53 protein-coding genes (1 of these 53 running past the window's edge) are annotated in these 56,318 nt (G+C 68.2%); 34 read left to right on the plus strand and 19 right to left on the minus strand.

Going from position 1 to position 56,318, the window contains the following annotated elements:
• Window positions 1-117, plus strand: a 117-nt coding sequence (locus AB4120_RS24265) for an IS3 family transposase (protein ID WP_441641843.1), incomplete at its 5' end; no start/stop codon positions are given.
• Between the two features lie 44 nt (window positions 118-161).
• Here AB4120_RS24265 and AB4120_RS24270 read toward each other — a convergent pair.
• Window positions 162-683: an RrF2 family transcriptional regulator gene (locus AB4120_RS24270; protein ID WP_149138000.1), complete on the minus strand. Its 522-nt coding sequence runs from the start codon at window positions 681-683 to the stop codon at window positions 162-164.
• Between the two features lie 234 nt (window positions 684-917).
• Here AB4120_RS24270 and AB4120_RS24275 point away from each other — a divergent pair, with 234 nt between their 5' ends.
• The 7 genes from AB4120_RS24275 to AB4120_RS24305 are packed head-to-tail and all read left to right on the plus strand — an operon-like array spanning window position 918 to window position 6,678.
• Window positions 918-1,280 (plus strand): Zn-ribbon domain-containing OB-fold protein, encoded by a 363-nt coding sequence (locus tag AB4120_RS24275; RefSeq protein WP_149137999.1) that lies wholly within the window; start codon window positions 918-920, stop codon window positions 1,278-1,280.
• A gap of 12 nt (window positions 1,281-1,292) precedes the next feature.
• Window positions 1,293-2,456 (plus strand): thiolase family protein, encoded by a 1,164-nt coding sequence (locus AB4120_RS24280; RefSeq protein WP_149137998.1) that lies wholly within the window; start codon window positions 1,293-1,295, stop codon window positions 2,454-2,456.
• A gap of 1 nt (window position 2,457) precedes the next feature.
• Window positions 2,458-3,222 carry an SDR family NAD(P)-dependent oxidoreductase gene (locus tag AB4120_RS24285; protein WP_149137997.1) on the plus strand — a complete coding sequence of 255 codons (765 nt, stop codon included), beginning with the start codon at window positions 2,458-2,460 and terminating at the stop codon, window positions 3,220-3,222.
• A gap of 11 nt (window positions 3,223-3,233) precedes the next feature.
• The gene (locus AB4120_RS24290; protein WP_149137996.1) at window positions 3,234-4,037 is read left to right on the plus strand and encodes an enoyl-CoA hydratase/isomerase family protein; all 804 of its coding nucleotides are present in this window, start codon (window positions 3,234-3,236) and stop codon (window positions 4,035-4,037) included.
• Between the two features lie 42 nt (window positions 4,038-4,079).
• Window positions 4,080-5,072, plus strand: coding sequence for a tripartite tricarboxylate transporter substrate binding protein (locus AB4120_RS24295; RefSeq protein ID WP_149137995.1), 993 nt, complete (start codon window positions 4,080-4,082; stop codon window positions 5,070-5,072).
• Complete coding sequence (locus tag AB4120_RS24300; protein WP_149137994.1) at window positions 5,069-5,479, plus strand: PaaI family thioesterase; 411 nt, start codon at window positions 5,069-5,071, stop codon at window positions 5,477-5,479. The genes AB4120_RS24295 and AB4120_RS24300 overlap by 4 nt, the downstream gene beginning before the upstream one ends.
• Window positions 5,480-5,481: 2 nt before the next feature.
• Window positions 5,482-6,678: a CaiB/BaiF CoA transferase family protein gene (locus AB4120_RS24305; protein ID WP_149137993.1), complete on the plus strand. Its 1,197-nt coding sequence runs from the start codon at window positions 5,482-5,484 to the stop codon at window positions 6,676-6,678.
• Here the strand turns inward: AB4120_RS24305 and gcvA are convergent.
• Complete coding sequence (gene gcvA, locus AB4120_RS24310) at window positions 6,675-7,568, minus strand: transcriptional regulator GcvA (RefSeq protein WP_149137992.1); 894 nt, start codon at window positions 7,566-7,568, stop codon at window positions 6,675-6,677. The genes AB4120_RS24305 and gcvA overlap by 4 nt on opposite strands.
• A gap of 257 nt (window positions 7,569-7,825) precedes the next feature.
• Between gcvA and AB4120_RS24315 the strand changes: the two genes are divergently transcribed.
• The 6 genes from AB4120_RS24315 (at window position 7,826) to AB4120_RS24340 (ending at window position 15,837) form a co-directional block, all read left to right on the plus strand.
• Window positions 7,826-8,497, plus strand: coding sequence for a (2Fe-2S)-binding protein (locus AB4120_RS24315; RefSeq protein WP_392388538.1), 672 nt, complete (start codon window positions 7,826-7,828; stop codon window positions 8,495-8,497).
• Between the two features lie 2 nt (window positions 8,498-8,499).
• Window positions 8,500-9,483 carry an FAD binding domain-containing protein gene (locus tag AB4120_RS24320; protein ID WP_149137991.1) on the plus strand — a complete coding sequence of 328 codons (984 nt, stop codon included), beginning with the start codon at window positions 8,500-8,502 and terminating at the stop codon, window positions 9,481-9,483.
• A 73-nt stretch (window positions 9,484-9,556) separates the two neighbouring features.
• On the plus strand, window positions 9,557-11,788 hold the full coding sequence (locus AB4120_RS24325; protein WP_441642956.1) for a xanthine dehydrogenase family protein molybdopterin-binding subunit: 2,232 nt from the start codon (window positions 9,557-9,559) through the stop codon (window positions 11,786-11,788).
• A 50-nt stretch (window positions 11,789-11,838) separates the two neighbouring features.
• A complete protein-coding gene (locus tag AB4120_RS24330; protein ID WP_441642957.1) occupies window positions 11,839-13,533 on the plus strand; it encodes an FAD-dependent oxidoreductase in 1,695 nt (564 codons plus the stop codon).
• 172 nt (window positions 13,534-13,705) lie between these two features.
• The gene (locus AB4120_RS24335) at window positions 13,706-14,440 is read left to right on the plus strand and encodes a BON domain-containing protein (protein WP_149137989.1); all 735 of its coding nucleotides are present in this window, start codon (window positions 13,706-13,708) and stop codon (window positions 14,438-14,440) included.
• A gap of 125 nt (window positions 14,441-14,565) precedes the next feature.
• The gene (locus tag AB4120_RS24340; RefSeq protein WP_149137988.1) at window positions 14,566-15,837 is read left to right on the plus strand and encodes a M20/M25/M40 family metallo-hydrolase; all 1,272 of its coding nucleotides are present in this window, start codon (window positions 14,566-14,568) and stop codon (window positions 15,835-15,837) included.
• On the opposite strand, the gene AB4120_RS24345 is transcribed toward AB4120_RS24340, so the two are convergent.
• The 4 genes from AB4120_RS24345 to AB4120_RS24360 form a co-directional block, all read right to left on the minus strand.
• On the minus strand, window positions 15,819-16,562 hold the full coding sequence (locus AB4120_RS24345) for a DUF4410 domain-containing protein (RefSeq protein WP_149137987.1): 744 nt from the start codon (window positions 16,560-16,562) through the stop codon (window positions 15,819-15,821). The genes AB4120_RS24340 and AB4120_RS24345 overlap by 19 nt on opposite strands.
• A gap of 105 nt (window positions 16,563-16,667) precedes the next feature.
• Entirely contained in the window at window positions 16,668-17,999 is a 1,332-nt protein-coding gene (locus AB4120_RS24350; protein ID WP_149137986.1) for an ATP-binding protein, read from the minus strand.
• Complete coding sequence (locus AB4120_RS24355) at window positions 17,999-18,712, minus strand: response regulator (protein WP_149137985.1); 714 nt, start codon at window positions 18,710-18,712, stop codon at window positions 17,999-18,001. The genes AB4120_RS24350 and AB4120_RS24355 overlap by 1 nt, the downstream gene beginning before the upstream one ends.
• A gap of 57 nt (window positions 18,713-18,769) precedes the next feature.
• A complete protein-coding gene (locus AB4120_RS24360; protein WP_262389842.1) occupies window positions 18,770-19,078 on the minus strand; it encodes a hypothetical protein in 309 nt (102 codons plus the stop codon).
• A 263-nt stretch (window positions 19,079-19,341) separates the two neighbouring features.
• On the opposite strand from AB4120_RS24360, the gene AB4120_RS24365 reads away from it, so the two are divergent.
• A complete protein-coding gene (locus AB4120_RS24365) occupies window positions 19,342-20,265 on the plus strand; it encodes a sterol desaturase family protein (RefSeq protein WP_441642958.1) in 924 nt (307 codons plus the stop codon).
• Here the strand turns inward: AB4120_RS24365 and AB4120_RS24370 are convergent.
• From AB4120_RS24370 to AB4120_RS24395, 6 genes are all read right to left on the minus strand, one after another.
• A complete protein-coding gene (locus tag AB4120_RS24370) occupies window positions 20,262-20,993 on the minus strand; it encodes an amino acid ABC transporter ATP-binding protein (protein ID WP_144196593.1) in 732 nt (243 codons plus the stop codon). The genes AB4120_RS24365 and AB4120_RS24370 overlap by 4 nt on opposite strands.
• Window positions 20,974-21,630: an amino acid ABC transporter permease gene (locus tag AB4120_RS24375; protein WP_149137984.1), complete on the minus strand. Its 657-nt coding sequence runs from the start codon at window positions 21,628-21,630 to the stop codon at window positions 20,974-20,976. The genes AB4120_RS24370 and AB4120_RS24375 overlap by 20 nt, the downstream gene beginning before the upstream one ends.
• The gene (locus AB4120_RS24380) at window positions 21,627-22,295 is read right to left on the minus strand and encodes an amino acid ABC transporter permease (RefSeq protein ID WP_149137983.1); all 669 of its coding nucleotides are present in this window, start codon (window positions 22,293-22,295) and stop codon (window positions 21,627-21,629) included. Before AB4120_RS24380 ends, AB4120_RS24375 begins: the two co-directional genes overlap by 4 nt.
• Before the next feature lie 79 nt (window positions 22,296-22,374).
• On the minus strand, window positions 22,375-23,199 hold the full coding sequence (locus tag AB4120_RS24385; RefSeq protein ID WP_149137982.1) for a transporter substrate-binding domain-containing protein: 825 nt from the start codon (window positions 23,197-23,199) through the stop codon (window positions 22,375-22,377).
• 3 nt (window positions 23,200-23,202) lie between these two features.
• On the minus strand, window positions 23,203-23,958 hold the full coding sequence (locus AB4120_RS24390; RefSeq protein ID WP_262389841.1) for a GntR family transcriptional regulator: 756 nt from the start codon (window positions 23,956-23,958) through the stop codon (window positions 23,203-23,205).
• Window positions 23,959-24,149: 191 nt separating this feature from the next.
• On the minus strand, window positions 24,150-25,187 hold the full coding sequence (locus AB4120_RS24395; protein ID WP_149137980.1) for an ABC transporter substrate-binding protein: 1,038 nt from the start codon (window positions 25,185-25,187) through the stop codon (window positions 24,150-24,152).
• Between the two features lie 276 nt (window positions 25,188-25,463).
• Between AB4120_RS24395 and AB4120_RS24400 the strand changes: the two genes are divergently transcribed.
• Together AB4120_RS24400 and AB4120_RS24405 are read left to right on the plus strand one after the other, a co-directional pair.
• Window positions 25,464-26,672: an NAD(P)/FAD-dependent oxidoreductase gene (locus AB4120_RS24400; protein ID WP_441642959.1), complete on the plus strand. Its 1,209-nt coding sequence runs from the start codon at window positions 25,464-25,466 to the stop codon at window positions 26,670-26,672.
• Window positions 26,673-26,749: 77 nt separating this feature from the next.
• The gene (locus AB4120_RS24405; RefSeq protein ID WP_149137978.1) at window positions 26,750-27,025 is read left to right on the plus strand and encodes a YcgL domain-containing protein; all 276 of its coding nucleotides are present in this window, start codon (window positions 26,750-26,752) and stop codon (window positions 27,023-27,025) included.
• Window positions 27,026-27,051: 26 nt separating this feature from the next.
• Here the strand turns inward: AB4120_RS24405 and paoC are convergent, their stop codons facing one another.
• The 4 genes from paoC to AB4120_RS24425 form a co-directional block, all read right to left on the minus strand.
• On the minus strand, window positions 27,052-29,277 hold the full coding sequence (gene paoC, locus AB4120_RS24410; RefSeq protein WP_149137977.1) for an aldehyde oxidoreductase molybdenum-binding subunit PaoC: 2,226 nt from the start codon (window positions 29,275-29,277) through the stop codon (window positions 27,052-27,054).
• Window positions 29,278-29,323: 46 nt separating this feature from the next.
• On the minus strand, window positions 29,324-30,274 hold the full coding sequence (locus AB4120_RS24415) for an FAD binding domain-containing protein (protein ID WP_149137976.1): 951 nt from the start codon (window positions 30,272-30,274) through the stop codon (window positions 29,324-29,326).
• Window positions 30,271-30,942, minus strand: coding sequence for an aldehyde dehydrogenase iron-sulfur subunit PaoA (gene paoA / locus AB4120_RS24420; protein WP_441642960.1), 672 nt, complete (start codon window positions 30,940-30,942; stop codon window positions 30,271-30,273). The genes AB4120_RS24415 and paoA overlap by 4 nt, the downstream gene beginning before the upstream one ends.
• A 133-nt stretch (window positions 30,943-31,075) precedes the next feature.
• Entirely contained in the window at window positions 31,076-31,987 is a 912-nt protein-coding gene (locus tag AB4120_RS24425; RefSeq protein WP_149137974.1) for a LysR family transcriptional regulator, read from the minus strand.
• A 111-nt stretch (window positions 31,988-32,098) separates the two neighbouring features.
• On the opposite strand from AB4120_RS24425, the gene AB4120_RS24430 reads away from it, so the two are divergent.
• Window positions 32,099-33,205, plus strand: a complete 1,107-nt coding sequence (locus tag AB4120_RS24430) for an NADH:flavin oxidoreductase/NADH oxidase (RefSeq protein ID WP_149137973.1) — start codon at window positions 32,099-32,101, stop codon at window positions 33,203-33,205.
• 81 nt (window positions 33,206-33,286) lie between these two features.
• Entirely contained in the window at window positions 33,287-33,697 is a 411-nt protein-coding gene (locus AB4120_RS24435; RefSeq protein WP_149137972.1) for a rubredoxin, read from the plus strand.
• Between the two features lie 94 nt (window positions 33,698-33,791).
• Here the strand turns inward: AB4120_RS24435 and AB4120_RS24440 are convergent, their stop codons facing one another.
• Together AB4120_RS24440 and AB4120_RS24445 are read right to left on the minus strand one after the other, a co-directional pair.
• Window positions 33,792-35,684 carry a lactonase family protein gene (locus AB4120_RS24440; protein WP_441642961.1) on the minus strand — a complete coding sequence of 631 codons (1,893 nt, stop codon included), beginning with the start codon at window positions 35,682-35,684 and terminating at the stop codon, window positions 33,792-33,794.
• A gap of 170 nt (window positions 35,685-35,854) precedes the next feature.
• A complete protein-coding gene (locus AB4120_RS24445; protein WP_149137969.1) occupies window positions 35,855-36,781 on the minus strand; it encodes a LysR family transcriptional regulator in 927 nt (308 codons plus the stop codon).
• Window positions 36,782-37,165: 384 nt separating this feature from the next.
• On the opposite strand from AB4120_RS24445, the gene AB4120_RS24450 reads away from it, so the two are divergent.
• From AB4120_RS24450 to AB4120_RS24490, 9 genes are all read left to right on the plus strand, one after another.
• Window positions 37,166-38,083 (plus strand): alpha/beta hydrolase, encoded by a 918-nt coding sequence (locus tag AB4120_RS24450; RefSeq protein ID WP_092295001.1) that lies wholly within the window; start codon window positions 37,166-37,168, stop codon window positions 38,081-38,083.
• A 181-nt stretch (window positions 38,084-38,264) separates the two neighbouring features.
• Entirely contained in the window at window positions 38,265-39,527 is a 1,263-nt protein-coding gene (locus AB4120_RS24455; protein ID WP_144196610.1) for an efflux RND transporter periplasmic adaptor subunit, read from the plus strand.
• Window positions 39,528-39,631: 104 nt separating this feature from the next.
• Window positions 39,632-42,820, plus strand: a complete 3,189-nt coding sequence (locus tag AB4120_RS24460) for an efflux RND transporter permease subunit (protein ID WP_149137968.1) — start codon at window positions 39,632-39,634, stop codon at window positions 42,818-42,820.
• A 37-nt stretch (window positions 42,821-42,857) separates the two neighbouring features.
• Entirely contained in the window at window positions 42,858-44,387 is a 1,530-nt protein-coding gene (locus tag AB4120_RS24465) for an efflux transporter outer membrane subunit (RefSeq protein WP_149137967.1), read from the plus strand.
• A gap of 132 nt (window positions 44,388-44,519) precedes the next feature.
• On the plus strand, window positions 44,520-44,927 hold the full coding sequence (locus tag AB4120_RS24470) for a hypothetical protein (protein ID WP_149137966.1): 408 nt from the start codon (window positions 44,520-44,522) through the stop codon (window positions 44,925-44,927).
• 69 nt (window positions 44,928-44,996) lie between these two features.
• Window positions 44,997-45,467, plus strand: coding sequence for a DUF2127 domain-containing protein (locus tag AB4120_RS24475; RefSeq protein WP_149137965.1), 471 nt, complete (start codon window positions 44,997-44,999; stop codon window positions 45,465-45,467).
• A 100-nt stretch (window positions 45,468-45,567) separates the two neighbouring features.
• Window positions 45,568-45,858 (plus strand): antibiotic biosynthesis monooxygenase family protein, encoded by a 291-nt coding sequence (locus AB4120_RS24480; RefSeq protein WP_149137964.1) that lies wholly within the window; start codon window positions 45,568-45,570, stop codon window positions 45,856-45,858.
• Window positions 45,859-45,872: 14 nt separating this feature from the next.
• A complete protein-coding gene (locus AB4120_RS24485) occupies window positions 45,873-46,505 on the plus strand; it encodes a CDP-alcohol phosphatidyltransferase family protein (RefSeq protein WP_144196615.1) in 633 nt (210 codons plus the stop codon).
• Window positions 46,506-46,653: 148 nt separating this feature from the next.
• Window positions 46,654-47,925 (plus strand): serine hydrolase domain-containing protein, encoded by a 1,272-nt coding sequence (locus tag AB4120_RS24490; protein WP_441642962.1) that lies wholly within the window; start codon window positions 46,654-46,656, stop codon window positions 47,923-47,925.
• A gap of 15 nt (window positions 47,926-47,940) precedes the next feature.
• On the opposite strand, the gene AB4120_RS24495 is transcribed toward AB4120_RS24490, so the two are convergent.
• Complete coding sequence (locus tag AB4120_RS24495) at window positions 47,941-48,963, minus strand: helix-turn-helix domain-containing protein (protein WP_441642963.1); 1,023 nt, start codon at window positions 48,961-48,963, stop codon at window positions 47,941-47,943.
• 133 nt (window positions 48,964-49,096) lie between these two features.
• Between AB4120_RS24495 and AB4120_RS24500 the strand changes: the two genes are divergently transcribed.
• The 6 genes from AB4120_RS24500 to AB4120_RS24525 form a co-directional block, all read left to right on the plus strand.
• On the plus strand, window positions 49,097-51,511 hold the full coding sequence (locus AB4120_RS24500) for an acylase (protein ID WP_149137962.1): 2,415 nt from the start codon (window positions 49,097-49,099) through the stop codon (window positions 51,509-51,511).
• A 149-nt stretch (window positions 51,512-51,660) separates the two neighbouring features.
• Window positions 51,661-52,269: a TetR/AcrR family transcriptional regulator gene (locus AB4120_RS24505; RefSeq protein ID WP_149137961.1), complete on the plus strand. Its 609-nt coding sequence runs from the start codon at window positions 51,661-51,663 to the stop codon at window positions 52,267-52,269.
• Between the two features lie 108 nt (window positions 52,270-52,377).
• A complete protein-coding gene (locus AB4120_RS24510) occupies window positions 52,378-53,640 on the plus strand; it encodes a YbfB/YjiJ family MFS transporter (RefSeq protein WP_149137960.1) in 1,263 nt (420 codons plus the stop codon).
• 120 nt (window positions 53,641-53,760) lie between these two features.
• A complete protein-coding gene (locus AB4120_RS24515) occupies window positions 53,761-54,876 on the plus strand; it encodes an NADH:flavin oxidoreductase/NADH oxidase (protein WP_149137959.1) in 1,116 nt (371 codons plus the stop codon).
• Between the two features lie 152 nt (window positions 54,877-55,028).
• Window positions 55,029-55,289, plus strand: coding sequence for a hypothetical protein (locus AB4120_RS24520; protein WP_187645265.1), 261 nt, complete (start codon window positions 55,029-55,031; stop codon window positions 55,287-55,289).
• Between the two features lie 138 nt (window positions 55,290-55,427).
• Window positions 55,428-56,318, plus strand: the beginning of a protein-coding gene (locus AB4120_RS24525; RefSeq protein ID WP_441642964.1) for a hypothetical protein. It continues 1,302 nt past the right edge of the window; the window shows 891 of its 2,193 coding nt (coding positions 1-891); its start codon is at window positions 55,428-55,430; the stop codon falls past the right edge of the window.

A 56,318-nucleotide genomic window follows, 5' to 3' on the forward strand; every position in this document is an offset into this window, starting at 1 on the left:
CAGTTGCGTCGTGGCATAGCCGAATACATCCGGTACTACAATCACGACCGCATCAAGCTCAAGCTAAAAGGGCTGAGTCCTGTGCAATACAGGACCCAGCCCTTGGCCGCGGCCTAACTTACCCGTCCAACTTTAGGGGGTCAGTTCAGGATCGCCCTTTTTTATTTGGCGCTGCGCCGGTTGGCCGCGCGGTCGGTCAGCCACTGCACCACCTGACCGCCGTAGGCGGCGGGCACTTTCTCCACGGTTCGCTCGGCAATGTCGGCCAGCGTGTGATTCTTCAGCTCGGCGCGCATCGCCTTCTCGGCGGACAGCATGACCGCGTGGATAGTGCACACGCCGCGCGTCGCCCAGGCCGGTGGGCAGCCCTCGAATACGGCACTGCGCTCGCGGATTTCCCGGCACTCGAACAGGGGCTTGTCGCCGTCGATGGCGACGATCACGTCATAGACCGAGATACGGGAAGGCGGACGAGCCAGCCGGAAGCCGCCCTTGATGCCTTCGGTGGCCACCACGAGTTCGGCCTTCGCGAGCTTGGTGAACAGCTTGGCCAGGAACTCGGTGGGAATGCCCTGCAACTCGGCCAGGTCGCGCACGCTGGCCTCTTCCACGGCCATGTTGGAGCGGGACAGATAGAGCAGGCAATGCAGCCCGTACTCGACACCCGTGCTGATATGGGACATTTATAACTAGGACTCAATAGATCGTAGTTGCAAGCCTACACCAGCGCCGGCACGACAGCAAGGCTACTCAGAGACCTTGAAAACCCGAAGTGCTTGTTCGAATACAGTACTAGCCGGGCGCTCCCCGGCCCCTTCGCTTGAGAAAAAGTCAATCGAGGCGTCCGGATTTCTCGTTTGTCGTGGCTTCACCGGCGTACCACTATCCAGCCAACGACCCACGACAAGGAGACCAGCATGACGACGCAATCCTTCCCCCTCTGGCGCCCCGGCGCCCCCCAGACACCGCCGACGCTGATGGCATCCCGCGACACGCGCACCGGCGAGTGGGTGTTCCCGGCCGTGGCCGACCATTCGCCGCTTGCGCCGCACCATGCGCCGGTGGCGGTGACCGGCCCCGGCACCGTCTACAGCTTCACCGTGATCCATCCCGCGCCGAAGACCGGCCAGCCGCCGTACGCGCTGGGCTATGTGGACTTCGCTGGCCCGGTGCGCATCTTCGGCCGCCTGCTCGGCAAGGACCGGCCCGCCATCGGCGACCGTTACCGGCCCGAGCCGGACGACACCTACGGCTACGTATTCCACGCCACCCAGGACTGAGCGGAGCGATTCATGCAAGACATCTATATTGCCGGCGGCGCGATGACGCCGTTCGGCCGACACCCGGGCGTGCTGGCCCCCGAACTGGCCCAACAGGCCATCCTCAAGGCCGTGGACGACGCGGGCGTCTCGCTACAGGACATCGAAGCCGTCTACTGCGCCAACGTGCTCGGCGGCATGATCCTGGGCCAGTTGATTGTGCGCGATCTCGGCCTGCGCGGTATTCCCGTCTACAACGTCGAGAACGCCTGCGCGAGCGGCGCCACCGGCGTGCATCTGGCGCGCCACGCGCTGCTGGCCCAGCAGTATGAGACGGTGCTGGTCTTCGGCATCGAGCAACTCACCGCGCTCGGCGGCGGCACCATCCCGCTGCAACGCAATGACTACAAGACAGAGTGCTACGCGAACGCCGGCATGGTGCTGCCAGCGGTCTACGCGATGCGCGGCACGCGTTTCCTGCACGAGCGTGACGCCACGCCCGAGGACCTGGCCGCCGTTGCCGTGAAGAACCGCTACCACGGCACGCTGAACGAGTTCGCCCAGCAGCGTACGGCGGTCACGGCCGAGGAAGTGCTGGCCTCACGCATGATCGCCGACCCGCTGACGCTGCTGCAGTGCTGCCCCTCGCAGGTCGACGGCGCGGCAGCGGTGGTGCTGAGCACGCGCCGCCCGGCGCAGGCCAAGGCCAAGGCCAAGGCCAAGGCGGTGCGGGTGCTGTCGTCGGTGGTGGTCTCCGGCATGCGCGAGCAGGCCGACGACGATATCCTCGACGCCGAAATCACCGCCCGCGCCGCACGGCAGGCGTACGAACAGGCCGGACTCGGCCCGGCGGACGTCAACGTGGTGGAACTGCACGACGCCTTCACTATCGCCGAACTGCTCTACTACGAGGCGCTGGGCCTCGCGCCCCATGGCGAGGCCGTGCCGCTGCTGCGCTCGGGCGCCACGCGGCTGGGCGGACGGGTGCCGGTGAACCCCAGTGGCGGCCTGCTCGCCAAAGGCCATCCGCTCGGCGCCACCGGCATCGCGCAGATGGTGGAAGTGATGTGGCACCTGCAGGGGCGCGCCGGCAGCCGGCAGGTGGAAGGGGCCCGGATCGGCCTGACCCAATGCACGGGCGGCGGCATCGCCGGCGTGGATCACGCCGCCTCGTCGGTGCATGTGCTGGGAGTCTGAGATGAATGCGAACACTTCCGAAACCGGGCGGGTCACCGTCGTCACCGGCGCCGCGCGCGGCATTGGCCTCGGCATCGCCACGCGGCTGGCCGAATCGGGCATGACCGTAGCCTTGTTCGACTGCGATGCCACGGCGCTGGCTGACGCGGTGGGCGGGCTGGTCCACGCCGGCCACCGCGCCATGGGCGTGACCGTGGACCTGACCGATGGCGACGCCGTCAACGCGGCCTTCGCCCATGTCTCGGCCACCATCGGCCCCGTCGATGGCCTGGTCAACAACGCCGGCGCCGTACGCGACATGCGCTTCCTCAAGATGACGGACGACGACTGGGACCTCGTCATCAACACCAACCTGCGCTCCCAGTTCCTGTGCTGCCGGGCCGCGCTGCCCGGCATGGTCGAGCGGGGCTATGGCCGCATCGTCAATATCTCGTCACGGGCGTGGCTCGGCGGCTTCGGGCAGGCCAACTACTCGGCGGCGAAGGGCGGCGTGGTCAGCCTGACGCGCTCGCTGGCCATCGAGTTCGCCGGCAAGGGCGTGACGGTGAACGCGGTGGCGCCGGGCATCGTCGACACGCCGCTGTTCCGCAACTTCGCGCCAGACGTGCAGGCGAAGCTCCAGAAGTCGGTGCCGGTGCAGCGGATTGGCACGGCGGCCGATATCGCCAATGCCGTGCACTTCTTCCTGGCCCCGGAGGCGTCCTACGTCACCGGCCAGACGCTTTACGTGTGCGGCGGGCGCAGCCTGTCGTCGCCCAGCGTGTAGGAGGGGGCGTCATGACTGTGCACCTCACCCTTGACGGCGCGGTGGCCGTGCTGACCCTCGACCGCCCCGAGGCACTCAACGCGCTCGACGTGACCGCGCTGCGCACCCTGCGCGCCCACCTGACCGAGATCCGGGACCGCGACGATATCCGCGTAGCCGTGCTCACCGGCGCCGGCACGCGCGCCTTCTGCGCGGGCGCAGACCTCAAGGGCACGCGCACCTCGCCGGCCAGCTACGCGGAAGCGCTGTTCCAGGCGCCGGACCCCGCCGCCGACCTCGGCCTCTATATCCGCCTGATGGACCTGTCCGGGCTGGCGCTGTGGAAGCCGCTGATCGCGGCGGTCAACGGGCACTGCCTCGGCGCGGGGCTGGAGATGGCCTTGCAGTGCGATATGCGGATTGCATCCGACAACGCCACCTTCGGCCTGCCCGAGGCAGCGGTCGGATCGATTCCGGCCGTCTCCGGCCTCCACCGGCTGCTCAAGGCGGTGCCCGCCGCCCATGCGATGCAGATGGTGCTGACCGGCGAGCGCATCGATGCCGCCGAGGCGCACCGCATCGGCCTCGTAAGCGAGACCGTGCCGGCGGCCATGCTGGGCGAGCGGGCGCTCATGCTGGCGCACCGCGTGGCCCGCAACGCCCCGCTGGCGGTGCAGGCCACCAAGAAGCTGTCGCGCCAGACCGCGCACCTTGGCGAGGCCGACGCGCAGGCGCTGACCGAACTCTACTGGGGCGTGCTGCGCGACACGGCGGACCGCACCGAAGGGCGGCAGGCATTCGCCGAGAAGCGGCCGCCAAGTTTCACGGGCCGCTGAGGGCGGTCCACCCCATCCCATAACGACATTCAGGAGACAACCATGACCACACGATTCCGCATCTTCCGCATCGCCAGGATGATGCTGGGGCTGGCCTGCGCGCTCGGCGCCGCCGCCCCGGCCAGCGCGCAGCCGGCATTCCCCACCAAGCCCGTCACGCTGATCGTGCCGTTCGCGCCCGGCGGCGGCAACGACATCCTGGCGCGACTGATCGCGCCGCAGATGAGCAAGCAGCTCGGCCAGCCGGTGGTGATCGAGAACCGGCCCGGCGCGGGCGGCAACCTCGGTGCCGATCTGGTCGCCCATGCTGCGGCCGATGGCTACACGCTGGTCATCGCCTCCAGCCAGATCACGATGAACCCCTACCTGGGCATGAAGGTGCCGTTCCAGATCGAGCGCGATTTCGAACCTGTGGGACTGATCGGCTCGGTGCCGCTGATGCTGGTGGCCAATCCCGATCAGCCCTACAAGACGCTCGCCGAGTTCATGGCCTACAGCAAGGCCCATCCCGGCAAGATCAGCTACAGCAGCCCCGGGCCCGGCACGCCGCAGCATCTGGCCGGCGAGGTCTTCGCGCGCATGAACAAGACCGAGCTGCTCCACGTGCCGTATCGCGGCACCGGGCCGTCCATCACGGACCTGATGGGCGGGCAGGTACAGGTCTCGTTCGCCACGTTCGCATCGGCCATCCAGTACGTACGCGCCGGCAAGCTGCGCGCGCTCGGCATTGCGGGCAAGCGCCGCACGCCGCTGATGCCGGACCTGCCATCGTTCGACGAGGCCGGCCTGAAGGGCTACGACGCCGAACTCTGGTACAGCCTGCTCGCCCCGGCCAAGACGCCGCGCCCGGTGGTGGACAAGCTGAACGCCGCACTGCTGACCGCGTTGAAGGCGCCCGAGGTGGTAGAGCAGTTCCGCAAGCAGGGTTTCGAGGCCAAGGGCTCCACGCCCGACGAACTCCGGGCCTATATCGTCCGCGAGCTGGCGCGCTGGCAGCGCGTGATCCGCGACAACGACATCAAGGTGGCGATGTGAACCCGGATCTGAACAACCCGCTGCTCGAATTCCTCGGCGTGCAGCGCGAGCGCGTCGGCCCCGGCGCGTGCACCTTCGCGCTCGATATCGAGCCGCGCCACCTGAACCGGCAGGGCTCGCTGCAGGGCGGCGTCAGCGCCACGCTGCTGGACGCCGCCTGCGGCTACGCCGGGCTGCATCAGGAAGAAGGCACCCACGGCAGCGCGCTGGGCAACGCCGTGACGCTGATGCTGACGATCAGCTACCTCGGCAAGGTCAGCACGGGCCGCGTGCGTGCCGTGGCTACCGTCACCCATGCGGGCCGCAGCATCTACTTTTCGTCGGCTGAGCTGCTGACCGATGCTGGCGAGCGCATCGCCACCGCGCAGGGCACCTTCAAGCGGTCCCGCACGAACCGGGAGGCATGACCATGCTCCGCCAAGCTCTGGAAGGACTGACCGTCGTCGATTTCACGCAGATCGGCGCCGGCCCGACGGCCACCATGCTCATGGCCGACATGGGTGCCCGCGTGATCAAGGTGGAGCCCCCGGGCGGCGAAATAGGGCGCGGGCTTGGCCCGGGCTGGATCGGCGCGGACAGCGCGCTGTTCCACGGGTTCAACCGCAACAAGCTCGGCGTGTCGATCGATCTCAAGCGGCCCGAGGGCTTCGACGTGGCGCGCCGGCTGGTGGCCACCGCCGATATCGTCGTGGAGAGCATGCGGCCCGGCGTGATGGCGCGGCTGGGGCTGGGCCACGCCGATCTCGCGCAGGAGCACCCCGCGCTGATCTACTGCTCGATCTCGGCCTACGGGCAGGAAGGCCCCTACGCGGACCGTGCCGGCGTGGACGGCATCATCCAGGCGGACTCGGGCCTGATGAGCCTGATCGGTGTGGAGGGCGGCGAGCCGTGCAAGGTGCAGGCGCCGGTGGTGGACGTGATGACGGGCTACGTCGCCGTGGTCGGCATCCTCGCCCGGCTGGCGCAGCGGGCGCGCGACGGGCGCGGCGGGCATCTCGACGTGAGCCTGTTCAACGCCGCGCTGGCCTTGCAGCAGTCATCGCTGGCGAGCTATCTGGCCGATGGCGACCTGCCGGTGCGGGCCGGCAGCGCCGCGCCTTACTCGGCGCCGAACCAGGCCTTCCGCACGGCGGACGGCTGGATCATGGTGGCGGCCTATATGCCCGACCGCTGGCGCCGGCTGTGCGAGACGCTCGGACTCGCCGCGCTGGCCGACGACCCGCGCTTCGCCACCTCGCCGCTGCGCGTGGCGAACCGCGCGGCGATGGTGGAGGCGCTGACGGCGGTCTTCGTCACGCGCGGCACCGATGCGTGGCTGGCGGCGCTGCAGGCCGTCGACATTCTCTGCGCCCGCGTGGCCACCTATGAGGATGTGGCACAGCATCCGCAGGTGGCAGCCAACCAGATGTTCGCCGATATCTCCCACGCCGCCCTCGGCACGATCCGCATGCCGGGGTTCCCGATCGACAGTGCCGTCAGCAATGCGGCGCCGATGGGGCCCGCGCCGGCCTGCGGCGAGCATACGCGCGCCGTGCTGCGCGACCTCGGCTATGCGGATAGCGATATCGCGGCGCTGGATGCAAGCCGGGCCATCCACTGCGCCTAGCCAGCTGCCGGACCCTGGAACTGCGCGAGCAGCCACGCGCGGAAGGTGGCCATGCTGGTGCTTTCGGCGCGGTCCACCGGTGTGAGGAGGTAGTAGGTGAAGTCGCCCATGTCGACGGCCTGCCGGAACGGTGCCACGAGCTTGCCGCTGGTCAGGTCGTCTTCCACCAGGAAGCGCTGAGCGATGGCGAAGCCTTGTCCTTCGAGCGCCGCCATGTAGGCCATCGCCGAACTCTGGTAGGTCATGCCGCTGCGCGCATCGACGAGTTTGTCCGCGCCGGTGGAGGCGAGCCAGAAGCCCCAGTCCTCGGGCCGGGCGATCGAATGCAGCAGCACCTGGCGTTGCAGGTCGGCGGGCTTGCGTACCTGCTTCGCCAGCGCGGGGCTGCACACGGGCAGGAGGATGTTCGGCACCAGTCGATAGGCGTTGGCGCCGCTCCACTTGCCGTCGCCTAAGCGGATGGCGCCGTCGATGTCCTCGCGTCGGAAGTCCACCTCATCGAGCGAGGCGGTGAGCAGTACCTCGATGCCGGCATTGGCTGCATGGAAACTGGACAGCCGTGGAATCAGCCAGCGCATGGCGAACGTCGTGTAGGCGCGCACCTTCAGTTGCGTGCGGCGGGTCCGCCGGGTCAGGCGGACGGTGGCTTCGCGCAGGCCGTCCATCGCCTTGGTGACCGCACGGTAGTAGTCCTCGCCGGCACGCGTGAGCGTGATCTGCCGATGGCCGCGCACCAGCAGCTGGATGCCAAGCGCATCTTCGAGCGTGCGGATCTGCCGGCTGACCGCGCCGGGCGTAACGTGCAACTCTGTGGCGGCGATGGTGATGCTGAGCCGGCGCGCGACGGCTTCGAAGGCGCGCACGGCGTTGAGCGGGGGCAGGCGGTCCATGTTAGGGGGAACGGCGACACGTTTGAGAATTTCTCAATCATACGTCGTGGCTACTCGTGCTGCTTGTAAAAGAGGCGCGCGCCAGATCTTGAAAAACCGAAGCGCTTGTTCGAATACTGTAAAGGCTGCAAACACCCACACTGTCTCGTCCGGCTTCGCAAGCCTGCCGCTTGCCAATGTCTGGACAATTTCGCCAGATGACAATCCTGCAAAGTTCGTCGTGAACTTGCGCCGCTCGCGCTCAAGGAGAACGGGAAATGGAAGACTCTTGTCAGCAGAATGGTGGCCGTGCCGGCACCGGCGGCGTGCAACCCCCGAACATGCCGGACATCTCGCGACGACGCTTCCTGCAATCGGTCGGCGTCAGCGCATCGGGGGTCGGGGTGGCAGGAAGTGTGCATGCCGCGGGCGAAGCCACCGTGCCGGCGGCGTCCACCGCGCCGCAGGCCAGCGCCGGCCACGCGGTGAAATTCAAGGTCAACGGCACGCTCCAGTCGCTTACGGTGGCGCCCAATGCCGTGCTGCTGGACGTATTGCGCGATCAACTGCACCTCACAGGCACCAAAAAGGGGTGCGACCACGGTCAATGCGGGGCGTGCACGCTGCACGTGAACGGCGTGGCGGTCAACGCCTGCCTGTCGCTCGCGGTGATGCATGACGGTGACGAGATCACCACCATCGAAGGGTTGGCCCGCGAAGGAACACTGCACCCGGTGCAGCAGGCCTTCTGGGACCACGACGCCTATCAGTGCGGCTTCTGCACCGCCGGCCAGATGATGAGCGCCGTGGGCGTGCTTGGCGACAAGCGCATCCCGGCCGATGACGCCGCCGTGCGCGAGGCGATGAGCGGCAACATCTGCCGCTGCGGGGCCTACCGGAACATCGTCGCGGCCATCCAGGACGCGCGCGGCAAGATCAAGGGGGCCTAGCCATGCGAACCTTCGAATATGCCCGCGCGGCGGACGTGGAGCAGGCCATCGCGCTGCACGCGCGCACGCCCGAGACCGCCTACCTGGCCGGCGGTACCACCCTGCTGGACCTGATGAAGCTGGACGTGATGCACCCGCCCCGCGTGGTGGACATCCACAAGCTCGGCCTCAACCAGGTCGAGGTGGCCGGCGACGGCCGGGTGCGGATTGGCGCGATGGTCAGCAACACCGATCTGGCGCGCCATCCGCACATCGTCAAGCACCACCCGGCGCTGTCTCAGGCGCTGCTGTCCGGAGCCAGCACCCAGCTGCGCAACAAGGCCACCACGGCCGGCAATGTGATGCAGCGAGTGCGCTGCGGCTACTTCCGCGATGGTGTATCGCCGTGCAACAAGCGGGTGCCGGGCTCGGGCTGCCCGGCCATCGACGGGCTGAACCGCAACGTGCACGCGGTGCTGGGCGGCAGCAACCAGTGCATCGCCGCGCATCCGTCAGACATGTGCGTGGCAATGGTCGCCATCGGCGCCACCATTCACGTGCAGGGGCCCAAGGGCCGGCGTGACATCCCGTTCGCGGATTTCCACCTGCTGCCCGGCGAAACGCCGTGGAAGGAGCACGCGCTGGAAGCCGACGAGATGATCACGCACATCACGCTCGATGCGCCGCTGCCGAACAGCCGGTCCGCCTACCTGAAGCTGCGCGACCGGGGCTCCTACCAGTTCGCGCTGGCATCGAGCGCGGTGGTGGTGGTGCTGGATGGCCGCACCGTGCGGGACGTGCGCATCGCGCTCGGCGGGGTCACCACCAAGCCGTGGCGGGCCGCCAACGCGGAGGCGGTGCTGCGCGGCAAGCCGGTGACGGACGCGTTGATCCGCGAGACCGCCGCCGCCGCGATGGCGGGCGCGCAGTCGTACGGCCAGAACGGCTTCAAGCTGCTGCTCGGCCAGCAGGCGGTGTCGCGCAACCTGTCGCGGCTCGTTGCCTGAGCGGCTGCCCCGATCCGGCCCACAATCCAGCCCCCCGGTCCAGCGGACCTTCACTCGACAACGGGAGTCCAGCGTGAACAAGAATGCCATCGGCGCGTCGCCGCGCCGTATCGACGGTCGGCTCAAGGTCACCGGCGCCGCGCTCTACACGGCGGACCGGAACTTGCCCGGCATGCTGCATGCCTACGGCGTATTCAGCACGATTGCGAGCGGGCGCGTCACGGCCATCGACACCGCGGCCGCGCGTGGCGTGCCGGGCGTGGTCAACGTCCTGCACCACGACAATTTCCTGCGGCTCTACCGCGCGCCCAAGGCGCCGATCTCGCCGGCCACGATCCTGACCGCCGGCATCACGGATGAGCACCGCCTGCCGTTCGAGGACGCGAAGGTGCACTATGCCGGCCAGTTTGTCGCGCTGGTCGTGGCGGACACGTACGAGCACGCGCGCGAGGCGGCCCAACTGGTCAAGGTGACGTATGCCCCGGCCAAGGCACTCGCCAATCTGGAGCAGGGCATGGCGGCCGGCAAGTTGCAGGACGGCGGGCGCGGTCATTCGCGTGGCGAGCCGGCCCGGGACTTCGATGCCGCGCCGGTCCGCGTCGATGCCGTGTACCACACGCCGGTGGAGACCCACAACCCGATGGAGATGCACGCCACGGTGGCGTGGTGGGAGGGTGGCGAGTTGCACCTCTACGAGGCCTCGCAAGGCGTGCTGGTTCATCGCAACACGCTGGCGCAGATCTTCGGACTCACACCGGAGAGCGTGAGCGTAGACGCGCCGTTCATCGGTTCCGGCTTCGGCGCGAAGCTGTTCCTGTGGCCGCACTCGGTGGCTGCCTGCGCAGCGGCGAAGATGACCGGGCGCCCGGTGAAGCTGGTGGTGCCACGCGCGCAGATGTTCACGACCACAGGGCAGCGGCCGGAGACGAAGCAGCGCCTCCGGCTGTCGGCGGGCGCCGACGGCAAGATCACGTCGATCCGGCATGAGTCGATCAACACCACGTCGTTTATCGAACAGTACGTGGAGAACTTCGGTGGCATGACGTCGAGCCTGTACACGTGCCCGAGCGTGCTGGTGACGCACCACACCATCGACGTGCACCGGGGCGCGCCCACCTCCATGCGCGCGCCCGGCGCCGCGCCGGGCCTGTTCGCACTCGAATCGGCCATCGACGAACTGGCGCTGGCATGCCAGAAGGACCCGGTGCAGTTCCGCCTCGACAACATCTCCACGCGCGATGAAAGCACCAACCTGCCGTGGTCCAGCAACCACCTGCGCGAGGCCATCGAGCAGGGCGCCCGCAAGTTCGGCTGGGCCAGGCGCGATCCGCGTATCGGCGCGATGCGCGTGGGTGACGAGATTGCCGGCTATGGCGTGGCCGTCTGCAACTGGGATGCCTGGCGCACGCCAGCCGAGGCGCGGGTGCAACTGCGCAGCGACGGCACGGCATCGGTGATCTGCTCGATCCAGGACATCGGCACCGGCACCTACACGATTGCGGCGCAGACGGTAAGCGAGCTGACCGGCCTGCCGTTCGAGAAGATCGAGGTCAAGCTTGGCGATTCCTCGTTCCCGGCGGCACCGGTCTCGGGCGGCTCGTGGGCCACGGCCAGCGTCTTGCCGGCCATCGCGGAGGCCACGCGCAACGCCATCGGCCAGTTGCGCGAGTTTGCCACGCAGGAGGGCGCGCCCTTCGCCGGGGCGAAGCCCGAGTCGCTTCGCTTCGAGAACGCACGCCTGACCGATGGAAAGCGCACCGTGGACTACCCGGCCGTGCTGACCGCGCAGCGCTTTGCCAGCGCCGAGGGCCATGCCCGCACCGGCGGCACGCCCACGGACAAGATGTCATTCATGTCGTTCGGGGCACATTTCGTAGAGGTGCGCTGGGACCCCGGCATCTCGCGCCTGCGCGTGGCGCGCGTGGTCAGCGCCATCGACGTGGGCCGCGTCATCAATCCCCTCACGGCGCGCAACCAGGTGGAAGGCGCCATCGTCATGGGCGTAGGCATGGCGCTCTTCGAGGCCACCGAATACGACGAGCGCAACGGCCTTCCCGGCAACAACAACTACGCCGAGTACGTGATGCCGGTGCACGCGGACCAGCCCGACATCGACGTCATCCTGCTCGACTACCCCGACCTGGCCTTCAATGAGTTCGGCGCGCGCGGCATCGGGGAGATCGGCATTACCGGCTTTGCGGCGGCGGTGGCCAACGCGGTTTACCACGCCACGGGCAAGCGCATCCGTGACCTGCCCATCACGATGGAGAAGCTGATGGACGCGCCCGGCCGGGCCGCCGCCTAGCCGATGGCCTATATATATAGCGATGGCTGGCCGAGCGCGGGAGGGGGGTGATGGTCGACAATCCGGTTCCGGAGGATGACGCCGGCGTGCGCGAACATCCGCGCTACGCGCAGATGTTTCCCGTGCTGACCGAGGAGGACATCCAGCGCGTGCGCCGCTTTGGGCGCTTGTCGCACTTTGCCACCGGCGAGTACCTCTATCGCGCCGGCAGCCTGTGCCCGGGCATGTTCCTGCTGCTGTCCGGCAAGGTGCGGATCGTCGGGCGCGACGGGCTGGGCCATGAGCGCGTCCTCCACACCTACACCCAGCGCGGCGAGTTCACCTCGGACGTGACGCAGCTGTCGAACAAGCCGGCCGTGGTGGATGCGCGCGTGATCGAGGACGTGGAGGCCGTGCTGGTGCGGCCCGACGAACTCAGTGCGATGATGATCAGCGAGGCCGATGTCGGCGAGACCATCATGCGCGCGCTGATCCTGCGCCGCATGCTGGTGATCGAGCGCGGCCACGGCGTGGTGCTGGTCGGCGCGCCGGACAACGGGCGGCTGCTCGCGCTCCAGAACTTCCTGCGGCGCAACGGCTTCCCCAACACCACGCTCGACGCGGCGATGGACCCCGAGGCCGTCGCGCTGCTCGAACGCCTGACGCCGCTGCCGGACGATTTCCCGCTCGTGGTCTGCCCGGACGGCACCGTGCTGCGCAATCCTGACGAAGGCCACCTGGCCTCGTGCCTGGGCCTGATTCCCGAGTTCGATCCGACCCACGTCTATGACGTGGCAGTGGTTGGTGCCGGCCCGGCCGGGCTGGCCACGGCAGTTTACGCCGCGTCCGAAGGGCTGTCCGTGGCCGTGCTCGACTGCCGGGGGCCGGGCGGGCAGGCCGGCACCAGCGCGCGCATCGAGAACTACCTGGGCTTTCCCACTGGCATCACCGGGCAGTCGCTGGCCAGCCGCGCCTTCGCCCAGGCGCAGAAATTCGGCGCCCATATCGGCATTCCATGTGAAGTGAAGGCCCTGTATTGCGACCGGCGCCCGCTGTTCGTGGAGCTGGCCGATGAGCGGCGCATTGCCGCGCGCACCGTGGTGATTGCCAGCGGCGCTGAATACCGGCGGCCGGAAGTGACCGGCCTTGATCGCTTCGAGTCGTCCGGCATCTACTACTGGGCCACGCCGATCGAGGCGCGCCTGTGCCGCAAGGAGCCGGTGCTGCTGGTGGGCGGCGGCAATTCCGCCGGGCAGGCGGCGGTGTTCCTGGCCGCGCATGCGGAGCATGTCCACCTGTTTATTCGGGGCAACAGCCTTGAGCACAGCATGTCGCGCTACCTGACCGAGCGGATCGCCGTGCTGCCCAACGTGACCGTACATACCCGCGTAGACCTGCGCGCGCTCGAGGGCGGGGCCCGTCTCGAACGGGTGTATTACCGGGGCGCGGGCGGCGTGGAGGGCTGCATGACCACGCATCACCTGTTCGTCTTCATCGGCGCGGCGCCGAATACCGCGTGGCTGGCCACCTGCGGGGTGTTGCGCGACGAGAAAGGCTTCGTGCTGACCGGGGCCGATGTGCCCGACGCCGTGCCGCACGTACCGTCCCTGCAAACCAGCCTGGAAGGGGTGTTCGCCATCGGCGACGTGCGCTCGGGGTCGATCAAGCGTGTGGCGTCCGCCGTGGGCGAGGGCGCCGCCGTGGTCGCGCAGATTCACGCCGTGCTGGCCGGCATGCGCGGCACCTGCCAGCCCGGCGCGGGCTGAACCCTTTCCGCCTCTGAGGCGCCGGCATCACTCCGCCAACGCGCTCCCATCGGAATGCCTACAATAGCTGGACGGACAGGCCGTGCGGGCTGATGCGCGGCACTGTCGCTGCCACGCGTGCTCGCAGGCAGGGGCACGCGCCACTCATCTCCACGAAACATGGAGAAACATCATGCAGCAGAGTAGCGAAGCGGTGCTGACGCAGGCGCGAGCCGCGTTGGCGCATGTGCCGTATCAGGGCCATCACCTTCATCCCACCATTCACCTGCGGCTTTCCGACGGCGCGCTGATCCTCGAGGGCGAGGTGGCGGACATCGTCGACAAGACGCGCGCCGCCGCACACCTGCGGCGCGTGGACGGCGTGACCATGGTCATTGACCACCTGCGCATTGCCGATGGCGCCGCGCCGGTGGGCGACGGCGAACTGCGCGATGCCGTGTGCCAGCGGCTGCTTACCGCGATCGATTTCCGCAACTGCAAGATATGCGCGAGGGTGAAGGGCCAGGACGAGGCACGCCGGGAGGCCGTGGGCGAGCGCAGTGGCTGGATCGAGGTGGCCGCCGCCAACGGTGTGGTCACCCTGACCGGCAATGTGATCAGCCTCTCCCACATGCGGCTGGCTGGCGTGCTGGCGTGGTGGTCGCGCGGCTGCCGCTGTGTGGTGAACGAACTGGTGGTGGCGCCGGCCGAGGCGGATAGCGATGAGGAAATCACCGAGGCGCTGCAACTGGTGCTGGAAACCGATCCGTTCGTCGATGCGGGCCGCATCGCGGTGCGCACCGCGCAGCGTGTGGTGACGCTCGACGGCTATGCCACGAGCGAAGGCGCGCGCAAACAGGTCGAACGAGATGCCTGGTATGTGTACGGCGTGGAGGACGTCGTCAACCGGATCTCGCTGAGCAGCTAAATCACCTCCTGAGGGGCATGTCGGTGGCGGGAATGGCGCGTGGATTGGCGGGATTGACTCTCCCCGGCCGCGCGCACAGGCGCTAGGATCGGTTTTTGTCGCCAACCGTCCACACAGGAATCCTCATGCCCCGTTCCGTTCGCCACCGCCGCGCAGCGCTGCCCGCTGCGCTCTCCATCGCATTGTCATTGGCCTGGGCCGGCACCGCGCTGGCCGCCGGGCCGGACGCGGCCCTGCTGCAGGCGGCACAGGCTGCGCAGCCGGGCGTGGTGCAGTCCCTCAAGGAGATGGTGTCGATCGAGTCCGGCAGCCATGACATCGACGGGCTGAACCGCATGGCCGCCTACACCGAGAAGCGCCTCAAGGCGCTGGGTGCCAGCGTGGAGCGCGTGCCGGCGGCGCAGGGCCACGGCCCGATCGTCAAGGGCACGCTGGAGGGCACGGGACGGGGCCGCATCCTGCTGATCGCCCACATGGACACCGTCTACCCGCACAACACGCTGGCCTCGCAGCCGATCCGCGAGGAAGGCAACAAGCTCTACGGGCCGGGTATCGCGGATGACAAGGGCGGCATCGCGGTGATCCTGCATGCGCTGGAAATCATGAAGGCGCAGGGCTGGAAGGACTTCGCACGGGTGACCGTGCTGTTCAACGCCGACGAGGAAATCGGCTCGCTCGGCTCTGGCGCCGTGATTGCCGCGCTGGGTGCGCAGCACGATGTGGTGCTGTCCTGCGAGCCCAATCCGGCCAAGGCCGTGGCCAAGACGGAGTCGCTGCTGCTTGGCGCCGCCGGCACGGCCTCCGCGACGATGGCCGTCCAGGGCCGCGCCGCGCACGCCGGCGCGGCGCCGGAGCTGGGCCGCAATGCCCTGATGGAACTGGCCTACCAGTTGCAGCAGACGCGCGACGTGGCGAAGTCCGTGCCGGGCTCGCAACTGAACTGGACCAATGCCAAGGCCGGCGATGCGCGCAACCAGATTCCCGCATCGGCCAGCGCCTTCGGCGACGTGCGCGTGACGGCTGCCGGTGCCGCCCAGAAGCTGCAGGCGGCGCTGCAGGAGAAGGTCAACGCGGGCCATCTGGTGCCCGATACGCAGACCATTATCACCATGGAGGAGGGCCGCCCGCCCTTCGTGGTCAATGCGCGCGGCCGGGAGCTGGCGGCGCAGGCCCAGAAGATCTATGCGGAACTGGATGGCCGGCAGCTGGCGTTGTTTCCCGGCACGGGCGGGGCCACCGATGCCGGCTTTGCGGGCCAATCGGGCAAGGCCGCCGTGGTGGAGAGCTTCGGCCTGTCCGGCTTTGGCTATCACGCGCGGGACGAGTACATCGAACTCGATTCCATCGTCCCGCGCCTCTACCTGATGACGCGCATGCTTCAGGAGAGCGGGCGCTGAGCAGATTGAGCGGCTTGGGCAACCTGCTTGGCGATGGCGTCGGCAAGGCGCGTGGCGTCGTTGTAGACGCTGTGGTGCTTCAGTTCACTGACGCCATGCGCTGCGCCACCGGCGGCGGCTGACATGGCTACATGGCCGGCCACCGCGCCCACGCCGGCGGTTTCCGCCACGCCGGGGAGGTGGCCGCTGTCCGCACTGGCGTGGAAGTCCTGCACGGGCATCGCCGGGCCATTGGCGGGCTGGTAGACCAGTTCGACCGACGCGCCCACATCGCTCTTGCCCGCGCCCAGGCCCACCAGCATGCGGCGGCGCTGGTTGCCTTCATCGATCTTGTCGAACTGGCCGGTAACAACCAGCGCATTCGCGCCCGCCGGGACCGGGCCATCCAGCCGTACCGCGTTGAGCCCCTTGGCGCGCAGCTGCCGCACGATTTCATCGCTCACCTGGTCACGGGCCTCGCGCGCATCGCGCACCGCCTTGCCGGCCTGGCTGTCGGTGCCGGCCATCGCCATGACCTTCTGCATCAGGCGGCTGTCCACCTTGACCTGATCGGGGCTGGCGTTGAAGGTCTGCACGTAGATGATGTCCGCGTTGCCGGGCACGGCGGCAACGTCCTGCGTCATGGTGGTGGCGGCGCTGGCGTAGCCGGCGGCAAGCAGCGAGGCCGCCGTCAGCGTGGCGAGGGTGAAGCGGCGGGCAATGAGGGAGAGTTGGGTGGTTTGCATGGCGAAATCCTGTATCGGTTGGGTTGGAGCGTGTCGGTGCATCGCTGGAACCCAGTATGGGAAAAACCGCCCACAGATGCCATGCAGGAAGTATGTCGAGAAATGTCAGGCCGCTGGCCGCAGCGGCAGCGCCACCACGGCTTCCAGGCCGCCGCCGTCACGTGGGCGGAATTGCAGCGAGCCGCCGTGTAGCCGCGCGATGCGCTCGACAATCGCCAGCCCCAGCCCGGTGCCGCCCGAATGGCCCCGCGCGTTGTCGCCGCGAGCGAACGGCGCCTTGAGCTGCTCCAGCTGCTGGGCGCCGATGCCGTCGCCCCGGTCGCACACCGCCACATAGGCGGTTTCCGCATCGGCCCAGGTGCGCACAGCGAGCCCGGTGCGGCCGTAGACCACGGCGTTCTGCATCAGGTTCATCAGCAGCCGCATCAGGCTCACCGGGCGGTAGTCGAGCGGCGGCAGGTTGCCGATCGACAACTCGAAGCTGTGCCCCAGCCCCGCGAAATCGGATGACAACTGCCGCACCAGCGCGTTGAGGTCCCCCGGCTGGGGCGGCTCGCGCTCGCCGCTGCCGGCGTAGTCCATGAACTGCTGGAGGATGGTGTCGATCTGGTCGAGATAATTTTCGGTGGAGGCGACGAAAGCGTCGTCGCTGCCGCGTGGCATCGCCATCGCCATGGCCAGGCGCAGCTTGGTCAGCGGCGTGCGGATGTCGTGCGAGATGCCCGCCAGCATCAGCGCGCGGGTGGCTTCAGCCTGGCGCAGGGTGTCGGTCATCTGGTTGAAGGCGGCGCTGACCTGCGCGATTTCCGTGGGGCCGTCCGTGGGCAGTGGCGCAGGCATCTCGCCGCCGCACACGTCGCGTGCGGCGCGGGCGAGGTCCTGCAACGGCCGGTTCAAGTGGCGCTGGATCAGGTAGCCGGTCAGCGCGGCCAGCATCGCCAGTGCGGTGGAGAGCGCCAGCGCGGCCAGGATGCCGCTGGCGCGGGCATCGGCGGTCATCGGCAGGGAAATCCACGCCGGGGTGCCGGCCACGTGCACCCGTATCCACAGGCGTTCCTCGGCATCGGGGGCGCCGATCTGCCAGCGCACCGGCATGTCGGGCGGCAGGTCGCGGCGCAGGGCTTGCAGGAAGACATCGCGCTGGTAGGTGCGAAACAGGCGCAGTGGGCTGGCGGTACCGTCTGCGGTGGGCGCTGGGACCGGGTCTGCCGTCTGGGCGCCGAGCCGCGCGGTGACCGCCTGTGCTTCGGCGGGCGGCAGCGCGGCCAGTACGCTATCGAGCGTCTTCACATAGTCCGCAAAGATGATGGCCGCCCGCTCGATGCGCGGGCGCTGCATGTAGTGGAGCAGCACCGTCAGGGAGCAGGCCTGCGTGACGGCCACCAGCGCCACCAGCAGGGCGATATTGCGCGCCAGCAGCGACCGGGGCAGCCGCATCACGACGCCACGCCGGCCACCAGCATGTAGCCCACGCCCCACACCGTCTTGATGAAGCGGGGCTTGGATGGGTCTTCCTCGATGATCTGGCGCAGGCGCAGCACCTGCACGTCGATGCTGCGGTCCAGCGCGTCATGGTCCCGCCCCCGGGCGCGGGCGAGCAGGTTCTCCCGGCTCACGGGCCGGTTGGGCGAGGAGCCCAGCGCGTGCAGCAACAGCATCTGGGCCGAATGCACCTCCACGGGACTCCCCCGCAGCCGCAGCGTCTGCTGGCCGACATCGAACTCGAATTCGCCGAAGCGCAGCGTCTGCGCGGTGACGGTAGGGTCGCCCGCCGCAATGCGCTGGCGGCGCAGCAGCGCGCGGATCCGGGCCACCAGCTCGTCCGGCACGAATGGCTTGGCGAGGTAGTCGTCCGCGCCGGTTTCCAGCCCCAGCACGCGGTCCATGGGATCGCCCTTGGCGGTCAGCATCAGTACGGGCAACGTGATGCCGTCTGCACGCAGCCGCCGGCAGATGGTCAGGCCGTCCTCGGGCGCCATCATCAGGTCGAGCACCAGCAGGTCGTACGGTTCGCGCTGAAGGTAGCGGTCCAGCTGCTTGCCATCGGCCACGGCGCGCACGCGGAACCCCTGGCTGGTCAGGAAGCGCTGCAGCATGTTGCGCAACTCGGCCTCGTCGTCCAGCACGAGGATGCGGTTGACCACCTCCATGGCACGTCTCCTTGACCACCCGTCATGCGGGAAAGATACACATCCGCCGGTCCAATGTCAGGCCCAGTGCGCGGGCACCCATACACGGCCAGCCCAGTGCCCTGGCACCCAGACGGCCGGATGGGGCGGCGGCGCCACATAGACCGCGCGCGGCGCGACATATTCGGCCTGGGGCGTGACATAGACCGGCGGCAACGGCGGGGCGACATAGACGGCGCGCGGCGCCGGGGCGACATACACGGCGTGCGGCGGCGGCATGACGACGACGGCCCCTGCGCCATACCAGCCGGCGAAGGCGGGCGTGGCGGCGGTCACGGTGGCGACGATGAGGGCGACGGTGGCGGTAGCGAAGCTGAGGCGTTTCATGATGAGTCCCTTCCTGGTGAGGTGGGCCGACCGGTGTGCGGCGGCAACGGGACGAAATATAGGAAGGGCCGGGGCAGTCCGCGAGGCGGAAACCATGTCGCGGTGTTACACGGCGCGGCACCGGTCCGTGCATGACATCCGGCGACATATTTCCCGCATGGCGCGGCTGGCGGAGGGCACCTACATTTGGCTCACCGCGACGCACCATCCTGTTCCTGACAGTGCGTTCCCGATCCCCAACCGACTACCCCATGAGGCACGCCATGCTGACTCCCACCGCCAACCCCGAGCTATCCGTCCAGCGGATAGCCCTCTACGCCACGGCGTTTATCGTCGCCGTCTCGCTCGTCGAAGCCGTGGTGCTCTGGCGCAAGCGCCGGGACTCGAAGGCCCCGTTCGACTGGCGTGAGGTCTGGCTGTCGCTGGCCGACCTGGCCGGCCGCAAGCTCTCGGTGCTGCTGCCGCTCTCGCTGGCCACGCCGGTGTTTGCCTTCGCCTGGGACCACCGCCTGTTCACGGTCACGCTCAACAGCGCGCTGATGGTGCTGCTGCTCTTCGTGGGGCAGGAGTTCTGCTACTACTGGTATCACCGCGCCTCGCACCGCGTGCGCTTCTTCTGGGCGACGCACGCGGTCCACCACTCGCCGAACCAGCTCACGCTGGCCTCGGCCTACCGGCTCGGCTGGACGGGCAAACTCACCGGCACGGCGATCTTCTTCGCGCCGCTGGTCTGGCTCGGTGTGCGCCCGGAAGTGGTGCTGACCACGCTGATGTTCAACCTGCTGTACCAGTTCTGGCTGCACAACACCTGGGTGCCGCGCCTGGGCTGGCTCGAATACGTGCTCAACACGCCGTCCGCACACCGCGTGCACCATGCCTCGAATGTCGATTACCTGGATGCCAACTACGGCGGCGTGCTGATCGTGTTCGACCGCCTGTTCGGCACCTACGTGGCCGAACGCGCCGACGAGCCGTGCCGCTACGGGCTGGTCAAGCCGTCCCGTACGGCGAACCCGCTGATGAACCAGTTCGAACACTGGATTGGCCTGTTCCGCGACATGGCAGCGGCACCCAGCCTCGGCGCGGCGCTCGGCTACCTGACCATGCCCCCGGGCTGGCAGCCCGACGGCAAGGGCGAGACCACCGAGAACCTGCGTGCACAGTCTCAGGGTCAGGCCCGCGCCTAGGCTTCCACCATGCCCAGGAACTGCTGCAGCTCCGGGGTCTTCGGACGGGCGAAGACCTCGTCCGGCGGCCCGATCTCGTGGACCTTGCCCTGGTGCATGAAGACCACGCGATCACACACCTCGCGGGCGAAGCGCATCTCGTGCGTGACCATCAGCAGCGTCATCCCGTCAGCGGCCAGCCCGCGCATGACCTGGAGCACTTCGTTGACGAGTTCCGGATCCAGTGCCGAGGTGATCTCGTCGCACAGCAGCGCGGCGGGCTGCATGGCCAGCGCGCGGGCAATCGCCACGCGCTGCTGCTGCCCGCCCGAGAGTTGATCCGGATAGGCGTCGAACTTGGCCGAGAGGCCCACGCGGGCCAGGTTCAGCTCTGCCAGCTCACGCGCCCGGGCTTCCGGCACACCCTTGACGATCATCGGCGACAACATCACGTTGCGTCCCGCGCTCAGGTGCGGAAACAGGTTGAACTGCTGGAAGATCATGCCCACCTTGAGCCGCAGCGCGCGCAGTTGCAGCTCGGTATCGGCCAGATGGGCGCCGGCCACGGTGATGGCGCCGGCGTCGATGGACTCCAGCCCGTTGATGCAGCGGAGCAGCGTGCTCTTGCCCGAGCCGCTCTTGCCGATGATGGCGATGACCTCGCCCGGCTCCACCGACAGCGAAACCCCCTTCAGGACCTCGTTGCTGCCGAACGACTTGCGAACCTGGTCAATGGCGATGAGCGGCATGGAATTTCCTCTCCAGCATCTTGCTGGCTTGCGAAAGTGGCCAGCACAGCGCGAAGTACATCAGCGCTACGGCGGCATACACGGTAAATGGCTGGAAGCTGGCGTTGACGATCATCGTGCCGGCCTTCGACAGCTCGGTGAAGCCGATGATCGACGCCAGCGCGGTGCCCTTGATGACCTGCACGCCAAAGCCGACGGTCGGCGCCACGGCAATGCGCATGGCCTGCGGCAGGATCACGTGGCGCATCTGCTGCACGTAGCTCATGGCCAGGCTGCCGGACGCCTCCCACTGGCCGCGCGGAATCGCCTCCACGCAGCCGCGCCAGATCTCGGCCAGGAAGGCAGCGGTCCAGAGCGTCAGCGCCACGCCGGCGGCGAGCCACGCGGGCACATCCACGCCGAACAGCGCGAGGCCGAAGAAGGCCAGGAACAGCTGCATCAGCAGCGGCGTGCCCTGGAAGATCTCGATATAGGCCCAGGTGGCGCGGCGCAGGAAGGGCCGCTTGCTGGTGCGCATCAGCAGCACCAGCAGGCCCACCACGCCGCCGCCGACAAAGGCCACCAGCGACAGCAGGACGGTCCAGCGCGCCGCCAGCAGCAGGTTGCGCACGATGTCCCACAGCGTGAAGTCGATCATCGCGCCCTCCGCGCAAACAGCTGCCGGCCCACGCCGCGCAGTAGCTGGCGCAGCAGCAGCGCCAGCAGCAGGTAGATCACGGTGCTCACCAGATAGACCTCGAAGGCGCGGAAGTTGCGGCCCTGGATGAAGTTGGCGGCATAGGTCAGGTCCTGCGCGGCGATCTGCGAGCAGACCGCCGAGCCGAGCATGACGATCACGATCTGGCTCGACAGCGCCGGCCAGATCTTCTGCAGCGCCGGGCGCAGCACCACGTGCCGGAACACCTGCAGCGGCGACATCGCCAGGCTGGCGCCGGCCTCGAACTGTCCGCGCGGCGTGGCGGCCAGCCCGGCCCGGATGATCTCGGTGCCGTAGGCGCCAAGGTTGATCACCATCGCCAGCGAGGCCGCCACCATCTCGGGCAGTTGCACGCCCAGGCTGGGCAGGCCGAAGAAGATGAAGAAGAGCTGGATCAGGAACGGCGTGTTCCGGATCACCTCCACATAGGCGCCGACGATGGCGCGCAGCCATGCCGGCCCCTGCGTCCGGGCCCAGGCGCCGAAGATGGCCACCGCCACGCCCAGCACGCCGCCCGTGAGCGTGAGCTGGGCCGTGACGGCGATGCCCTTGAGCAGGACGTCGGTGTAATCGAGCACCGACAGGAAATCGAACTGATAGGCCATGGACGGGACCGGTTGCAGCGGGAGCGGGGCAGGGAGCGGTTTGGGATCAGAGCCGGATCAGAGCCGGATCAGAGCCGGATCAGAGCTGCGCCGGCAGCGGACGCAGCAGCCACTTGATCGACAACGAGTTCAGCGCGCCGTCCTTCTTGGCTTCGGCCAGGATGGCGTTGACCTTGGCCTGGAGCGCCGGCTCGTCCTTGTTCATGCCGATGAAGCACGGCGAGTTCTTGATCAGGAACTTGGTCTCGGGCGCCTTGGGCGCATGCTTGGCGATCAGCGCCGAGGCCACCACGTTGCCGGTGGCAATCAGCTGTACCTGGCCGGACAGGAACGCGGAGATCGTCGCGTTGTTGTCCTCGTAGCGCTTGATGGTGGCGTTGGCCGGGGCGATCTTCGACAGCTCCAGGTCTTCCACCGCGCCGCGCGTGACGCCAACGGTCTTGCCGGCCAGGTCGGCGGCGCTCTTCACGGCCATGTCGGCCGGGCCGAACACGCCGTTGTAGAACGGGGCATAGGCTTCGGAGAAGTCCAGCACCTTCTCGCGCTCGGGGTTCTTGCCGAGGCTGGAGATGATCAGGTCCACCTTGCGGGTCTGCAGGTAGGGCACGCGGTTGGTGCTGGATACCGGCACCAGTTGCAGCTTCACGCCCATCTTCTTCGCCATCAGCGCGGCCACGTCGATGTCCAGGCCCTGCGGTGCCATGTCGGCGCCAATCGAGCCGAACGGTGGGAAGTCCTGCGGCACCGCCACGCGCAGCACGCCGGCCTTGGTGATGTCCGCGAGCGTGTCGGCCTGCGCCGGACGGGGCATGGCGGCCACGCAGACGCTGGCGCTGGCGAACAGGCCCAGCAGCAGCGCGCGGCGGGCCTTGGAGAACAGCGGGGTCGATGGAGTCGGGGTCATCGGTCAGTCCTTTTGCAAAGCGGGTGGGTTAGAGCGGGAGGAAGCGGAGATCGGAGGCGCCGGCGCGCGGCCGGAAACCGGTGCGAGGGCATGGCGCAGGCCGGCCAGCGGGTCCGCCGGCACGGCGTCCAGGCTGGCGTGGACTTCGCCGAGGTGGTCGGTCATCAACTGGGCGGCGCGTTCGCCGTCGCCGGCGGCCAGCGCGTTGACGATTTCCTCGTGCTGCGCGCAGGAGCGGCCCGCGTCGGCGGCGGACTGCTGGCGGCTGGCCACGAGCGTGGTGCGCGCGGTCAGGTCGCGCAGGGTATCCACGAGCAGGCCGTGGCCCAGCGTGGCGCACAGGCAGACATGGAAGTCGCCGAGCAGGAAGCTGCGCTCGCCGGCGTCGTTGCCGTCCAGCGCCGCCTTTTCGCGGGCGATATGCACCTTCAGCGTGTGGATGGCCGGCGCGCTGGGCGGCTGGGCCGCGCTGATCTCGCGCAGCAGGCCGGTCTCGATGATGCGGCGGGCGGCAAACGCGGCGCGGATATCGTCGGCGCCGGGCTCGATCAGGTACCAGCCGCGCCGGGCGCTCACGGTCACCATGCCCCGCGCGGCCAGCCGCATCAGTGCTTCCCGCACCAGCGTGCGGCTGACGCCGAACAGCGCGGCCAGTTCCTGCTCGCCCAGGCGCGAGCCCGGCAGCAGCTTTTGCGCGAGCATGGCCTCGGTGATGCGCTGGGCAATGTCGGCGGAGGGTTTGTCTTGGGTGTCGTTCACGGCAACCACTATTGCAAGTGGTATGCCAGCCTTGTATGCAAGACTTGTGGGCAAAATTGGGGCGCAAGCGGCCGGCTGGCCCCTGCCGAAGGGCGGGCCGGGCCCCATTGGGGTGCATGACCGGCCGTGCGTGGTGCACGCGGCCGGGCGATCTTTGATCTTTGGGGGAGGGCGGATCGCCGCCTCCGGGCTTATGCCTTGAGCTTGCGGTCCGCCGGGGCTGGCAGGAACTGGCCGGTCCAGATGTCCGCCACGGTCAGGCCGGGCTTCATCCCGAACGCGCCGACGGTCTCGTCGATGGTGGCCTGCAGGCGCGCCTGGGTGGCGGCGCCCCAGCCGTCGCGCAGCGTATCGGGGGTGCGCATCGAGCCGTCGACAATCAGCTTCAGCCGTTCGAATTCCAGCGTCTGGTCGGCCAGGGGCTCGCGCGCCTTGACGGCGGCGGCGCCGGCCTGCGGGTCCGCCATCGCCTCGATCCAGCCGCGCGTGGAGGCCTTGACGAAGGCTCTCATGGCGTCCGGGTGCTCGGCCATGCTCTTCGGGTTGGCGACCAGCCCGTTGCCGTACGACTTCATGCCGTAGTCGGAAAAGCGGAACACGCTGAGCTTCTCCGGGCCCATGCCGCGCGCCTTGAGGTTCAGCAGGCCGGTGAAGTAGAAGTAGGCCACGGCGTCGAAGTCGCCCTTGACGAAGCGGGTGTCGCCGATGTCCGGCGTGGCGCTCTCCCATTTGACCGAGGACGGGTCGAAGCCCTGCGCCTTGGCGAACACCGGGAACAGCTTGCGCGAGGCGTTGAACGGCTGGCCGAGGATGGTCTTGGCCGCCAGATCGCCCGGCTTGCGGATCGGGCCGTCCTTGCGCACGATCACCGCGTTGGGGTTCAGGTCGTACTGGATGGCCACCGCCTTGAGCGCGGCGGCCGGGTTGGCGGCGTTGAATTCGAGCATGGCCGCCAGATCCGCCGAGGCGCAGTCGTAGGCGCCGCCCGCCACGAGGCTGATGGCCGAAGCCGAGCCGTTGCCGGTGTCGATCACCACGTCGAGCCCGGCGTCCTTGTAATAGCCGCGCTGCTGGGCGAGCAGGAAGCCGGCGCCGGACGCCTCGACCTTCCAGCCGAGGTTGAACTTGAACTTCTGCAGGCTGCCGGCGGCGCGCACGAAGGCGGGGGTGGCAATCAGCGACGACACAGCGGTGGCGGCGGTGGCGTGGAGAAAGGAACGGCGGCGCATGGGAAAGCTCTCCGGAAAATGGGTGTGGGAACACGCGGCGAGCAATTTCCGGGCGGCCCGACATGGCGTGGCGGGCCGCTGAACGCTTCTACTCTCCTGCCCCCCGTTCAGCAGGTTCCGTGCCACGGCCCCGGCGCCGGGCGGGCCGTGTGGCGCACCGCAATGCGTCACGCCATGCGCCATGGCAGCGCATTGACGGCAAATTGGCGCCCCGGCTGGGCGAACATCGGCGCAATGGCTTGCCGGCGCCGCCCGATCCGTTTACCGTTTCGGCCCATGACGAAGACCACTGACAGGACGCCACGGGTCGCCGTGGTAGGCGCCGGCATTGTCGGCTGCTGTATCGCGCTGGCGCTGCGCAAGCGCGGCGCCGAAGTGATGCTGATCGACCGGGACGGCCCCGCGCAGGGGTGCAGCTACGGCAATTCGGGGGCTATCAGCGTGAGTTCGGTGGCGCCGCTGGCCATGCCGGGCGTGCTGGCCTCGCTGCCCAAGATGCTGTTCGATCCGCAAAGCCCGCTCCATCTGCGGCTGGCCTACCTGCCCACGGCGGCGGCGTGGCTGACGCGCTTCGTGCTCTCGGCCGCGCCGGGGCGGGTGGCGCAGTCGGCAGCGGCGCTGGCCGCGCTCCATGCCAACGCCGGAGACCGGCACGAAGCGCTGGCGCGCGAAGTCGGCGTGCCGGAACTGTTCATGCGGCGCGGCCATCTGCACCTGTACCCCGATGCCGCGGCGCTGGAAGCCGATGCGGCGGCGTGGCAGTTGCGCGAGCGCTTCGGTTTCCGCTTCGAGCGGCTCGACCGCGCCGGCATCGAGGCGCTGGAGCCCGGCGTGGCGCCGCGCTATCAGGCGGGCGTCTATCTGGCCGACCACGCCACCATCCGCAACCCGGCACGCTACACGGAGGCGATTGCCGCGGCCTTCGCCGCGCGTGGCGGCCGGATCGTGCGTGACGATATTCGCGGGCTGCGCCGGCAGGGCGGGGGATGGCTGCTGAGCGGCGCGGAAGGCCGCCACACCGCAGACCATGTGGTGGTGGCGGCGGGCGCATGGTCGCGCCGGTTGCTGGACCCGCAGGGCGTGCGGCTGCTGCTGGAGAGCCAGCGCGGCTATCACGTGCAGTTCACCAACCGGCACGACGCCGTGTCGCGCACCGTGGTGCTGACCGACCGCAAGATCTTCGTCACGCCGATGGAGGGCGGCCTGCGCGTGGGCGGCACGGTGGAGATTGCCGGGTTGGCGGCGCCCCCCGACGCGAAGCGCGCGGCCATCCTCGAACGTATTGCGCGCGAGACATTCAAGGGCCTCGATGGGGCCCACGTCACCACCTGGATGGGCCACCGGCCCTGCATGCCGGATTCGGTGCCCGTGGTGGGGCCGGCCGAAGGCCAGCCCGGCCTCTGGCTGGCAGTGGGCCACGGCCATCTGGGGCTGACCGACTCGGTCAATACGGCCGACCGGATCGCCGGGGCATTAATACCTTGATACAGGGATGGCCTTGACCTTCGGCCATCCCGCATCCTAAAAATTGGACAGGTCCGTTGCTCTCGAAGGGTACCGTCGTGAAGATCTCGATACATCGCCGTGGTGTACGCGCTCTTTTCGTCGCGCACACGCACCCGCTGGAAAACATCCCGCCCGCCATGCTCGCCTGGCTCGGTCCGCCGGAGCGGGTGGAGTCATGTGATTTCGATCCCCACACGCCGCTCACCGGCCTCAGCGCCACCGAGGTCTGGAGTGCGCTGCAGCGTGACGGCTACTGCGCGGTGGACGAATGCCGCATCCTGGGCGAGGCGCGACACCGATCCCCGGCGTCGGCGCCCCGCCCGTGGGACTAGCCGGGCTGGCTGGCAGCGTTCAGGCTTCAGGCAGAGAGATCGGGCATGCGCCCGAGCAGCTTGTCGAGCGTGATCGGGTAGTCGCGCACGCGCACGCCGGTGGCGTTGAAGACGGCGTTGGCGACGGCCGCCCCCACGCCGCAGATTCCCAGCTCACCCACGCCCTTGGCCTTCATGGGCGAGGACATCGGGTCGGTCTCGTCGAGGAACACCACCTCCTGCGGGCCGATGTCCGCATGCACGGGCACCTCGTAGCCGGCCAGGTCGTGGTTGATGAAGCAGCCCAGCCGCTTGTCCACGGCCAGTTCCTCCATCAGCGCCGCGCCCACGCCCATCGTCATGGCGCCAATTACCTGGCTGCGGGCGGACTTCGGGTTGAGGATGCGCCCGGCGGCGCAGACTGCCAGCATGCGGCGCACGCGGATCTCGCAGGTGTCCGCATCCACGCCGACTTCGACGAAATGCGCGCCGAAGGTGGATTGCTGGTAGCGGCGCGTGAGGTCGCCGAACTCGATGGTGTCTTCGGCCACGATGTCGCCGCGCGCGGCCACGCTGGCCAGCGGCACGGCGCGCCCGCCGGTGCTACCTCCGGTGCTGCCCCCGGCGCGGACCCGGCCGTTCTCGAACACCGCCGTGGCGGCATCGAGGCCGGCCTGCGTGGCAATCGCCTCGCGCAGCTTCACGCACGCGGCGTAGACGCCGGCGGTGGAGCTGTTGCCGCCCCATTGGCCGCCCGAGCCTGACGATACCGGGAAGGCCGAATCGCCCAACCGCACGACCACCTTGTCGATCGGCAGGCCCAGCATCTCGGCGGCGGTCTGGGCGATGATGGTGTAGCTGCCTGTGCCGATGTCGGTCATGTCGGTTTCCACGGTGACCATGCCGCGCTTGTCCAGCCGCACGCGCGCGCCCGACTTGGCCACCTGGTTGTTGCGGAACGCCGCCGCCACGCCCATGCCCACCAGCCACTGGCCGTCGCGCACCGCGCCGGGGCGCGTGGCGCGGCGCTGCCAGCCGAAGCGCTCGGCGCCAATGCGCAGGCAATCGACCAGACGCCGCTGCGAGAACGGGCGCTCGGGCTTCTCCGGGTCCACCTGGGTGTCGTTGCGTACGCGGAATTCCACCGGATCGAGGCCGAGCTTGCCGGCCATCTCGTCCATGGCGATCTCCAGCGCCATCAGGCCGGGCGCCTCGCCGGGCGCGCGCATGGCGTTGCCCTCCGGCAGGTCCAGCGCGGACAGGCGCAGCGCGGTCATGCGATGGGCGCCGGCGTAGAGCAGGCGGGTCTGCTGCACCGCGTTCTCGGGCTTCACGCCGTCAATGTCGCCGGACCAGCTTTCATGGCCGATGGCGGTCAGCCGGCCGTCACGCCCGGCGCCCAGCCGGATGCGCTGGATCGTGGCGGGCCGGTGCGGCGTGTTGTTGAAGATCAGCGGGCGCGTCAGCGCCACCTTCACGGGCCGGCGTACCGCCCGCGCGCCGAGGGCGGCGAGCACCGCATCGGCGCGCACGAACAGCTTGCCGCCGAAGCCGCCGCCGATAAAGGGCGAGATCAGGCGCACGTTTTCCTTCGGCACGCCGAGCGTCTGGGCGAGGTCGCCCCGGCTCCAGTCGATCATCTGGTTGGACGTCCACACCGTGAGCTGGTCGCCGTTCCAGCTGGCCATCGACGCATGGGGCTCCATCATCGCGTGGGCCTGGTCGGGGGTAGAGTAGGTGGCGTCCAACTGCACCGGGGCCGCCGCGAACGCGCCGGGGAAGTCGCCCCGGGCCGATTCGGGCACGCCGGACTTGGGGCGTGTGGCGCTGTCGCGCGAGGCGGCGAGGTCGAAGCTGCCGCGCTCGCGTTCATAGCGCACCCGCACCAGCTGGGCGGCGGCGCGCGCCTGCTCGAAAGTCTCCGCCACGACCAGCGCGATGGCCTGGTGGTAGTGCTGCACCGCCGGGCCGCCCAGCAGCCGCGCGTTGTTGAAGCGGCCCTTGCCAAGCGTGCCGGCGTTGGCGGCGGTGACGATGGCCAGCACGCCCGGCGCGCGGTGGGCGGCGTCGGTGTCGATGGCGGCGATGCGGCCCTTGGCGATGCCGGCGCCTACCACGTAGCCGTAGGCGGCGTTGCGGGCGGCGTCGTGCCATTCATAGGCATAGCGCGCCGTGCCGGTGGTCTTGAGCGGGCCGTCGATGCGGCTGAGCGGCTGGCCGACCACCTTGAGCTGGTCGATCGGATTGGTGGTGGCGGGCGTGTCGAATTTCATCGGAGCGTCCTTTTCCTGTTTTGTCCCGTGCCTAAGCCCTTGGACCTCAGCCCTTGGCCTGCAGCAGCACGGCGCCCAGCGTGCGCTCGGCCAGCGCCACCTTGAAGGTGTTCTCGGGGGTGGGCGTGGCGCCGTCCAGCAGACGCTGGGTGACGGCACGCGCGCCGTGCGGCAGCTCTGCCTCGGCGGCTTCCACGCGCCACGGCTTGTGGGCCACGCCGCCCAGCGCCACCCGGCCGGTGCCGTCGCGCTGGATGATGGCCGCCACCGAGACCAGCGCGAACGCGTACGAGGCCCGGTCACGCACCTTGCGGTAGGCGTGTACGCCGCCGAGCGGGCGCGGCAGCGTGACAGCTGTAATCAGCTCGCCCGGTAGCAGCGCGGTCTCGATATGCGGCGTGTTGCCCGGCAGGCGATGGAAATCGGCAATCGGAATGGTGCGCGCGGTGCCGTTGGGCTGGACGGTCTCCACGGTGGCGTCGAGCAGGCGCATGGCCACGGCCATGTCGCTTGGATGGGTGGCGATGCACGCCTCGCTGACGCCAATCACCGCATGCTGGCGCGTCACGCCGCCGATGGCCGAGCAGCCGCTGCCCGGCGCGCGCTTGTTGCACGGCAGGTTGGTGTCGTAGAAGTACGGGCAGCGCGTGCGTTGCAGCAGGTTGCCGGCCGTGGTGGCCTTGTTGCGCAACTGGCCCGAAGCGCCGGCCAGCAGCGCGCGGGCCAGCACGCCGTAGTCGCGCCGTACGCGGGTATCGGCGGCCAGGTCGGTATTGCGCACCAGCGCGCCCACGCGCAGGCCGCCTTCGGCGGTGGGCTCGATCTTGTCGAGCCGCAGGCCGTTCACGTCGATCAGGTGCGTGGGCGATTCGATGCCGAGCTTCATCAGATCGAGCAGGTTGGTGCCACCCGCGATAAAGCGGCTGCCCGGCGTGCGCGCGGCGGCTGCGGCGGCCTCCGCCGGGGTCTTGGCGCGCTCGTAGCTGAAGGGATTCATGCCTGCCTCCCGGCCACTTCGCTCATGGCGTCGGCGATGTTGGCGTAGGCGCCGCAGCGGCAGATATTGCCGCTCATGCGCTCGCGGAACTCCACCACGTTCATCTGCGGCCGCGCGTTGAGGTCGGCGCCGACATGGCTGGGAATGCCCTGGCGGATCTCGTCGAGCACGGCCACGGCGGAGCAGATCTGGCCCGGCGTGCAATAGCCGCACTGGTAGCCGTCATGCTTGACGAAGGCGGCCTGCATCGGATGCAGGCTGCTGGGCGTGCCCAGGCCCTCGATGGTGGTGACCTTGCCCCCATCGTGCATTACGGCCAGCGACAGGCAGGCGTTGATGCGCCGCCCATCGGCCATTACCGTGCAGGCGCCGCACTGGCCGTGGTCGCAGCCCTTCTTGGTGCCGGTGAGGTGCAGGTGTTCGCGCAGGGCGTCCAGCAGCGTGGTGCGGGTGTCCAGCTTGAGCGTATGGCGGCGGCCGTTGACGTCGAGCGTGACGGTGGCCATCACGGGTGGGCGGCTGGCGCTGGGGGAGGGGTTGGTGGGGGAGGGGATATTGGCCGGGCTGTCTTGCGCCTGGGCGGTGGGCACGGCCACTGCGGTGGCCGATGCCGCGCCCGCCTTGAGCAGGTCGCGCCGTGACATTCTGATGTCGCCGAAATCTTCCATGGGGGGTCCTTGTTTTGTGGACTTTCGGGCAAGGCAAACCGGAATGATAGGAGCCATGGCGCACAAAGGGTAGGCGCAAGAATCTGCATACGCTTGTTAGCTGCGCTCATGAATCCAGCAGTTTTGGCGTCTGTCATAGCTCGGGTGGCAGCAGGCAGACCATGCTGCCGCAGGCCGCCTCGATGCGCTGCCGGAGATACCGGATCACGCCCGTGGCGCGTGCCGACAGCGGCCATTCGGCGCGATGGATCCACCAGAGCGTGTCCACCACCGGCGGGCCGCATTCGGCCACCTTGACCGGGCGGGTGCGCTCCCACGCCTCGCGCGCAAAGCGCGGCACCACGGTGAAGCCGAGCCCCCGCGCCACCGGCTCGTGCAGCATGCCGATCTGGTTGCTGAAGCCGCGCCGGGGCAGGTGGAACGCGCCCGGATTGCCGGGAAAGCGCCGGCTCAGCAGCCGGTTGGCCATCGCCTGGCCTTCGGCATGGTCGATGAAACCGATGCGTACGAGGTCGTCCCAGCTATGGACTTCCTCGTCGGGCGGGATCACCAGTTCCAGCGGTTCCTCGATGAACGGCGTGGCGGTCAGGCGCGTGTCGTCCGGCTTGAGCGTGACGATGCCGAGTTCATAGTGGTTGTGCAGTACCGCTTCCAGCACCTCGGTATCGGGCGCGAAGCGGTGGCGCACGGCCAGCCCGGGATGCTCCTGCTGGAGGTCCAGCAGCATCGGGTAGATAAACAGGCCGATGCTGCCCGGCGTGATCAGTGCCACCTCGCCCTGCGTGGCATCGGCGTCGGAGAGCCGCGAGGCCAGCCGCTCATGCGCCTGGTTCACCTCGGCGCAGTATTCCAGCAACGCTGCACCCGCCGGGGTCAGTTCAAGGGCGCGGGGCCGGCGGATCAGCAGTGATCCATACAGATCTTCCAGATGCCGCACGTGCTGGCTGACGGCGGCCTGGGTCAGCCCCAGGCGGTCAGCCGTGCGCGTGAAGTTGCCCAGCTCCGCCAGCGTGGCGAAGGATTTCAGCCATTGGGGGTTCACCATCACCGAATCACCATAACAAACTCTTATTGTGGCGATAATCGCCAGATAGTTTTCATTATAGCGACGGACGCATACGATTGGCACCCTCGATAACACCCCCGGAGCCATCCGATGAGCGACGCCGCTTTGTTCACCCCCTTCACGCTGAAAGACGTCACGCTGCGCAACCGCATTGCCATTCCGCCGATGTGCCAGTACAGCGCTGTCGACGGTGTCACCAACGACTGGCATCTGGCGCACTACACCGGGCTGGCGCGCGGCGGTGCGGGCCTGGTGATCGTCGAGGCCACGGCGGTGTCGCCGGAAGGCCGTATCTCCCCGGGTTGCACCGGTCTCTGGAACGACGAGCAGATGGCCGGCATGGCGCGCATCGCCGCCGCCATCAAGGCCGGCGGTGCCGTGGCCGGCATCCAGATCGCCCACGCCGGCCGCAAGGCCAGCGCCAACCGGCCCTGGGAAGGCGACGACCATATCGCCGAAGACGATGCGCGCGGCTGGCCGACCATCGCCCCGTCCGCCGTGCCGTTCGGCGCCCATCTGCCCAAGGTGCCGAAGGCGATGACGCTCGACGACATCGCCCGTGTGCAGGCCGACTTCGTGGCCGCCGCCAAGCGCGCGCTGGAAGCCGGCTTTCAGTGGCTTGAACTGCACTTCGCCCACGGGTATCTCGCCCAGAGCTTCTTCTCGCGCCACACCAACCAGCGTACCGATGGCTATGGCGGCGACGTGGCTGGGCGCAGCCGCTTCCTGCTGGAAACGCTGGCCGCCGTGCGCGAAGTCTGGCCCAGGAACCTGCCGCTGACCGCGCGCTTTGGCGTGATCGAATATGACGGCGACGACGCCCGCACGCTCGACGAATCGATCCAGCTGACCCGCGCGATGCGCGAGGGCGGGCTCGATATGCTCAATGTCAGCGTCGGCTTCACCATCCCGGACGTGCAGATTCCGTGGGGCCCCGCCTTCCTGGCCCCGGTGGCCGAGCGCGTGCGCCGCGAGGCCGGCCTGCCGGTGGCGGCTTCGTGGGGCATCGACAATCCGGCCATTGCCAACCAGGCCGTGGCCGATGGCCAGATCGACCTCGTCATGGTGGGCCGCGCGCTGCTGTCCAACCCGCACTGGCCGTACCAGGCGGGCATGGCGCTGAACGTGGAGCGCCCGTCGTGGGTGCTGCCGGCGCCGTACGCACACTGGCTCGAGCGCTACAAGGTGCAGCAGTAAGGCGGATCTCGGCGGCGTGGCTTGAAGCGCCGCCGATCGCCCCCATCTACGCGCCTTTGCCGCCCTCGACCCCCTCGACGCATGTACAAGAAAGGCTCCGTCCTCGAACTTCAGTTTTCCCCGCAACGCCTGAACGATGGCGCTGGTGATCCGTTCTGGATCGACTTCACGCTGGAGGAGACCCGGGCGCTGATGGCGCGGCTCCAGGGTCACCTGGCCGATCTGGCGAGCGGCACGGCCGCGCCGTTGGTCTTCAGTCTCGACGATCCCGAAGCCCGCCAGGACGCCCCCGCCAGCGCCGAGAAGCCGGCGGCCCCCGAAGCGGAATTCAAGCAATGGGTCTGCATCATCTGCGGCTGGGTCTACGACGAAGCGGCCGGCTTGCCGGAGGACGGCATCGCGCCCGGCACGCGCTGGGAAGACATTCCGGACGACTGGCGCTGCCCCGAGTGCGATGTGGGCAAGGAAGACTTTGCGATGGTGGAGTTCTGAGCCGCCAGACCTGACGCGTGCCGGAAATGAAAAACAGGGCGGGAGTGCATCCCCGCCCTTTTTTTTTGGTTTGTTCGCCCTGTGGCGGCGGCGCCTACCTCGGCACGCTGTACAGGAGCGTCGGCGCGGCCAGGATCGACACGGTTGCGGGCGTCAGCGGCGTCAAGGCACCGGTCACGCCGATAACGTACTGGCGGATTTCGAGGCTGGTGGCGTTCGGCACGTAGAGGAAGCGCCCGGTCGGGTCGATCGTCGGCGCGCCGGGGAGGGTGCCCGCGGCAACGGCGGGCTGAGGCATCGCCACCAGCGTGCCATCGGCGGCGATCGTGTACTGCGAGATCTTGCCGGATGCCGGGCTTGTGGCGTACAGGTAGCGGCCCGAAGGGTCGATGCTGAGGTGCTGGGGCGACCCGTCGGTGGCAATGAGCGTGGCCGGCAGGGGCGTCACATTGCCTGCACCATCGACGCGATACTCCATGATTCGGTTATTGATGGGGTCCGCCACATATAGATAGCTATTGGAGGGATGCATCGCCAGCGCTGACGGCGCCACAGCCAGGGCTAGATGGCTGCCGGAGGTCAGCGAGCCATCCGGGGCGATCGCAAAGACGTCGAACCCCGGCGTGGCGGACGAGCCGGCGATCAGGAACTGGCCATCGGGCGTGGCGACCATCGTATCGGGACGGAAGGTCGTGCCGATCAGGCTCGTCGGTGTCATGTTGCCGACGACATCGAGGGTGACGGTGCGGATGTTGAACACGTCACTTCCCAGGAAGATGAACCGTCCTAGGGGGTCGCGCAACAGGCTGGTGGGCGTTTCGCCGCCGAAGGCCCGGCCGTCCCCGGGGGGGATCCATGTGCCGTCCGCGGCGATGTCGAACTTGTACGTCCATCCGCTCGTCGACGAAAAGTACAGCGTCTTCAATCTGTCGTCATTGGTCATGGCGAACAGATCCCCGCTGTAGCCATACGCATTGCTGGAAAAGACCAGTTGGCCGTCCGACATCATGCTGTAGAGGTCTGTCCGCGTGGCGGAGGCGGCCGGCATGTAGAGGGTGCCAATCGGCTGCGAGGTGCAGAACACTGCGATATTCGTGACGTTGGCGGCGGCCACCGTGCCGGAGCTGTTCAACACGGCACAGGTCTGCCCGAGTGGCAGGGTGTTGATGGTGACATTGAAGGTGCCGCCCGTCGGAAGGGCGGTCGGCATGGTGAATCCGCCGTTCGCGGAAATCGTGAGGAAGTCCGTGCCGTTGTTGGCCAGGGTGACCTGGCTCGACAGACCCGACACGGTGCCGCCCACACTGTATGTGTTCGTGGCGCAAACCACGTCCACCGAGGCAATGTCCGCGATGACCGCGCTGCCTTGGTGGCCATTCACGGTGCAGGTCTGGTCGGCCGGCTGAGCGGACACCGTCACGAGGTAGCTGCCGTTGTACGGCACGGGTGTCGGAAAGCTGAACGTGCCATTCGCGCTGAGGGTCAGGGCATCCGCGCCATTGTTGTGCAGGACGACCGATTGCCCGGCGGCCAGTCCGCTGACCTTGCCACTGACGGTGAAGCGGGTGGTGGCGCAGACCACGGCGATATTCGTGACCGCCGCGGTCACGCCGGCCCCGGCGCCGCCTGCTACCGAGCAGACCTGTCCGGCCGGCTGCTGGGCGATGGTGACCGCGTAGCCGCTGTTGTGGGCCACGGGCGTGGCGAAGGTAAAGCTGCCGTCGGCGGTCAGCGTCAGCGCATCCTGCCCGTTGTTTTGCAGCACCAGTTGGCTGCCGGCGGTGAGGCCGGCGAGGGTGCCGCCGATGGCGTACGGGCCGGGGGTTGCCGGCACCGTGGGCGCCGTGGGCACTGCCGGTGCCTCGTTGGATTCGTCCGCCGCGCATCCGCCCAACAGCAGGGCGGTGAACAGCGCGAGGCATGGCAGAAAGGCGGCTTGTACGCGCGAAGGCCGCGCGGCGTGGCGCCAGCGCAGGAGATGGCTCATGATTGGACCCGTTTGTGATTATTGTTGATAAGTCAAGCCGCAGAAACGTAGCAAGAAAACCGGCATGAATCAAGACGGCGCAATGCAGTCGACGCTTGGTGCTGGACGCCGAAATGAAAAAAACCCCTTGCACAGCAGTGCAAGGGGTTTGCCGGCCGGGCTGGCGGGGTCTACGCCGCCAGTTGCTGCGGCGCCACGCCGAAGTGCGGATGCCGGGAGAACAGGTCAGCCGCCCAGTTCACGAAGACCCGCACTTTCGCCGACAGGTGGCGGTTCTGCGGGTACATCGCCGAAATCGGCAATTCCTCGGTCTGCCAGTCACTCATGACCTCCACCAGCCGGCCGCTCTGGACGTAGGGCTCCGCCATCGCCCGGGAGATCTGGGCGATGCCGTGGCCTTCCAGCGCGCAGCCGATGTAGACGTCGGCGTCATTGGTGGAGATGGCCGAGGGCAGCAGGATCTCGCTGCTCTCGCCGCCGCGCGACAACGTCCACGGCATTTCGCGGCCGTGCCGGTTAGACAGGTAGTTGATGGCCTTGTGCTGCGCCAGCTCAGTCAGGTCGGCGGGTGTGCCAAAACGCCGCAGGTAGATCGGCGAGGCAAAGAACGCCAGTTTGACCTGGCCCAGGCGCCGCGCCACCATCGCCTCGTCCAGCGTGCCCACGCGCAGCACCACGTCCACGCCTTCCTGCAGCAGGTCGATCGGCTTGCCGTTGATGGTCAGCTCGAGCTTCAGTTCCGGGTAGGCATTGTAGAAATCGTGCAGGTTGGGAATCAGCACCATCCGCGCGAGGCCGGCCGTGGTGTCCACGCACAGCGTGCCGCGCGGCGAGTTGTTGTGGCGCGTGAGCGACTGCTCGGCTTCCTCCACGTCCGCGAGAATGCGCACGCAGCGTTCGTAATAGGCGGCGCCGTCCGTGGTCACGCTGATGCGCCGCGTGGTCCGGTGCAGCAGCTTGACGCCGAGATGGGTCTCCAGGTTCTGGATCAGGCGGGTGAGCGTGGCTTTGGGCAGGTCAAGGGACTCCGCCGCGCGCGCAAAACTGCCGACATCCACCACCCGAGTGAATGCCTGCATAGAGACAAGACGATCCATGATGTTGCTTCCGAAAGGGGTGAGACCGGGGGCTACGTTCCGAAGGATGGTGTCTGGCGGGAGTGGGGTCGCGCATGTCAAGTGCGTGCCCTGGGTTTGCTGCCGGCGGTCCGCCAGTGGCGGCCGGAGCGGGGATGGGTGGAGGTCTGGGGGCTCGGTGGCGGGCGCGGTTCCCCAACCGTGCGTGCACCGAAGGACCGGAGTGAATCACATTTCCGGTGTCCTTGCCAAGCGTGTGGTTTCACTTCTCGCAACACTCTGGCGATTATTCCACTCCAGAAACAGTGCGTTGGCAATCTCCAGCTTTATCCCAATCGGGTCAATCACCATAATTCGTTGCATCGCAACACAGTATCGACGGCCCGTGCCGGCGTCGTAACCACCATGTCAAAGACCGTGAATCCCATCACCCCCGCCGTGAAACCGGCTGCAGGCAAGGGAGAAGCGCGCGCTGAGCAATATATGGTGGCGAGCGGCGACCGCGAGATCAAGGTCTGCGTGGCCTATCCCGCCGGGTATGCACCAGCGGCGGGCAGCACCGAACTGCTGCCGTGGCTGGTGTACCTGCACGCGGGCGGTTTCGTCGAAGGTGGGGTGGAAGCGGCACAGGCATTGGCGCGGGATCTGGCGAAGTCGGTTCCGGCCGTGGTGGTGACGCCGGCCTATTCGCTGGCGCCCGACCATCCGTTCCCGGCCGCCCCCGAGGATGCGGTGAATACGGCAGTCTGGGTGCTCAAGCACGCCAAGAAGCTGAAGGTGGACAAGCTGCGCTTCGCGCTGGTGGGCGAGGAAGCCGGCGGCAATCTGGCGATTGCGCTGGCGCAGATGTTGCGTGATCGCGGCCTGCCGCAACCGGCCGGGCAATGGCTGATCCGCCCCGTGACGGACCCGTGCCTCCAGCATGCGTCGATGTGCACGACCGGCCAGGTGCCGATGGAGATGCTGCGCCGCCTGGCCTGCAACTATCGCGATTACCTGCCCACGCCGGCCGCCAGCGTGCACCCGTATGCGGCGCCGGCCATGGCATCGCGCCTGGTGGGGCTGCCCTCCACGCTGGTGCAGGTGGCCGAGAAAGATGCATTGCGTGCCGAGGGCGAAGCCTTCGCGGCAAAACTCGTCAAGGCGGGCATTCCGGCCCGCACCCTGATCATGCCCGGCGCCTGTGGCGACGGGGTGGAAGAATCCCATGAGCAGTGCCAGGCATGGGTCAACGAAGGAGCGCGGTTCCTGCGCGAGTGTTTTGCGCAAACCGACGATACCTCATCACCGGCCGAACGCCGGCCCGGCGCTCAAGGAGCCTGAGCGTCCGGAGCAAGTTAGCCAGCGCCTTTTGAGGCTGGCAGCGGTAGTGGCATAGCCCCGTCCATCCAGGCGGGGACGAACCCTTGTTTCCCATTTTTCCGGGCCGTCCAGCCCGGCGGGCGGCGTTCGGCCTTTTGCTTTTCCAGTTGAAGAAAACCCGACGAACACGGAGTGAAGAAAAATGAATCATCAGTCTCGACGCACGCTGATCGCCATTGCCATCGTGGCAATCCTGGGCGCCGGCGTGGCTACCTCGGTTCTGCGTCCCTGGCACGGCGGGGAAGCACAGGCCAACCCGGCGCCGTCCGCGCCTGCGGTGGAAGTGGCGGCGGCAGTGGGGCAGACCATCACCGAATGGGATGAATTCTCGGGCCGCATCGAGGCCGTGGACCGCGTGGAGATCCGTCCGCGTGTCTCCGGCACCATCGACACGGTGCATTTCCGCGAAGGCTCCATCGTGAAGAAGGGCGATCCGCTGTTCACGATCGACCCGCGTCCGTATGCGGCCGAAGTGGCCCGTGCCGAAGCCGCCCTGAACGCGGCCCAGGTGCGTGCCAGCCACGCGCAGAGCGAGAAGGTACGCGCCCAGCGCCTGCTGGACGACAACGCCATCTCCAGGCGCGAGTTCGACGAGCGCATCAACACCGCCAGCGAGACCACCGCCGACGTGCGGGGCGCGCAGGCGGCGCTGGAAGTGGCGCGCCTGAACCTGAGCTACACGCGCATCGTTGCACCGGTCTCGGGCAAGGTGTCGCGTGCGGAAATCACGGTAGGCAACCTGGTGGCCGCGGGCGCGGCTTCGCCGCCGCTGACCACGGTGGTGTCGGTCTCGCCGGTGTACGCGAGCTTCGACGTGGACGAGCAGAGCTACCTGCGCTACACGGCGCCGGGCGCCGGCGGCGGCAAGAACGACCTGCCGGTGTTCGTCGGCCTGGCCAACGAGGACGACTACCCGCACAAGGGCAAGATCCACTCGGTGGACAACCGCCTGGATACGCGCAGCGGCACCATCCGCGTGCGCGCGGTGTTCGACAACGCCGATGGCCGCCTGCTGCCGGGCCTCTACGCCAAGGTCAAGCTCGGGGGCGGCACGCCGCACCCGGCGGTGCTGATCAACGACCGCGCCATCGGCACGGACCAGGGCAAGAAGTTCGTGCTGGTGGTGGACAAGGCCAACAAGCTGGTCTACCGCGAGGTGAACCTCGGGCCGTCGTTCGAAGGGCTGCGTGTGATCCGCAAGGGTCTGCAGCCGGGCGAGAACATCGTCGTGAACGGCCTGATGCGCGTGCGCCCGGGCGACACGGTGGCGCCCAAGCCGGTGGCCATGGCCTATCGCAGCGAACTGGAACCGCGCGGTACCACGCCGGACCGCAAGCAGGCTGCCGACGACAAGGCGGGCCAGGCCGACAAGCCTGCCGAAGCCGTGGCCAAGACCGTGAGCTGAGCACTGCCCCGCAGCACGCACAGGTAGCCTAATTTTTTCTCCCTTGCAGCATATGGCGTCCGCCCTGGCGGACGGCCAGGGGGAGTGCTTTCGCCGAGACCAAGATGAATCTCTCGAAATTCTTTATCGATCGCCCGATTTTCGCGGGCGTGTTGTCGGTGCTGATCTTCCTGATCGGCGCCATCTCGATGTTCAAGTTACCGATATCGGAATACCCCGAGGTGGTGCCGCCGTCAGTCGTGGTGCGCGCGCAGTTCCCGGGCGCCAACCCGAAGGTGATCGCCGAAACGGTGGCCACGCCGCTGGAAGAGCAGATCAATGGCGTCGAGGACATGCTCTACATGAACTCGCAGGCCAACAGCGACGGCAACCTGACGCTGACGGTGACCTTCAAGCTCGGCACGGACCCGGACAAGGCCCAGCAGCTGGTGCAGAACCGCGTCTCGCAAGCCGAGCCGCGCCTGCCCGAGGATGTGCGCCGCCTGGGTATCACGACCGTCAAGAGCTCGCCCGACCTGACCATGGTGGTTCACCTGGTTTCGCCGAACGACCGCTACGACATGACGTACCTGCGCAACTACGCGCTGATCAACGTGAAGGACCGCCTCGCGCGGATCCAGGGCGTGGGCCAGGTGCAGATGTTCGGCTCGGGCGACTACTCGATGCGCGTGTGGTTGAACCCGGAGAAGATCGCCGAGCGCCACCTCGCCGCATCCGACGTGGTCAAGGCCATCCGCGAGCAGAACGTGCAGGTGGCAGCCGGTGTGATCGGCCAGTCGCCGTCGCTGCCGGGCACCGACCTGCAGCTGTCGGTGAACGCGCAGGGTCGTCTGCAGACGGTGGAGGAGTTTGGCGACATCGTCGTCAAGACCTCGGCCGACGGTGCGGTGACGTACCTGAAGGACATCGCCCGGATCGAACTCGGCGCGTCGGAGTACGCGCTGCGCTCGCTGCTGGACAACAAGTCCGCCGTGGCGCTGCCGATCTTCCAGTCGCCGGGCTCCAACGCCATCCAGATCTCGGATGACGTGCGCAAGACCATGGCCGAGCTCAAGGAGAACATGCCGGAGGGCGTGGACTTCAGCATCGTCTATGACCCCACCCAGTTCGTGCGCCACAGTATCGAGGCCGTGGTTCACACCCTGTTCGAGGCCATCGCGCTGGTGGTGCTGGTGGTGATCCTGTTCCTGCAGACCTGGCGTGCGTCGATCATCCCGCTGCTGGCGGTGCCGGTGTCGATCGTCGGTACGTTCGGGCTGATGCATGCGTTCGGCTTCTCGATCAACGCGCTGTCGCTGTTCGGGCTCGTGCTGGCCATCGGTATCGTGGTGGATGATGCGATCGTGGTGGTGGAGAACGTCGAGCGGAACATCGAGGAAGGGCTTTCGCCGAAGGAGGCCACCTACAAGGCCATGCGCGAAGTGAGCGGCCCGATCATCGCCATCGCGCTGACCCTGATCGCCGTGTTCGTGCCGCTGGCCTTCATGACGGGCCTGACCGGCCAGTTCTACAAGCAGTTCGCGCTGACCATCTCGATCTCGACGATCATCTCGGCCTTCAACTCGCTGACGCTCTCGCCGGCGCTGTCGGCCCTGCTGCTGCGCGGCCATGATGCACCGAAGGATTGGCTCACGCGTGGCATGGACAAGGTCTTCGGCGGCTTCTTCAAGCGCTTCAACCGATTCTTCCACCGCAGCTCCGATAACTATGGCCGCGGCGTGACCGGTGTGATCCGCCGCAAGGGTGCGGTGTTCGGCGTCTACGCCGTGATGCTGGTGGCCACGTGGGGCGTGTTCCAGATGGTGCCGAAGGGCTTCGTGCCGGCGCAGGACAAGCAGTACCTGGTGAGCTTTGCCAAGCTGCCGGACGGCGCCACGCTGGACCGTACGGAAGACGTGATCCGCCGCATGTCGGATATCGCCCTCAAGCATCCGGGCGTGGAATCGGCCGTGGCCTTCCCGGGCCTGTCGATCAACGGCTTCACCAACAGCCCGAGCGCCGGCATCGTGTTCGTCACGCTCGATCCGTTCGAGAAGCGCAAGAGCAAGGCGTTGTCCGGCGATGCCATCGCGGCCGACCTGAACAAGCAGTACGGTGCGATCCAGGACGCGTTCATTGCCGTGTTCCCGCCGCCGCCCGTGCAGGGCCTCGGCACCATCGGCGGTTTCAAGCTGATGATCGAGGACCGCGCCGCGCTGGGCTATGACGCGCTGTTCGATGCGACCAATGCGTTCATGGGCAAGGCACGCGCCACGCCGGAGCTGGCTGGCATCTTCAGCAACTACCAGGTGAACGTGCCGCAGCTCGACGTGCAGCTTGACCGCACCAAGGCCAAGCAGCTCGGCGTGCCGGTGACGGACGTGTTCGACACGCTGCAGACCTACCTCGGTTCGGCCTACGTGAACGACTTCAACAAGTTCGGCCGCACGTATCAGGTGAAGGTGCAGGCGGATGCGCAGTTCCGTGCCCGTGCCGAGGACATCCTGCAGCTGAAGACCCGCAACGTGAATGGCGACATGGTGCCGCTGTCCTCGCTGGTCCAGGTGAAGCAGGGCTTTGGCCCGGACAGCGTGGTGCGCTACAACGGCTTCACGGCTGCCGACATGAACGGCGGTCCGGCACCGGGCTTCTCGTCGGGCCAGGCGCAGGCTGCTGCCGAACGCATCGCTGCCGAGACGCTGCCGAAGGGCATCAAGTTCGAATGGACCGAGCTGACCTACCAGGACATCCTGGCCGGCAACGCAGGGGTGTGGATCTTCCCGCTGTGCGTGCTGCTGGTGTTCCTGGTGCTGGCTGCCCAGTACGAGAGCCTGACGCTGCCGCTGGCCGTGATCCTGATCGTGCCGATGAGCCTGCTGGCCGCCATGACTGGCGTGTGGCTGACGCGTGGTGACAACAACATCTTCACGCAGATCGGTTTCATCGTGCTGGTGGGGTTGTCCGCGAAGAACGCGATCCTGATCGTCGAATTCGCCCGGGAACTGGAGCACCACGGCCGTACGGTGGTGCAGGCCGCGATCGAGGCGAGCCGCCTGCGTCTGCGCCCGATCCTGATGACGTCGTTCGCGTTCATCATGGGTGTGGTGCCGCTGGTGATCTCGACCGGCGCCGGCTCGGAAATGCGTCATGCGATGGGCGTGGCGGTGTTCGCGGGCATGCTCGGCGTGACGTTCTTCGGCCTGTTCCTGACGCCGGTGTTCTACGTGGCGCTGCGCCTGTTGGCGACCCGCGGCCAGCGCAAGGCGGTGGCGCAGGACGCCTCGGCTTCGCACGCGGTGGCATCGGCGGAATAAGCCAATCAGAGACATGAAAGCAAAAAGGGAACACATCATGATTGCGCAATTGACACGCACGCTGCCCCGCCTGGCCACACTGGCCGCCGCGCTGGTGCTGGCGGGCTGCTCGCTGGCGCCGACCTACAAGGTGCCCGAGACCGCCTCCGTACCTGCGTTCAAGGAAGCGGAAGCGGCGCAGGCCGAAGGCGCGCAGTGGAAGACCGCCACGCCGGCCGAGGGCCAGCATCGCGGCGACTGGTGGAAGGTGTTCGGCGATGCCGACCTGGACCGCCTGATCACGGCCGCCAACGGCAACAACCAGGACCTCGCTGCCGCCGCCGCGCGGCTGAAGCAGGCGCGGGCCTTCATGGGCGCCACCGAGGCCGACCTCTATCCGCAACTGAGTGTCGGGCTCGATCCGACGCGCACGCAGGCGTCCGCGGCCTCGCAGGGCCTGCCCGACGGGACCCGTGTGTCGCCGCAGACCGTGTACAAGGCGCGCGCCTTTGCCAGCTACGAGCTGGACCTGTTCGGCCGCGTGGCCAGCAGCGTGAACGCCGCGCGGGCCGACACCCAGGCCGCCGAGGACCTGTACCGCTCGGTGCAGCTCGCGCTGCAGGCTGACACCGCGCAGGCCTACTTCGCGCTGCGTACGCTGGATAGCGAACGCGAACTGCTGAACGCGACGATCAAGCTGCGCGAGGATGCGCTGTCGCTGCTGAAGAAGCGCTACGACGCCGGCGAGACCACCGACCTCGATCCGGCCCGTGCCGAAGCCGAGCTGGGCACCGCGCGCGCGGACCTGGCGGGCATCGAGCGTCGCCGCGCCAACCAGGAGCATGCGCTGGCCGTGCTGACCGGCGTGCCGCCGGCGCAGTTCACGCTGGCCGCGCGGCCCTTCGATACGGCGCCGGTGGCGGTGCCGGCCGGCCTGCCGTCGGAGCTGCTGGAGCGCCGTCCCGACATCGCCGCCGCTGAGCGGCAGATGGCGGCTGCCAACGCGCGGATCGGCGTGGCGAAGGCCGCGTTCTTCCCGCGTATCTCGCTGACCGCGCTGTTCGGCTTCGAATCGGCGGATCTGTCGAACCTGTTCAAGTGGTCCTCGCGTACGTGGATGCTTGGGCCGCTGATCGGCACGACCGTTGCGCAGACCGTATTCGACGGTGGCCGCAACAGCTCCAACCTGGCCGGCGCGCGCGCCGCGCATGAGGAAAGCGTGGCGTCGTACCGGCAGACCGTGCTGGTGGCCTTCCGCGAAGTGGAAGACAGCCTGGCCGACGTGCGCTGGCTGAGCCAGCAGGGCACGGCACTGGACGGCGCGCTGGCGGGCGCCCGGCGCGCGCAGCGCATCTCGCGCAGCCGCTACGATGCCGGCGCGGTGGATTACCTGACCGTGATCGACGCCGACCGTACGGTGCTCCAGTCGCAGCGCGAGGCCAATCAGGTCGCGGGCCTGCGCGCGGCGGCGACGGTGTCGCTGGTGCGCAGCCTCGGCGGCGGCTGGGGTCCGCTGCCGGAGGCGGTGGCAGCCAACGGCACCACGCAACCCGCGGCGCAGCAGACCGCGCAGCAGGTCATGCGGTAGCCCATGCAGTAAGCGGCGTAACAAGTCGTAAGCCCCCGCAGGGGCACGCTGGCGCGAGGTATCCGGAGCACTACACTGGATGCATCGCGCCAGTTTCTTTTTTTGCAGGCGCCATGGAAAGAGGAGGGCGCCATGCCATCGAGACTGCTTGTTGCCATGACGGCCGCCGCCCAGTTGTCGCTATGCATGTTGTGGCCGCAGTGGGCAGGCGCCCAGCCCTCGACCACGGGATCGATCGCGGTAGGCGGCTCGGTGCATGTCAAGGGGCCAGTCACGGTGCAGGGCACCCTGAGCGTGGACGGCAGCGTCTACGCGGCGGGCCCGATCACTGCCGCATGGTTCTCCACCCCGGGGGGCGGTTATCCGCCGCCGCCGGCGCGCGGCCTGCTCAAGGTGTTCCATGGGCCGCTGACGGTACATGGCACGATGGTGGTGCACGGCGACCTGCATGTCGATGGGCCGCTCACGGTCACCGGCCCGCTCGAGGCCGGCGGCGGCATCGACGCCAGCGGGCCGATGGTGGAGCGGCAGGCGCGTTAAGCCCGCCGGGCGCTCCGTCGCGCCGCGAATGCTGCACAATGGCGGCTTCGTCGACTTCCGCTTCTCGCCATGGCAAAAGGGGCAGCAGCCAGCCCGCAACTGGGCCTCAAGAGCATCGCAATGTTTGAAGCCGCCAAGGGCGCGCTCGTCATCCTGGCCGGCATCGGCCTCGTGGCGTTGCTGCACCGCGACGCCCAGGCGCTGGCCGAGGCCATCGTTAGCCGCTTCCACATCAATCCGGCGAGCCGGTATCCCACCATCTTCCTGTCGCTGCTCGCGCATCCCACGGACGGGCGCCTCTGGGCCATCGGCGGCTCGGCCGCGATGTACGCGCTGATGCGGTTCACGGAAGCCTACGGCCTCTGGCGCGGGCGCGCGTGGGGCAACTGGCTCGGCGTGTGGTCGGGCGGCATCTACATACCGGTGGAGGTGTACGAGGCCATCCTCCACCCCACGTGGATCCATGTGGGGCTGGCCATGGCGAACGCGCTTGTGGTGGCCTATCTCGTGACCGGGCTCGCGCGGCACCGCGTGACGTGACGAGCGCGCGCCAAAATCTGCTAAGGTAGACAGCAAGCCGCTTCGCGGCGCATTGCTCACCGATCGGAAGGCTCCGATCCCACCCGAATACGAGACCAACATGATTCACGAAATCGCCCAGATCACGATCAAGCCCGGCATGGAGTCGCAGTTCGAAGGCGCCGTGGCGCAAGCCAAGCCGCTGTTCCTGCGGGCGCGCGGCTGCCATGGCATGAACCTGCAACGCTCGATCGAGCAGCCGTCGCAATACGCGCTGGTGGTGGCCTGGGAAACCGTGGAAGACCACATGGTCCACTTCCGCGAGTCCGATGACTTCCAGACGTGGCGCAAGCTCGTGGGCGACTGCTTTGCCGCGCCGCCCCAGGTGCATCACGTCAACACCGTGCTCTGACCCGGAGGTTGCGCATGGCGACACCCCAGGAGCGCCCACGGCATTTCTCGATGCTGCGCGACCTGCAGCTGGCCGATTTTTTTACACTGGCCAACGCGGCGTGCGGCATGGGATCGGTATTTTTTGCCATGTACTACGTGGGCGAGCCGGTGCTGACCCATTTCTATATCGCGGCGGCGCTGGCGCCGGCAGCGTTCATCTTCGATGTGCTCGACGGCCGCATCGCGCGCTGGCGCCATGCCCATTCGGCGCTGGGCCGCGAACTCGATTCGCTGTCCGACATCATCTCGTTTGGCGTGGGCCCGGCCACGCTGGCCTTCGCCGCCGGCATGCGCGGCGGCTGGGACCTCGCCGCGCTGATCTACTTCGTCTGCTGCGGCGTCAGCCGTCTGGCACGCTTCAACGTAACGGCCGAAACGCTGGCCGAGGGCACCGGCAAGGTCAAGTACTTCGAAGGCACCCCGATCCCCACCAGCGTGGTGCTGACCGGCATCCTGGCCTGGTGCGCCGCCGCCGGCCGCATCGGCGACGCCCTGCCAGCCGGCGCCTGGCTGATCGGCCCCGGCACCTTCCATCCCATGGCGCTGCTGTTCGTCCTGAGCGGCTCGCTGATGATCAGCAAGACGCTGCGGATTCCGAAGTTCTAGTCGTTCTCCACCTGTTGCCCGACGCCTGGGCGTCGGGCAACTTGCCTGCCTACGCCGGCCGTGTACGGGGATTGAATCGGGGCCCGACTCTGGGTAGTCTGGCGGCTCGCAGGCATCATCGCGATAAAAACAACCAGGAGATTCGGCGATGCAAGACAAGGCGATGCAAGGTATGTCCCGGGCCCGGCTGGAGCGGATTGAGCAATTTCTCGATGCCACCTACGTGGCAAGCGGCAAGCTGCCCGGCGCGCTGGTCCAGGTGTGGCGGCGCGGCGAAGTCGTCCTGAATTCGGTGCTGGGCATGGCCGACCGCGAGCGGCAGACACCGCTGGCCGAGGATTCGATCTTCCGCATCTATTCGATGACCAAGCCGATCACGTCGGTGGCGATCATGATGCTGGTCGAGGAATGCAAGATCGCCCTCGACGATCCGGTCAGCAAGTACATTCCGTCGTGGGAGAACCTTGGCGTCTACGCGGGCGGCTATATGGAGAGCTTCCAGACCCGGCCGGCCAAGCGCCAGATGCTGGTGGTGGACCTGCTGCGCCACACGTCCGGGCTGACCTACGGCTTCCAGCAGAACAGCAATGTCGATGCCGCCTACCGCAAGCTGAAGATTGCCGACCGCACCACCGAAGGCACGACGCTGGACGACATGGTCGAGCAGTTGTCGAAGCTGCCGCTGGAGTTCTCGCCCGGTGAGGCGTGGAACTACTCGGTCTCCACGGACGTGCTTGGCTATCTGGTTGGCAAGGTCAGTGGCATGCCGTTCGAGACCTTCGTCAAGCAGCGCATCCTCGATCCGCTGGGCATGGTGGACACCGCGTTCCACGTGCCGGAAGACAAGATTTCGCGCTTCTGCGCCTGCTATGCCGTGGGTGTGCTCGGCTCGAAAGTGGTGTCCCAGGACCGCCCGGCGTTGCAGGACGACCCCCGCACCAGCCCCTACCTGAAGCCGCCCACGCTGGTCTCCGGCGGCGGCGGGCTGGTCTCGACGGCGGCCGACTACCTGCGCTTCTCGCGCATGCTGCTGCAAGGCGGGGAACTCGATGGCGTGCGCCTGCTCGGCCCCAAGACGCTGGCGCTGATGACCGCGAACCACCTTCCGGGCGGGCAGGACCTCCCGCGCCTGTCGCGCTCCATGTTCAGCGAGGCCACCTACGATGGCGTGGGCTTCGGCCTCGGCTTCGCCACCACGGTCACCCCCGCGAGCACGCTGATGCCGGGCAGTGCCGGCGACTTCTTCTGGGGCGGCGCCGCCAGTACCTTCTTCTGGGTCGATCCCCAGGAAGACCTGATCGGCGTGTTCCTGACGCAACTGCTGCCATCGTCTGCATTCCCCGTGCGGCGCCAGTTGCGCACGCTGGTCTACAGCGCCATCACCGAGCCCGGCCCGGCGGCTCGCGGCAGGGGCTACTAAGCCACCGCAGCCACCCTAAGCCGCCCCCGCGCGCAACTCGGCCCGCACCGAGTGCGCGCGCCGGTGCGCCCCGGGCGGCAGGCCGGTGTGCTTGCGCACCACGGACCGGAACGCCGACATATCCTGATAGCCGCACTGCTCGGCAATCGCCGTCAGGCTCAGGGTGGTCACTTCCAGCAGATGGCAGGCGCGTTCCGCGCGCAGCTTGTGCAGGAACTGCAACGGCGACATCCCCACGGATTTCATGAAGTGCCGCAGCAGCGTGCGCTCGCTGGTGGCCGCCACGGCCGCCAGCCGCGTCAGGTCGTAGGGCTCCGCCAGATGCTGTTGCAGGTGCCGGCGTGCGCGTAGCACCACGCTTTCGCGGGGCGCGTCACCGGCGCGGAGCCAGATCTTCAGCGCCGCGCCGCGCTCGGGCTGGTCCAGCAGGGTATTGCCGACAGTGCGCGCCAGCGCGTCGCCGGCCATGCGCGCCACGGCCCGCTGCATCAGGACATGGATCTGCTCCATCGCGCGCGCACTGAGCAGATTGCCACTCTCCACAATGGCCTGATCCGCCGGCAGCCGGCGCGCCGGCTCCCCGGCACGCATCCAGTTGGCAATCAGCCACGGCACCGCCAGCCGCCACGGCTTGGGCAGTGTCAGGCCGACCAGCAGCGCCACCGCCGTGAACGGCGCCACCAGCAGCGCGCCGTGGGCCGCTGCCGCCGCAATGGCCGCGCGCTCGGCATCGATCTTGGACAGCAGCAGTTCCAGCCCGGCGATGTGGTCGAACAGCGGCGGGCCGATCACCACCATGCTGTCGCTGTCGGCCTGCGCCAAGGCGTCCAGCCCGACTACCTCGGCCCGTATGACCTCGGCGGCGGCGCGCCAGCGTTCCGGCTCGGCCGCCGCGAGCCGCCACTGGAACGGCGTGGCGTGGCCGCGCCGCCGTGGCTGCATGGAGGCCAGCGTGTTCGCGATCATCAGCGTATCGGCGGCCACGGCCAGCGTGGAGACCGCCACGGCGGGATAGCAGAGCAGATAGACGACGGTCATCGGGGCGGGGGGCGGCGCCGCATGGCGGCATTGCCACCAATTCTGGCGAGATTCCCCCTACCTGTCATGCCCCGATTTACCCGACCATTGCCCACGCGGCACCCAGAACAATCACAAGAATGGAGAGAGACAGATGAAGCATGGCATTGCGCGAGGCGCGACCACGCTCGCCACGCTGGCGTTGGCAGCCACCGCGCTGACCGGCTGCGCCACCGGCGGCGGATATGGCAGCGGATATGGCAGCGAGCAGGGCCTGAGTGCGGAGATCCGGCGCACGTCGTACGGCATTCCGCACATCCGTGCCAACGACTACGCCGGCGTGGCGTTCGGCATGGCCTACGCCTACGCGCAGGACAACGTCTGCCTGATGGCCGACCAACTCGTCACGGTCAGCGGCGAGCGTGCCGCCGTGTTCGGCCCGGACCAGACCACCGAGGTCTCGTTCAAGCGCATGCGCAACAGCGACGCCGACGCGTTCTTCCGCGCGATTCTGGACGACGAGGCCCTGCAGGCCGGCATGGACACGCAGTCGCCCGAGGCCCGCGAACTGCTGCGCGGCTACATCGCCGGCTACAACCGCTATCTGCGCGACACCCCGCCAGCGCAGCGCCCCGCCGCGTGCCGCAATGCCGCGTGGGTGCGGCCCGTCACCGCGCTGGACATGGCGCGCCTGGCCGAGGAAAAGAGCATCCAGGCCAGCGCCGGGGCGCTCGCGGCCGGCATCCTGGCCGCCGCGCCGCCCGCCGCCGGCAAGGCTGCGGCGCTGCCCGAGAAACTCGATGTCGCGGCGATCGATGTCGAGGCCGTGAACCGCGACCTCCAGCTGCTCGATCCGCCCATCGGCAGCAACGGCTGGGCCTTCGGCAAGGCCGCCACGGCCAACGGGCGCGGCCTGCTGCTCGGCAATCCGCACTTCCCGTGGACCACCACCAACCGCTTTTTCGAAGCCCACCTGACCGTCCCGGGCAAGCTGGACGTGATGGGCGCGTCGATTGCGTCCTTCCCCATCATCAGCATCGGCTTCAACAAGGACGTGGCGTGGACCCACACGGTGTCCACCGCGCGCCGTTTCACGCTGTTCGAACTGAAGCTGGCCGAAGGCGACCCGACTACCTACCTGATCGACGGCAAGCCGCACAGGATGACCACGAAGACCGTGCGCTACGACGTGCGCCAGCCGGACGGCACGCTGGCGGCGCGCACGCATACCTTCTATATGACCGAGTACGGGCCGGTGGTGGCGATGCCGGCCGCCGGCCTGCCGTGGACTGCCCAGCGCGCCTACACGCTGCGTGACGCCAACCGCAACAACATGCGCGCCATCGACACGTGGCTGGACATTGCCCGCGCCGGCAATGTGGGCGATGTCCGCCAGGCCATCGGCAACCTTGGCATCCCCTGGGTCAATACGATCGCCACGGATCGCCACGGCCGCGCGCTGTTTGCCGATGTGTCGGTCACGCCGAAGGTCTCGGCGGCGATGCTCGGCCAGTGTGCACCGGCCGGCGATGGCGCCGCGCTGGCGAAAAAGCTGCTCGTGGGCACCGGCATGGTGCTGCTGGATGGCTCGCGCGCCGCGTGCAACTGGACCGTGGATGCCGCTTCGCCGGTGCCGGGCCTCGTGCCGCCCTCGGCCATGCCCGTGCTGGAGCGCGACGACTTCGTGGCCAACAGCAACGACAGCTCTTGGCTGACCAACCCGGCGCAGAAGCTGGAGGGCTTCTCGCCGGTGCTCGGGCCGCAGGGCGTGCCGCAGCGGCTGCGCACGCGCGTGGGCCTGATGGAGATCGGCAAGCGGCTTTCGGGCGTGGATGGGCTGCCCGGCAACCACTTCGACGTGCCGAGCCTGCAGGCGGTGCTGTTCCGTGACCGCAACCTGGCGGCTGAAATCGTGCTGGACGACCTGCTGCGCGCCTGTGCCGGCAAGACGGCGCAGGCCGATTCGGATCTGCGTGATGGCTGCGCGGCGCTGGGCAGGTGGGACCGCCGCAGCAACGTGGAGAGCCGCGCGGCGCCGCTGTTCCGCGAGTTCTGGATGCGCGCGCACACCATCCCGAATGTGCATGCCGTGGCGTTCAACGCGGCGGACCCCGTCAACACGCCGCGCGGCCTGCGCATGCAGGACAGTACGGTGGGGCCGGCGGTGTTCAAGGCGCTCAAGGATGCGGTCGGGGCCATGCACACGGCCGGATTTGCGCTCGATGCACCACTTGGCGAGGTTCAGGCGGCGATTTCACCGGCGGGCCGCATCGCGCTCCACGGCGGCGAGGAGTACGAGGGTGTGCTGAACAAGCTGACCAGCCAGCCAGTGTCGGCGCAGGGCCTGCACGTCTACTTCGGCACCAGCTACGTCCAGACCGTGGGGTTCGACGATCACGGCCCGGTGGCACAGGCGCTGCTGGTCTACGGCCAGTCAGTGGATCCGAATTCGCCCCACGCCTGGGACCAGATGCGGGAGTTCTCGGCCAAACGCTGGATTTCGCTGCCGTTCACGGAACAGGCGATTGCGGCGGACCCGCACTTCACCGTGGTGAAGCTGAGTCAATAAGGCAACACTGCATCACTTCTATCCCCAAAGCCACCGCCCGGTTCCTGCCGGGCGGTTTGCTTTTTGCTGCAATGCACATTGGGATCTTGCGTTTTGTATCGATCGCTCTATAATCCGTTCCATACCGACCGATACAAAACGGAATTATCATGGCAAGACCCCGGCAATTCGACGCGGCAGCCGCGCTGGCCGCCGCCCAGAACACCTTTCTGGACAAGGGCTACCAGGCCACCTCCACGCGCGAGCTGACGCAGGCCATGGGCCTGACCCAGCCCAGCCTCTACAACGCGTTTGGCGACAAGCGCTCGCTGTTCCTGCTGGCGCTGGATGACTACCTGAACAAGTCGCTCCGTGCCCGCATTGCGCGGGCGGAGGCAAACCATCCGCCGGCGCAGGCCATTGCGGCGTTCTTCGGCGAAAGTGTGGAGCGCGCGCTGGCTGACCCCCAGCATCGCGGCTGCATGCTGATCAATGCCTCGCTGGATGCCTCGTCCGACGACCCGGCGCTGCGCGAGGTGGTGGCCGAGGAGCTGGACGATCTACGGGCGTTCTTCGAACGTTCCGTGCGCGCCGCGCAGGCCGCCGGCACGCTGGATGCCGGTTTCGTCCCCGAAGACGTGGCCGCCAACCTGCTGGCCGTGCAGGTGGGCTTGCGCGTGCTGTCGCGCGTGATGCCCGAGCGCCCGCTGCTGGAGGCGATGGTGCGGCAGGCGTTGTCCATGCTGAACCTGCCAGCCATGCCCCCGCCATCGTGTTGATGCTGATCCGCTGAGGGCCCCGGGCCCGCCTCGCATTCCCCCTGATTTATCCGTCAACGTGCTGCCGGCGCAGCACGGGGGCGGCGTTCGTCCCCAAGGAGTTCCGTCATGTCCCAAGATGCCGCCACGGCACCACCACCCACTGCGATCCGGTCCCCGGGCAATGCCACTGGCACGGACCGCGCGCTCGATGCCCGGGCCCTCTATGCCGCGCTGGCCGGTCTCTGCGCAAGCCTGGTCGCCATCGGCCTCGCACGCTTTGCCTACACGCCGCTGATTCCCCCGCTGATCCACGCGCACTGGTTCACAGCCGCCGATACGGTCACGCTCAGCGCCGCCAACTTCGCGGGATACTTCGCTGGCGCGCTGTTTGGCCGGCCAATCGCGGCGCGGCTGTCCAACCGCCATGCGCTGCGCTGGCTGATGGTGGCCGCCACGGCGGCGTTCTTCGCCTGCGCGTTCCCGGTCTCGGTGAGCTGGTACTTCGTCTGGCGCTTCCTGTCCGGGCTGTCCGGCGGCGCGATCATGGTGCTCGTGGCGACGGCCATCCTGCCCCATATCGCACCGGCGCGGCGCGGTTTCGTCAGCGGCATGATCTTTCTCGGCCTCGGGCTGGGTATCGCGGCATCCGGCACGCTGGTGCCGGCGCTGCTGACGCTGGGGCTGCGCGAGACGTGGCTCGGCCTTGGCGCGCTGTCGCTGGTGCTGACGGCGGCCAGCTGGTTCGGCTGGCCTGCCACCGATGCGCCGGCAGGCACGCCGACCCCGCCCGCCGGGCATCCCGAAATTGGTGCAGCGCTGCGCGCCGAGCGGCCCACGCTGCGGCTGCTGAGCCTGCAATACGCGGCCAACGCGCTGGGGCTCGTGCCGGCGATGGTGCTGCTGGTGGATTACGTGGCGCGCGGGCTGGGGCAGGGCGCCAACGTGGGCGCCGGCTATTGGGTGCTCTATGGGGTGGCGGCCATCGCCGGGCCGCTGGTCTCCGGCTTCCTGGGCGACCGCATGGGCTTCCGCAACGCCTACCGGCTGGCGCTGCTGCTCCAGGCCCTGGCCGTGGGGGCGCTGGCGCTGTGGGACGGCCCCGTGGCCATCGTGGCGGCCACCATCGTGCTCGGCGCGTTTACGCCCGGCGTGGTGCCGCTGATGCTGGGCCGCGTGCACGACACGCTGCCGCACGACCCCAGCGCCCAGCGCGCCGCGTGGAGCCGCGTGACCAGCGCCTTCGCGCTGTTCCAGGTGCTGGCCGGCTACGGCTACTCGTACCTGTTTGCGCACACCCACGAGAACTACGCGCTGATCTTTGCCTGCGGCGCGGTGGCCTTCGTGATTGCGCTGGGGGCCGATCTGGCGCTGCGGGGCCGGGTGCGGTAACGGTGGGTGGCGCCGTACCGGTGTTGCGCGCAAGGTTTTCCGCGCGCCACTACAATCGGCAAACATCGTGGCACCCGCGTACACCTGAATACACCTGAAGGCATCCGAAGGAACCTGTTCATGTCCCAACTTTTCACACCCTACAAGATCGGCAATCTCGAACTTGCCAACCGCATCGCCATTGCGCCGATGTGCCAGTACTCGGCCGACGAGGGCTCGGCTACCGACTGGCACATGATTCACCTGGGCCACATGGCGCTGTCCGGTGCCGGGCTGCTGATCGTCGAGGCCACGGCGGTGTCGCCCGAGGGGCGCATCTCGCCGGACGACCTCGGCCTGTACACCGACGCCAACGAGGCCGCGCTGGGCCGCGTGCTGGACGCGGTGCGCAAGTACTCGCCCATCGCAGTGAGCGTGCAGCTTGCGCACGCGGGCCGCAAGGCGTCGAGCCAGGCACCCTGGGAGGGCGGCGCGCAGATCCGCCCGGATCAGCCGCGCGGCTGGCAGACGGTGGCGCCGTCGGCGGTGCCGCATGGCGCGGACGAAGTGCCGCCCGTGGCGCTGGACAAGGCCGGCATGCGCAAGGTTCGCGACGATTTCGTTGCGGCGGCCAAGCGTGCCGCGCGGCTCGGCATCGATGGCATCGAGGTGCACGGCGCGCACGGCTACCTGCTGCACCAGTTCCTGTCGCCGCTGGCCAATCATCGCACCGACGAGTATGGCGGCAGCCTGGAAAACCGCATGCGGTTTCCGCTGGAAGTGTTCGATGCCGTGCGCGAGGCGTTTCCCGCCGAGCGGCCCGTGTGGATGCGCGTGTCCGCCACGGACTGGGTGCCGAACGGCTGGGACATCGACGGCACGCTGGCGCTGTCCCACGCGCTCAAGGCACGCGGGTGCGCGGCGGTGCATGTGAGCACGGGCGGCGTGTCCCCGCTGCAGGCCATCAAACTCGGGCCGGGCTACCAGGTGCCTTACGCGCAGCGCGTGAAGGCCGAGGTGGGCCTGCCGACGCTGGCTGTGGGCCTGATTACCGAGCCCGAGCAGGCCGAATCCATCGTCGCCAACCATGAGGCCGATGTCATCTCGATTGCGCGCGCCATGCTCTACGACCCGCGCTGGCCGTGGCACGCCGCCGCCAAGCTCGGCGCCAGCGTGGACGCGCCGAAGCAGTATTGGCGCTCCCAGCCGCGCGGGCTTGAAAAGTTGTTCCGCGACGCGCATTTCGGTCAGCGCTGATCCGCTTCACGCCCGCTCGCCCGGCGCGCCTGATCCACCTGATGCATCAGGCGCGCCATGCCAATCCATTCTCCGATTCCCGCTTGCCGCCTAACCTGCGCTGACGCTGGCGCACGGGGCGCCGCGCAGACGAACATGCGGAGGCAGGGATCATGGCAGTGCTTTATGACATCAAGGTGGAGGGCGGGGCGTCGCAGTGGTATGGCGTGATCTCGGTCACGAATATCCGTAACGCCGATGGCAGCGCTGTCCGCGTCAACGACTTCCTCGGCATGGGGTTCCATTCCCCGGCATCGGTGCAGCCTACCGACTTCAATCCGCAGTTCTGGATGTGGACGCCGACGACGGCGGAGACCACGAACGAGCAGATCGACAGCCAGACCTGGGACGTCACCGCCAAGCTCATGTTCTAACTGGGCCACACCTTCGCCGCCCAGGACAAGATCAATATCGGCATCAATGGCGACCTGACCGGCCCCGGCGCGGCCGACTACCTGTCGTCTTTCGCGCTGGCCGCGGATACCCTGCCGGATACCAATGGCATCGTCAGCGTGCAGGCCTACTCGGCGCCCGATGAGCGCCTGTATTCCGCCGCCCAGACCCTGTACTTCACGCAGGGCACGCAGGTTCATGTGGAGACGGTGTCCCCGGGCACGACCACGCCGCTGGCGCTGCCGGCCGGCACGTATACGGTCACCGCCAGCCCCCTGTCGAACTACGCCGGCACGGTCGTGTCCACCGCCCACGTGCAACCGTCGACGGTCACGGTCACGCCGGGCACCACTTCGGTCATCATGGTGCTCTATGACCCGGGGACGTACACCGCCGCGCTCGATATCTCGATTGGCGACATTCCCGTGCTGGCCGACGAACTGCTCGACGTCACGGTGGTGCCCCGCAGTGCCGTGGATCCAATCGCCGCATTCTCGACCCCGCCGGGGCATCTCACGCAGTTGCGCGGGCTGCCGCTGCTCGGCGTGGCGGACATCAACGTGGCGACCATCGCGGTGAACAATGTTCGCCACAGCTTCCCGTCCCAGCACCGTACGCTCGAGACCACGCTCCAGTTCGTTTCGTTCACGGCCGCCGACATGCGATCCACGCCGGTCAACACCAGCACCTTCGTGACGCTGCCCGTCGTCATCACGTCCGACGTGACCGTCACGGCCCCGCTTGACGTGCGCCTGGTGGCGCCGAACATGAGCTATCACCAGACCTTCCACCTTGCGGCGGGCACGCATAGCTACAACCTCGCCGTGCCGGTGGAACCGCAGACGTACGCCGTGGAAGTGTCGGACTTCATCTTCGACGGCGTGGTGTACAACACGCAGGCCGCGGACCACCTCGTGGTGCTGTCCACGGGCAAGACGCAGCTGCATATCGACGTCTCGCAGGGCGCCAGCCTCAAGGTGCGCGGCTTCCCCGATTTCCTGAGCTTCGGC

The organism is Cupriavidus sp. 2KB_3 (assembly GCF_052115685.1).
GTDB lineage: Bacteria > Pseudomonadota > Gammaproteobacteria > Burkholderiales > Burkholderiaceae > Cupriavidus > Cupriavidus campinensis.

Excerpts from the sequence above, each read along its gene's own strand:
- AB4120_RS24270 (WP_149138000.1), bottom strand. The coding sequence starts at position 683 with ATGTCCCATATCAGCACGGGTGTCGAGTACGGGCTGCATTGCCTGCTC.
- AB4120_RS24275 (WP_149137999.1), top strand. The coding sequence starts at position 918 with ATGACGACGCAATCCTTCCCCCTCTGGCGCCCCGGCGCCCCCCAGACA.
- AB4120_RS24280 (WP_149137998.1), top strand. The coding sequence starts at position 1,293 with ATGCAAGACATCTATATTGCCGGCGGCGCGATGACGCCGTTCGGCCGA.
- AB4120_RS24285 (WP_149137997.1), top strand. The coding sequence starts at position 2,458 with ATGAATGCGAACACTTCCGAAACCGGGCGGGTCACCGTCGTCACCGGC.
- AB4120_RS24290 (WP_149137996.1), top strand. The coding sequence starts at position 3,234 with ATGACTGTGCACCTCACCCTTGACGGCGCGGTGGCCGTGCTGACCCTC.
- AB4120_RS24295 (WP_149137995.1), top strand. The coding sequence starts at position 4,080 with ATGACCACACGATTCCGCATCTTCCGCATCGCCAGGATGATGCTGGGG.
- AB4120_RS24305 (WP_149137993.1), top strand. The coding sequence starts at position 5,482 with ATGCTCCGCCAAGCTCTGGAAGGACTGACCGTCGTCGATTTCACGCAG.
- gcvA (WP_149137992.1), bottom strand. The coding sequence starts at position 7,568 with ATGGACCGCCTGCCCCCGCTCAACGCCGTGCGCGCCTTCGAAGCCGTC.
- AB4120_RS24315 (WP_392388538.1), top strand. The coding sequence starts at position 7,826 with ATGGAAGACTCTTGTCAGCAGAATGGTGGCCGTGCCGGCACCGGCGGC.
- AB4120_RS24320 (WP_149137991.1), top strand. The coding sequence starts at position 8,500 with ATGCGAACCTTCGAATATGCCCGCGCGGCGGACGTGGAGCAGGCCATC.
- AB4120_RS24330 (WP_441642957.1), top strand. The coding sequence starts at position 11,839 with ATGGTCGACAATCCGGTTCCGGAGGATGACGCCGGCGTGCGCGAACAT.
- AB4120_RS24335 (WP_149137989.1), top strand. The coding sequence starts at position 13,706 with ATGCAGCAGAGTAGCGAAGCGGTGCTGACGCAGGCGCGAGCCGCGTTG.
- AB4120_RS24340 (WP_149137988.1), top strand. The coding sequence starts at position 14,566 with ATGCCCCGTTCCGTTCGCCACCGCCGCGCAGCGCTGCCCGCTGCGCTC.
- AB4120_RS24345 (WP_149137987.1), bottom strand. The coding sequence starts at position 16,562 with ATGCAAACCACCCAACTCTCCCTCATTGCCCGCCGCTTCACCCTCGCC.
- AB4120_RS24350 (WP_149137986.1), bottom strand. The coding sequence starts at position 17,999 with ATGCGGCTGCCCCGGTCGCTGCTGGCGCGCAATATCGCCCTGCTGGTG.
- AB4120_RS24355 (WP_149137985.1), bottom strand. The coding sequence starts at position 18,712 with ATGGAGGTGGTCAACCGCATCCTCGTGCTGGACGACGAGGCCGAGTTG.
- AB4120_RS24360 (WP_262389842.1), bottom strand. The coding sequence starts at position 19,078 with ATGAAACGCCTCAGCTTCGCTACCGCCACCGTCGCCCTCATCGTCGCC.
- AB4120_RS24365 (WP_441642958.1), top strand. The coding sequence starts at position 19,342 with ATGCTGACTCCCACCGCCAACCCCGAGCTATCCGTCCAGCGGATAGCC.
- AB4120_RS24370 (WP_144196593.1), bottom strand. The coding sequence starts at position 20,993 with ATGCCGCTCATCGCCATTGACCAGGTTCGCAAGTCGTTCGGCAGCAAC.
- AB4120_RS24375 (WP_149137984.1), bottom strand. The coding sequence starts at position 21,630 with ATGATCGACTTCACGCTGTGGGACATCGTGCGCAACCTGCTGCTGGCG.
- AB4120_RS24380 (WP_149137983.1), bottom strand. The coding sequence starts at position 22,295 with ATGGCCTATCAGTTCGATTTCCTGTCGGTGCTCGATTACACCGACGTC.
- AB4120_RS24385 (WP_149137982.1), bottom strand. The coding sequence starts at position 23,199 with ATGACCCCGACTCCATCGACCCCGCTGTTCTCCAAGGCCCGCCGCGCG.
- AB4120_RS24395 (WP_149137980.1), bottom strand. The coding sequence starts at position 25,187 with ATGCGCCGCCGTTCCTTTCTCCACGCCACCGCCGCCACCGCTGTGTCG.
- AB4120_RS24400 (WP_441642959.1), top strand. The coding sequence starts at position 25,464 with ATGACGAAGACCACTGACAGGACGCCACGGGTCGCCGTGGTAGGCGCC.
- paoC (WP_149137977.1), bottom strand. The coding sequence starts at position 29,277 with ATGAAATTCGACACGCCCGCCACCACCAATCCGATCGACCAGCTCAAG.
- AB4120_RS24415 (WP_149137976.1), bottom strand. The coding sequence starts at position 30,274 with ATGAATCCCTTCAGCTACGAGCGCGCCAAGACCCCGGCGGAGGCCGCC.
- paoA (WP_441642960.1), bottom strand. The coding sequence starts at position 30,942 with ATGGAAGATTTCGGCGACATCAGAATGTCACGGCGCGACCTGCTCAAG.
- AB4120_RS24425 (WP_149137974.1), bottom strand. The coding sequence starts at position 31,987 with ATGGTGAACCCCCAATGGCTGAAATCCTTCGCCACGCTGGCGGAGCTG.
- AB4120_RS24430 (WP_149137973.1), top strand. The coding sequence starts at position 32,099 with ATGAGCGACGCCGCTTTGTTCACCCCCTTCACGCTGAAAGACGTCACG.
- AB4120_RS24435 (WP_149137972.1), top strand. The coding sequence starts at position 33,287 with ATGTACAAGAAAGGCTCCGTCCTCGAACTTCAGTTTTCCCCGCAACGC.
- AB4120_RS24440 (WP_441642961.1), bottom strand. The coding sequence starts at position 35,684 with ATGAGCCATCTCCTGCGCTGGCGCCACGCCGCGCGGCCTTCGCGCGTA.
- AB4120_RS24445 (WP_149137969.1), bottom strand. The coding sequence starts at position 36,781 with ATGGATCGTCTTGTCTCTATGCAGGCATTCACTCGGGTGGTGGATGTC.
- AB4120_RS24450 (WP_092295001.1), top strand. The coding sequence starts at position 37,166 with ATGTCAAAGACCGTGAATCCCATCACCCCCGCCGTGAAACCGGCTGCA.
- AB4120_RS24455 (WP_144196610.1), top strand. The coding sequence starts at position 38,265 with ATGAATCATCAGTCTCGACGCACGCTGATCGCCATTGCCATCGTGGCA.
- AB4120_RS24460 (WP_149137968.1), top strand. The coding sequence starts at position 39,632 with ATGAATCTCTCGAAATTCTTTATCGATCGCCCGATTTTCGCGGGCGTG.
- AB4120_RS24465 (WP_149137967.1), top strand. The coding sequence starts at position 42,858 with ATGATTGCGCAATTGACACGCACGCTGCCCCGCCTGGCCACACTGGCC.
- AB4120_RS24470 (WP_149137966.1), top strand. The coding sequence starts at position 44,520 with ATGCCATCGAGACTGCTTGTTGCCATGACGGCCGCCGCCCAGTTGTCG.
- AB4120_RS24475 (WP_149137965.1), top strand. The coding sequence starts at position 44,997 with ATGGCAAAAGGGGCAGCAGCCAGCCCGCAACTGGGCCTCAAGAGCATC.
- AB4120_RS24480 (WP_149137964.1), top strand. The coding sequence starts at position 45,568 with ATGATTCACGAAATCGCCCAGATCACGATCAAGCCCGGCATGGAGTCG.
- AB4120_RS24485 (WP_144196615.1), top strand. The coding sequence starts at position 45,873 with ATGGCGACACCCCAGGAGCGCCCACGGCATTTCTCGATGCTGCGCGAC.
- AB4120_RS24490 (WP_441642962.1), top strand. The coding sequence starts at position 46,654 with ATGCAAGACAAGGCGATGCAAGGTATGTCCCGGGCCCGGCTGGAGCGG.
- AB4120_RS24495 (WP_441642963.1), bottom strand. The coding sequence starts at position 48,963 with ATGACCGTCGTCTATCTGCTCTGCTATCCCGCCGTGGCGGTCTCCACG.
- AB4120_RS24500 (WP_149137962.1), top strand. The coding sequence starts at position 49,097 with ATGAAGCATGGCATTGCGCGAGGCGCGACCACGCTCGCCACGCTGGCG.
- AB4120_RS24505 (WP_149137961.1), top strand. The coding sequence starts at position 51,661 with ATGGCAAGACCCCGGCAATTCGACGCGGCAGCCGCGCTGGCCGCCGCC.
- AB4120_RS24510 (WP_149137960.1), top strand. The coding sequence starts at position 52,378 with ATGTCCCAAGATGCCGCCACGGCACCACCACCCACTGCGATCCGGTCC.
- AB4120_RS24515 (WP_149137959.1), top strand. The coding sequence starts at position 53,761 with ATGTCCCAACTTTTCACACCCTACAAGATCGGCAATCTCGAACTTGCC.
- AB4120_RS24520 (WP_187645265.1), top strand. The coding sequence starts at position 55,029 with ATGGCAGTGCTTTATGACATCAAGGTGGAGGGCGGGGCGTCGCAGTGG.